Here is a 57,531-nt window from a genome sequence, read left to right as displayed (position 1 = left end):
ATCAGGCCCGCCTTGTCCGTGACCCCGGCGAGGTCCAGCGTGACCACGAGCCGTCCCGCGGGGTCCTCGTTCATGTCGCGCCCTTCTCCCTCTGCTGACCGGGCGGTCGCCCGTCGCCTGAATTGCCCGTCGCCTGAATCGCCCGTCGCCTGAATCGCCCGATCCGCCGTCAGACGCCGTCCGGGTCCGTCCGGTTGAGCGTCGACTTCGGCGCCGAGCCCACCGTCATCAGGTAGTCAGCGGCCGACGTGTCCGTCACCAGGCTGGTGACGAGACCGGAGCGCAGCACCGCGTCGATGGCCGCCGCCTTGCGCTGCCCGCCCGCGATCGCCACGACCTCGGGGATATGGCGGAGCTGGTCGGCCCTGACCGTGATGCACCGCTCCCCCAGGTCCCGGCCGACCCGGCGCCCCTCGGCGTCGAAGAGGTGCGCGGACATCTCGGCGGCGACACCGAGCGAGGCGTAGTGCGCGCGCTCCTCGTCGCTGAGCATGTCGTGCACCGTCGAGATGCCGGGCTCCCAGGAGCCGATGGAGACGCAGGCGACCGTGACCTTGTCGAAGTACTCGAAGGCCCGGGCGATCCCGGTCTGGTGACGCAGCGCCTGTGCGGTCGCCGCGTCCGGCAGCAGCATCGGCGCGTAGATGGGGTGGGCGTCGCCGCCCGACACCTGGGCGGCCCGGCGCACGGCCTCGACCGAGCCCCGCTCGGCGGTCCCGGCGTCGTACACGCCCGTCAGCTGCACCACCGTGCACGGCGGCAGCCGGTCGAGCGCCGCCGCCATGTGGATGGTGGACCTGCCCCAGGCCAGACCCAGCACGTCGCCCTCGTTGACCAGCTCGCCGAGCAGGTCTGCGGCCACCTCTCCCAGGTTCTCCGGGTCGGGCGTCTCCTCGGCGTCGGCCGGGGACTCCACCACGACTGCGTGCCTGAGCCCGTAGCGGACCCGCAGCGCGTCCGAGCGCTCCGCGTCCAGCTCGGCCGGCACCCGGATCTCGATTCGTACAAGGTCTCGCTCGAGAGCCGTCTCGAGGACCCTGGCCACCTTGAAGCGGCTGACGCCGAACTCCTCCGCGATCTGGATCTTGGACTTGCCCTCAAGGTAGAAGCGGCGGGCCATGGCCGCCGCCTGGACCAGCTCAGCGGGTCCCATCCGCATGGCTGAACGGCCCGCCGACATACCCGACACGGCGATCTCCTCACTGCTGTTCACACTCTGGATACGCCGTTCATCCTTGCAGATTCGGCGCACTTGATCAGCCCTGATGGGAGCCGTTCACGTTCTGTTCCTCAGTGGTCGCACGCCCAGGACGCCTTGGCGGTCGCCGCCTCGGCCTGCGTGCGCAATGCACGTACCGCCTCGGCCGGGTCGGACGCCCCGTACACGGCGGAACCCGCGACGAAGACGTCGGCGCCGGCGTCGGCGCACCGCTCGATCGTCGATGCCGACACCCCGCCGTCGACCTGGAGCCACAGCTCCAGACCGTGCTTCTTGATCAACTCACGGGTGCGCCGGATCTTCGGGAGCATGATGTCGAGGAACGCCTGCCCACCGAAGCCCGGTTCAACCGTCATGATCAGCAGCATGTCGAGTTCCGGGAGCAGATCCTCGTACGGCTCGATCGGCGTCGCGGGCTTCAGCGCCATCGAGGCGCGGGCGCCCTTGGCCCGGATCTCCCGCGCGAGGCGCACCGGGGCGGCGGCCGCCTCGACGTGGAAGGTGACGGAACCGGCGCCCGCCTCCACGTACTGGGGCGCCCAGCGGTCGGGGGCCTCGATCATCAGATGGCAGTCCAGCGGGGTGTCCGTCGCCCTGGCCAGGGACTCCACGACCGGCACGCCGAGCGTGAGGTTGGGGACGAAATGGTTGTCCATGACGTCGACGTGGAGCCAGTCGGCTCCCCCGACCGCCTCGGCCTCGTCCGCGAGGCGGGCGAAGTCGGCGGACAGGATGCTGGGGTTGATCTGCGCGGCCATGCCCCAAGACTGCCATGCCCTCCGGGGGCGGGGCGGGACGGGTCCCCAGGGGATGCGGTTGTGTCAGCAGTGCGGGTCGTTCGTGGTTGCTCGCGCGGTTCCCCGCGCCCGTTTGGGGCGCGTTACGCGGTGCGGCGGATCAGAGCGAGGTACATGGCGTCGGTGCCGTGCACGTGGGGCCACAGCTGTACGTCGGGGCCCTCGCCGAGGTCGGGGACGCCCGGAAGAAGGGGGCGGGCGTCGACGAGTTCACCGTCGGGGAACTGCTTGAGGACGTCCGCGACCACGGCCCGGGTCTCGGCGAGGTGGGGCGAGCACGTCGCGTAGCCGACGACGCCGCCGACCCGCACCGCTTCCAGGGCGCTGCGCAGCAGCCCGCGCTGGAGCGGGGCGAACCCGTCCAGGTCCTCGGGACGGCGCCGCCAGCGCGCCTCGGGGCGGCGGCGCAGAGCACCGAGCCCGGTGCACGGCACGTCGACCAGGACTCGGTCGAAGCTGCCTGGCCGCCACGCCGGGCGGGTTCCGTCGGCCGCGATCACCTGGTACGGCCCCGGGTTGCCGTCCAGTGCCTTGGCCACCAGACCGGCCCGGTGCGGCTGCTTCTCGGAGGCGAGCAGGAAGGCACCGCGCTCGGCGGCCAGGGCCCCGAGCAGCGCGGCCTTGCCGCCCGGCCCGGCGCATCCGTCCAGCCAGCGCCGGTCCGGCCCGTCCAGCGGCGCGTTGGCCAGCGCGAGCGCGACGAGCTGGCTGCCCTCGTCCTGCACACCGGCCCGGTTCTCCCGTACGGCGTCGACGGCCCCGGGCTCACCGCCCTCGCTCAGCCGCACCGCGTACGGCGACCAGCGTCCCGGTACGGCGGCCTCCTCGCCCAGCAGCTCGTCGGCCGTGGCCCGTCCGGGGCGGGCGACGAGGGTGACCTCGGGCCGCTCGTTGTCCGCGGCCAGCAGTTCCTCGACGCCGGACCGGCCGCCGCCGAGCGAGTCCCACAGCGCGGAGACGACCCAGCGCGGGTGCGAGTGCACGACGGCGAGGTGGTCCTCGGGGTCCTCGTCGTAGGGCGGGGCGACCCGCTCCAGCCAACCGTCGAGATCGTCCCGCGCGACCTTGCGCAGCACGGCGTTGACGAACTTGGCCCGCCCGTCGCCGAGCACGACCCGCGCCAGCTCCACGGTGGCGGACACGGCGGCGTGGCTCGGGATCCGCGTCCCGAGCAGCTGGTGGACACCGAGGCCGAGCACGTCCAGCACCGGCGGGTCGACCTCCCGCAGCGGCCGGTCGACGCAGTCGGCGATGATCGCGTCGTACGTCCCCTGGCGGCGCAGCGTCCCGTACACCAGCTCGGTGGCGAGGGCGGCGTCCCGGGCGTCGAAGTCGTCCCGCTCCCGCGCCTTGCGCAGCAGCGGCGGAAGCACGAGATTGGCGTACGCGTCCCGCTCGTCGACGGCCCTGAGCGCCTCGAAGGCGAGGATGCGGACGGGATCCTTCTGGGGCCTGCGGTACGGCTTGCCGGGCTTGCGGGGACGACGAGGCTGCTCGCTCACGAAAAAGGTGCTCCGGGTGTGGGATGAAGTGCGCTCACCAGCGTACGCCGGGCCGGTGAGCGGTGCTGCGGAGGCGCAGGTCAGCCGCCGAGCGACTCGCCCTCGGCGATCCGCACGCCGCGCGCCCAGTCCGCGGCCCGCATCGGCTTCTTGCCCTGGGCCTGCACCCACAGCAGCTCGACGGCGTGGGAGCCGGTGCCGACGTGCACGTTGTTCTTGCCGACGGCGAGCTGCCCCGGGGCGAGGTCCGTCCGGTCGGGCGCGGGGAGGGCCTGCACGAGCTTGAGCCGCTCGCCCCGGAACGTGGTCCAGGCGCCGGGGGCCGGGGTGCAGCCGCGCACCACCCGGTCGACGCGCAGCGCCGGGGCGGTCCAGTCGACCCGGGCGTCGTCGACGGTGATCTTCGGGGCGAGGGTGACGCCGTCGGCCGGCTGCGGTACGGCCTCCAGGCTGCCGTCCTCGATGCCGTCCATGGTGGCGGCGAGCAGCCCGGAGCCGGCGAAGGCGAGCCGGGTCAGCAGGTCGCCGCTGGTGTCGGTGGGGCGGATGGTCTCGGTGACCGTCCCGTAGACGGGGCCGGAGTCGAGGCCCTCCTCGATCAGGAAGGTCGACGCGCCCGTGATCTCGTCGCCCGCCATCAGCGCGTGCTGCACGGGAGCGGCTCCGCGCCAGGCGGGCAGCAGCGAGAAGTGCAGGTTGACCCAGCCGCGGGCGGGCACGTCGAGGGCCACCCGGGGCAGCAGCGCACCGTAGGCGACGACGGGGCAGCAGTCCGGCGCGATCTCGCGCAGCCGCTCCAGGAACTTGGGATCGCGCGGCTTCGCGGGCTTGAGCACCTCGACGCCGGCCTCCTCCGCACGCTCGGCCACGGGAGAGGCGACCAGCCGGCGCCCTCGCCCGGCCGGAGCGTCGGGCCGCGTGACGACGGCGGCCACCTCGTGGCGCCCGGAGGCGATCAGGGCGTCCAGAGCGGGAACGGCGACCTCGGGGGTACCGGCGAAGACGAGCTTCATGGGTGGGACGGGCCTCTCGGGCGGGGGCGGATGCGGGCGACGCACCAGTCTACGAGCCCGGAGACTACGAGCACCCGCCGACGGCGACGCACCCCATGGCAGACCCCACCATCTCGACCGACTGGAGACGGGTGGTGCACGAGTGGGAGAGAAGACCGCCGAAGGCCGAGGCGCACACCCGGCGGAAACAGGCGCGCGCATATGCCGCCACGCCCCCACCCCGTGACCACCGGAGCGCCCACGCGTTGGTCAAGAAAGAGTTGACCACCGGACCGCCCGCGCGGCCCGATTCCTTTCAACGCCGGTTCGAGAGGCTTGTTCATGGCCGACCACGCAACCCACGACGCCCAGGCTCGGGCCAGCCTGCACTTGCTGGTGCGGGACATCGAGCGGGTCCGCCGGCAGGTGGACGCACTGCGCACCCTCACCGCCCAGTTGGGCAACGTCTACCGTCCGCGCCGCTCCGGCCCCTCCACGGGCTTCGTCGTCTACGGGCGGGCCCCCGCCCCGACGGTCCGTCTCGCCCAGGAGCTGCGGGACAGCGTCGAGACCCTGGTCACGGCCGCCGTGGACTTCGACCGTTCGCTCGGCTTCTCGTGGGACGCGGTGGGCTCCGCACTCGGCGTCACCAAGCAGGCGGTGCACCGCCGCTACGGCTCCCGCCGCGCCGCGACCCAGTCGGCTCCCGCCGAGACCCCCGAGCACGTACCCGAACCGACGGGCACCCACCCGGTCAACGTGGGCCCCGGCCTCCCCACCGTGCCCACGGTCCCGGCCGCCCGGTCCATGCCGACCCAGCCGACGGCGGGCAGTCCGACCCTGCGCGACGACGTCCGGCCGACGGCCTTCCCCGGCCCGCGCAACGGCTGAGCCGCGACGGCCCACCAGCCCGCTGTCCGCCCGGTTCACGCGGGAGGACAGCGGGTTTGCCGTGTGTACGCCTCCCCGCACGCCCCTCACCCGATGTCGGGCGGATCGATCCGGACCCACACCGCCACGTCGCTCCCCCGCGCCATCCGCGCCGCCTGAGCGGCCTTCAGCGCACCGGCCAGCGCCGCCCCGCGCCCCGGCGGCACCCGGACCAGCGCCCGCACCCACTGCTCTCCGGGCGGTGGCCCACCCACCCGCCGCGGACGCCCCGCGGGCGTGACCGGCAGCGGCACCGGGCCCAGCACCTCGGCCTCGCGCGGCAGCTCGACCGCGCCGAGAAGGGCGGCAACCGCCTCCGCCGGTCCCGCCACGGCCGCCATCCGCGACACCGGCGGAAAGCCCAGCTCGGCCCGCTCGGCCAGTTCCCGCACCGCGTGGCCGACGGGATCCCAGCGCACCAGCGCCTGTACCGGCCGCAGGGTCGGCTCGGCGACCGCGACGACGGTGCCCCCGGCGCTCTGCGGGCGCACCAGCGCGGAGGCGGCCAGCCAGCGCCGCAGCGCGTCCTCGCCGGCCCGCAGGTCCGGTCGCCCGAGCATCGCCCAGCCATCGAGCAGCAGTGCCGCCGCGTAGCCGCCCTCGGCGACGGGTTCGGCCCCCGGAGTGCTCACGACCAGCGCGGGCGTCTCCGGCACGGTGTCCAGCACCTGCTCGCGGCCCGAGGTGCGCACCGGCACCGCCGGGAACGCCCGCCCCAGTTCCTCGGCGGTGCGGCGCGCACCCACGACCTGGGCGCGCAACCGGAACGCCCCGCACTCCGGGCAGTGCCACCCGCCCTCCTCGCGCCCGCACCAGCCGCACCGCAGCGCGGCCCCGGACGCCTGCCCCTCCAGCGGCCCCGAGCAGTGCCGGCAACGCGCGGGCGTCCGGCACGCGGCGCAGGCCATCCGCGGTACGTAGCCCCGTCGGGGCACCTGCACGAGCACCGGTCCGTGCCGCAGCCCGTCCCTGACGGCCTGCCAGGCGAGGGTCGGCAGCCGCGCGGCGCGGGCTGCCTCGTCCCGGGCGAGGTCCTGGTCCCCCACCGTCCGCACCAGCGGGGCGGCGGCCCGCACCTGCTCCCGCGCGGCGACCAGCGGCCGGGCCCAGCCGGTCTCCACGAGCTGCGCGGCCTCCACGGTGCAGTTCCACCCGCCCAGCAGGAAGGCGCACCTGTCCTGGGCGGCGCGCAGCAGCAGCACCTCGCGCGCGTGCGGCTGCGGGGCGTGCGGCTCGCTGTGGCTGTCGTCGCCGTCGTCCCAGAGGGCGACCAGCCCCAGGTCCCGCACCGGCGCGAACATGGCGGCGCGGGTCCCGACGACGGCCCGTACGGCCCCTCGGCGCACCGCGAGCCACTGCGCGTACCGCTTCTCGGGTCCGGCGTCGGCGGTGAGCACCGCGTGCCGTCCCTCGCCCAGCAGCGCGGTCAGCGCGGCGTCGGCGCGGGCGACGGCCCTCCCGTCGGGCAGCACGACGAGCGCGCCCCGGCCGGAGGCCAGCGTGGCCGCCACTGCCCGGGCCAGCTCCTCGCTCCACCGCGGACCGGGCAGCGCGTTCCACACCGCGCGCGGCGTACCCCCCGAGGCGAGGGCCGCCACGAACGCGGCCCCCTGCTCGTACCGCGTCCAGGACCCCGGCTCGGGCACCGGCGGCGGGGACAGCGGCTCGGGAGACGCCCGCTTCTCGGCGCGCGCGTTGCGCGGCGGTACGGCGAGCTGCAGCACGTCGGCGAGGCTGCCCGCGTACCGGTCGGCGACCGCCCGCACGAGCCCCAGCAACTCCTCGTCCAGCACCCGCTCCGGCGAGACGACCTGGGCGAGCGCGGCCAGCGGACCCGAGTAGTCGGACTCGGCGAGCCGCTCGACGAGGAAACCGTCGATGAGGCCCCCGCCCTCGCGCCGCCCGTCCCGCACCCGGTGCCGCCCGGCCCCGAACCGCACCCGCACCCGCACGCCGGGCTGGGCGTCGGCGTCGAGTTCCTCGGGCACGGCGTAGTCGAAGTACCTGTCGAGGTGGAGTACGCCCTTGTCGACGAGGACCCGGGCGACGGGCAGCTCCCCGGCGAGCGCGGCTCCACGCCAGGTCCGCGGCTTGGCCCGCGGCGCCTTCGCCTCGCGCACGCTCTCCCGGATGAGCGCGAGCTGCTCGGGCGGCGCGTCCTGAGCGCCACCGCCCGCCGGTTCGTTCTCGCTGCTCACGCCTGCATTCCTACCAAAGACCACTGACAAACGACGGTGCCCGGACGCGCACCGCCGCGCCACGTGGCCGCCCTGCCCGCGCGCGGACACGCCGAGGCCCGGCGTCCCCACCGGGGACACCGGGCCTCGCGACGTGCCGTCGGGCGGGACGCGTCGGGCGCCTTACAGCCCCGCTGCCTGCCGCAGCGCCTCCACGCGGTCCGTGCGCTCCCAGGTGAAGTCGGGGAGCTCGCGGCCGAAGTGACCGTACGCCGCGGTCTGGGCGTAGATCGGGCGGAGCAGGTCGAGGTCACGGATGATGGCGGCCGGACGAAGGTCGAAGACCTCGTCGATCGCCTTCTCGATCTTCTCGGTGTCGATCTTGGCGGTGCCGAACGTCTCCACGAAGAGCCCGACCGGCTCGGCCTTGCCGATGGCGTACGCGACCTGGACCTCGCAGCGGTCGGCGAGGCCCGCGGCGACGACGTTCTTGGCGACCCAGCGCATCGCGTACGCGGCGGAGCGGTCGACCTTGGACGGGTCCTTGCCGGAGAAGGCGCCGCCGCCGTGGCGGGCCATGCCGCCGTAGGTGTCGATGATGATCTTGCGGCCGGTCAGGCCGGCGTCGCCCATCGGGCCGCCGATCTCGAAGCGGCCGGTCGGGTTGACCAGGAGGCGGTAGTTCTCCGTGTCGAGCTTGATGCCGTCGTCCAGCAGCGCCTTGAGCTCGGGCTCTACGACGAATTCCTTGATGTCGGGGGCGAGCAGCGACTCCAGGTCGATGTCGCTCGCGTGCTGGGAGGAGACGACGACCGTGTCGAGCCGGACGGCCTTGTCGCCGTCGTACTCGATGGTGACCTGCGTCTTGCCGTCCGGGCGCAGGTAGGGGATCGTGCCGTTCTTGCGGACCTCGGACAGGCGCTTGGACAGGCGGTGCGCCAGGAAGACCGGGAGCGGCATCAGGGTCGGCGTCTCGTCGGACGCGTAGCCGAACATGAGGCCCTGGTCGCCGGCGCCCTGCCGGTCCAGCTCGTCCTCGTCGCCCTCGACCCTGTTCTCGTAAGCCGTGTCGACGCCCTGCGCGATGTCCGGGGACTGGGCACCGATCGACACCGAGACACCGCAGGAGGCGCCGTCGAAGCCCTTCTTCGAGGAGTCGTAACCGATCTCCAGGATCTTGCCGCGGACGAGGTTGGCGATGTCCGCGTAGGCCTTGGTGGTGACCTCGCCGGCCACGTGCACCAGACCGGTGGTGATCAGGGTTTCGACGGCGACCCGAGAGGTCGGGTCCTCACGCAGTAGCGCGTCGAGAATCGTGTCGCTGATCTGGTCAGCGATCTTGTCGGGGTGACCTTCGGTCACAGACTCCGAAGTGAACAGGCGACGGGACACAACGCTCCCTGGGGTTGCAGCGGCTGCTGGCTGATCATTGGTGGACGGCACGGGGAGCTGCACCCGGCGACGTCCGAGAACAGTTTATCGGTCGCACTCCACCACGGGCCCACCCGTCTCGCCTCTCGGAAGGGCTGTGACCTGCGGCACGGGCATTCTGCCTGGAACGACGCACCCTTGGCCAGGGCCGCCACGCTCGAATGCACCGGGTTCGCGAGCCGGGTGGCGTGAATGAGTCATTCAGCCGAGCCGTTCCGCCACGAGGTCCCACACCGTTTCGGCCAGGGCTTCCTTGGGGCCGTGCGCCACCGGGGTCTCGCTGCCGTCGGCACCGAGGATCACGGCCTCGTTCTCCTCGGATCCGAAGGTCTTGCGCTCCCCCACCTCGTTGACCACGAGGAGGTCGCAGCCCTTGCGCTTCAGCTTCGCCCGGCCGTTGGCGAGGACGTCGTCGGTCTCGGCCGCGAAGCCGACGACCACCTGTCCGGAGCGGGCCCGGTCCGTGGAGATCTCCGCGAGGATGTCCGGGTTGCGCACCAGGGTGATCGGCGCGGGCTCCTGGTCGTCCTTCTTCTTGATCTTCCCGGCGGCGTACGCCGCCGGCCGGAAGTCCGCGACCGCCGCGGCCATGACGACGGCGTCGGCGTCCGCCGCGGCGCGCAGCATCGCCTCGCGCAGTTCAACGGCCGTGCCCACCGGGACCACGGCCACGCCGGCCGGGTCCGGCAGCGACGGGTTGGCGGCGACCAGCGTGACGCGGGCGCCCCGGGCGGCGGCGGTGCGGGCGAGGGCGTAGCCCTGCTTGCCGGAGGAGCGGTTGCCGAGGAAGCGGACCGGGTCCAGGGGCTCCCGGGTGCCGCCGGCGCTGACGACGACGTGCCGTCCGGCGAGGTCCGGCTCGCGCACGCCGCGGGCGAGCACCCGGCGGCAGACCTCGAAGATCTCGCCGGGGTCGGGCAGCCGGCCCTTGCCGGTGTCGACGCCGGTGAGGCGGCCGACGGCCGGTTCGATCACGAGGGCGCCGCGCCGGCGGAGCGTCGCCACGTTCTCCTGGGTGGCCGGGTGCTCCCACATCTCGGTGTGCATGGCGGGGGCGAAGACGACCGGGCAGCGGGCGGTGAGCAGTGTGTTGGTGAGGAGGTCGTCGGCGAGGCCGTGGGCGGCCTTGGCCAGCATGTCGGCGGTGGCCGGGGCGACGACGACCAGGTCGGCGTGCTGGCCGATGCGCACGTGCGGGACCTGGTGGACGTCGTCCCACACCTCGGTCGACACGGGGTTGCCGGACAGCGCGGACCAGGTGGCGGCGCCGACGAAGTGCAGCGCGGAGGCGGTGGGGACGACCCGGACCTCGTGCCCCGACTCCGTGAACCTGCGCAGCAGCTCACAGGCCTTGTACGCGGCGATGCCGCCGCTGACCCCCAGAACGACCTTGGGCTTGTCCACCGTCTCTCCCCGTCTCCCCGGCTCGGATGTCGCGTACGACCCATCACACACCACAGGCCCGACAGTCGGACTGCCGGGCCTGTGGAAAAGTCAGCGTGAGGCTGAAAGTAATACCGCCGGTGTTACTGCGCCGGACCTTCGATGGCCTCGGAGGTCAGCAGCCCCGCGTTGATCTCGCGCAGGGCGATCGACAGCGGCTTCTCGTGGACGTGCGTGTCCACGAGGGGGCCGACGTACTCGAGGAGGCCCTCGCCGAGCTGCGAGTAGTACGCGTTGATCTGGCGGGCCCGCTTGGCCGCGTAGATCACGAGGCTGTACTTCGAGTCCGTGGCCTCGAGGAGCTCGTCGATCGGCGGGTTGATGATGCCCTCGGGCGCGGAGATGGAAGAGGACACGCTCTACCTTCCGATGGATGGGAAAGATTCAGTCGGGATGACCGCAGGGTGACCAGTGGCGATCACACGACGTTCGTCAAGGCTAGCAGCTCGCGCGCCACGTCCTCGACGGAGGTGTTGACCAGGGTCTGGTCGAACTCCGGCTCGGCCGCCAGCTCGACCTTGGCCGCGGCGAGGCGGCGCTCGATCACTTCCGGCGGCTCGGTGCCCCGGCCGGTGAGCCTGCGCACCAGCTCCTCCCAGGAGGGCGGGGCCAGGAACACCAGCTGGGCCTCGGGCATGGACTCGCGGACCTGCCGCGCGCCCTGGAGGTCGATCTCCAGGAGCACCGGCTCACCGGCCTCCAGGCGCTCCAGTACGGCCGCACGCGGTGTGCCGTACCGGTTGCCGGCGAACTCGGCCCACTCCAGCAGCTCACCGTTGGCGATCAGCTTGTCCATCTCCTCGTCGGTGACGAAGAAGTAGTGGACACCGTGCTGCTCGCCGGGGCGGGGCCTGCGGGTCGTCGCCGAGACCGACAGCCAGACCTCGGGGTGTTCTTTGCGCATATGGGCGACGACCGTGCTCTTGCCGACCCCCGAGGGGCCGGAGAGCACGGTCAGCCGCGGACGTGCGTCCGGGGGTACGGGGGACGTCCCCCGGGGTGTTGCAGCCATGCAGCGATTATTCCAGCAATCCCGGAGTGGTCCGGACTCAGCTGCCGGTGCTGCCGAACTCGCGCTCCAGGGAGGCGATCTGGTTGGAACCGAGCCCGCGCACGCGCCGGCTCTCGGAGATGCCCAGCCGCTCCATGATCTGCTTGGCGCGGACCTTGCCCACGCCCGGCAGGGACTCGAGGAGGGCGGAGACCTTCATCTTGCCGATGACGTCGTTCTCCTGGCCCTGCTTGATGACCTCGTGGAGGGAGGCGCCGGAGTGCTTGAGTCGATTCTTGACCTCGGCCCGCTCCCGGCGAGCCGCGGCGGCCTTTTCGAGCGCGGCTGCGCGCTGTTCAGGGGTAAGGGGCGGAAGAGCCACGCCTACGTCACCTCGGATGTCGAACTGTCGGATACGGACCGGTGAGGAACCTAGTCGCCCCACACCTGGGGAGCTACGAGCAACACGCTTGCCCGTTGACTCTTCCCGGAGACTAGCGTCCAAGTCCTCCAGAGTCAGCGAGAACAGCGGAAAAGTCCTGGTCAGCCTCCGCCAGGACGGACATTTCAGACATATTGCCTCGGATTTGAGGATGTATCCAGGTTCAGGCCGCCGCGACCGCGCTCCGGATCTCCTCCGCGAAGCGGTCCGCGGCCTTCCGCAGCGCGTCCACGTCGGGACCGTGACGAAGCACACCCCGGCTGACGTTCGGCACGACGTCGCGCACCGCCGCGCCGAACACCCGCGGCAGATCCGCCGGGGAGGCTCCCTGGGCGCCGATGCCGGGCGCGAGGAGCGGGCCGTTGATGCCCAGGTCGTACGACGACAGGTCGCCGAGGGTGGCGCCGACCACCGCGCCGAAGGACCCGAGGGGCTCTTCCCCGGCGTTCTCGGCGGCCAGGTGCGCCAGGACCGTCGCTCCGACGCTGCGCCCGTCGGCCCGGACCGCGTGCTGGACCTCGCCGCCCTCCGGGTTGGAGGTCAGCGCCAGCACGAACAGGCCCGCACCGCTCTCGCGCGCCATGTCGACGGCCGGCTTCAGGGACCCGTAGCCGAGGTACGGCGAGACGGTCAGCGCGTCCGAGAACAGCGGGGCGTCCTTGCGCAGGAACGACTCGGCGTACGCGGCCATGGTCGAGCCGATGTCGCCGCGCTTGGCGTCCATGACGACCAGGGCGCCGGCCGCCCGCGCCTCCTCGACCGACTTCTCCAGTACGGCGACGCCGCGCGAACCGAAGCGCTCGAAGAAGGCGCTCTGCGGCTTGAGCACGGCGACCCGGCCGGCCACCGCCTCCACGACGGTGCGGCTGAAGCGCTCCAGACCGGCCACGTCGTCGTTCAGACCCCACTCGGCGAGCAGGGAGGCGTGCGGGTCGATGCCGACGCACAGCGGCCCGCGCTCGTCCATCGCGCGGCGCAGCCGGGCGCCGAAGGGTTCGAGTACCGTCATGCGTTCTTCCTGACATCGGCGCCGACCGCGTCGGCGAGGGTGGCGTACGGGCTCTGCCGCAGGCGCGCGGCGAGTCCCTTGTGGATGGCTCGGCCCCAGAAGGGGCCCTCGTAGACGAACGCGCTGTAGCCCTGGACCAGCGTGGCCCCGGCCAGGATGCGCTGCCAGGCGTCCTCGGCGGTCTCGACGCCACCGACGCCCACCAGGACGACCCGGTCGCCCACGCGCGCGTAGAGGCGGCGCAGCACCTCCAGGGAGCGCTCCTTGAGCGGTGCGCCGGACAGGCCGCCGGTCTCCCGGACGAGCACCGGCGAGGACGTGAGGCCGAGTCCCTCGCGCGCGATGGTGGTGTTGGTGGCGATGATCCCGTCCAGGCCCAGCTCCACGGCCAGGTCGGCGACCGCGTCGACGTCCTCGTCGGCGAGGTCGGGGGCGATCTTGACCAGAAGCGGGACGCGCCGCGCGGTGACGGCGCGGTCGGCGGCCTCGCGGACGGCGGTCAGGAGGGGACGCAGGGCCTCCGTGGCCTGGAGGTTGCGCAGTCCGGGCGTGTTCGGGGAGGAGACGTTGACGACGAGGTAGTCGGCGTGCGGGGCGAGCCGCTCGGCGGACTTCACGTAGTCACCGACGGCCTCCTCCTCCGGAACGACCTTCGTCTTGCCGATGTTGACGCCGACGACGGTCCGCAGGACGGGCGTGCGGGAGGCCAGGCGGGCGGCGACGGCCAGGGAGCCGTCGTTGTTGAAGCCCATGCGGTTGATCAGCGCCCGGTCGCTCACCAGCCGGAACAGCCGCTTCTTGGGGTTGCCGGGCTGCGGCTCCCCCGTCACGGTGCCGATCTCGACGTGGTCGAAGCCGAGCATCGCCATGCCGTCGATGGCGACCGCGTTCTTGTCGAAGCCGGCGGCCAGACCGAAGGGGCCGTGCATGCGCAGGCCGAAGGCCTCGGTGCGCAGCTCCTTGAAGCGGGGCGCCAGCACGGCCGCGACGAAGGTGCGCAGGACGGGGACGCGGACGGCGAGGCGGATCCAGCGGAAGGCGAGGTGGTGCGCCCGCTCCGGGTCCATCCGCTTGAAGACGAGCGAGAAGAAGGTCTTGTACATGGTGTCCTCATGAGAAGGGGGACACCGTTTCCGGTGTCCCCCTCGGGGCTGCTAGTCGCGGGCCGCGGTCAGGAAGGCCGCGTGTTCCTGGAGTGAGCGCACTCCCACGTCGCCGTGGTTGAGGGCGTCGATGCCCTGGACCGCCGCGGCGAGCGCCTGGACCGTCGTCAGGCACGGCACGGAGCGGGCCACGGCCGCCGTGCGGATGTCGTAGCCGTCGAGGCGGCCGCCGGTGCCGTACGGGGTGTTGACGATGAGGTCGACCCCGCCGTCGTGGATGAGCTGGACGATGGTCTTCTCACCGTTCGGGCCGGTGCCCTCGGACTGCTTGCGCACGACCGTGGCGTTGATGCCGTTGCGCCTGAGCACCTCGGCGGTGCCGGAGGTGGCGAGCAGCTCGAAGCCGTGGGCGACCAGCTCGCGGGCCGGGAAGATCATCGAGCGCTTGTCGCGGTTGGCGACCGAGATGAACGCCCGTCCCTTGGTCGGCAGCGGCCCGTAAGCGCCCGCCTGCGACTTGGCGTACGCCGTGCCGAAGACGGAGTCGATGCCCATGACCTCGCCGGTGGAGCGCATCTCCGGGCCGAGGACCGTGTCGACGCCGCGGCCGTGGATGTCCCGGAAACGGGACCACGGCATCACGGCCTCCTTGACGGAGATCGGCGCGTCCAGCGGCAGCTCGCCGCCGTCGCCGGTGGCCGGGAGCAGGCCCTCGGCGCGCAGCTCGGCGATGGTGGCGCCGAGCGAGATGCGGGCGGCGGCCTTGGCCAGCGGCACCGCGGTCGCCTTCGAGGTGAAGGGGACGGTGCGCGAGGCGCGCGGGTTGGCCTCCAGGACGTAGAGGATGTCGCCCGCCAGCGCGAACTGGATGTTGATCAGGCCGCGCACGCCGACGCCCTTGGCGATGCCCTCGGTGGAGGCGCGCAGCCGCTTGATGTCGAAGCCGCCCAGCGTGATCGGGGGCAGGGCGCACGCCGAGTCGCCGGAGTGGATACCGGCCTCCTCGATGTGCTCCATGACGCCGCCGAGGTACAGCTCCTCGCCGTCGTACAGGGCGTCGACGTCGATCTCGATCGCGTCGTCCAGGAAGCGGTCGACCAGGACCGGGCGGGACGGGCTGATCTCGGTCGACTCGGCGATGTAGGCCTCCAGGCGGGTCTCGTCGTAGACGATCTCCATGCCGCGTCCGCCGAGGACGTAGGAGGGCCGCACCAGGACCGGGTAGCCGATCTCGTCGGCGATGGCCTTGGCGCCGGCGAAGGTGGTGGCGGTGCCGTGCTTGGGGGCGGGCAGGCCCGCCTCGGCGAGCACCTGACCGAAGGCGCCGCGGTCCTCGGCGGCGTGGATCGCCTCGGGCGGGGTGCCGACGACCGGCACGCCGTTGTCCTTGAGCGCCTGGGACAGGCCCAGCGGGGTCTGGCCGCCGAGCTGGACGATCACGCCCGCGATCGGGCCGGCCTGCTGCTCCGCGTGGACGATCTCCAGGACGTCCTCCAGGGTGAGCGGCTCGAAGTACAGCCGGTCGGAGGTGTCGTAGTCGGTGGAGACGGTCTCCGGGTTGCAGTTGACCATCACGGTCTCGTACCCGGCGTCGCTGAGCGCGAAGGAGGCGTGGACGCAGGAGTAGTCGAACTCGATGCCCTGGCCGATGCGGTTCGGGCCGGAGCCCAGGATGATGACGGCCGGCTTCTCGCGGCGCGCGACCTCGGTCTCCTCGTCGTAGGAGGAGTAGAAGTACGGCGTCTTCGCGGCGAACTCGGCGGCGCAGGTGTCGACCGTCTTGTAGACCGGGCGGATGCCGAGCGCGTGCCTCACCTCGCGGACGACGTCCTCGCGCAGGCCGCGGATCTCGCCGATCTGCTGGTCGGAGAAGCCGTGCCGCTTGGCCTCGGCGAGCAGCTCGACGGTCAGCTCGGGGGCCTCGGCCAGCTCGTCGGCGATCTCCTTGATGAGGAAGAGCTGGTCGACGAACCAGGGGTCGATCTTCGTGTACTCGAAGACCTCCTCGGGCGTGGCGCCCGCGCGGATGGCCTGCATGACGGCGTTGATCCGGCCGTCGGTGGGCCGGACGGCCTCGCGCAGCAGCTCGTCCCTGTCGCCGGGCTCGCCGACGAACGTGAACTGGCTGCCCTTCTTCTCCAGCGAGCGCAGCGCCTTCTGGAACGCCTCGGTGAAGTTGCGGCCGATGGCCATGGCCTCGCCGACCGACTTCATGGTGGTGGTCAGCGTGGAGTCCGCGCTCGGGAACTTCTCGAAGGCGAAGCGCGGAGCCTTGACGACCACGTAATCGAGGGTCGGCTCGAAGGAGGCCGGGGTCTCCTGGGTGATGTCGTTCGGGATCTCGTCCAGCGTGTAGCCGACGGCGAGCTTGGCCGCGATCTTGGCGATCGGGAAACCGGTCGCCTTGGAGGCCAGCGCGGACGAACGCGACACGCGCGGGTTCATCTCGATGACGATCACCCGGCCGTCGACCGGGTTCACCGCGAACTGGATGTTGCAGCCGCCGGTGTCGACGCCCACCTCGCGGATGATCGCGATGCCGACGTCGCGCAGCACCTGGTACTCGCGGTCGGTCAGCGTCATCGCGGGCGCCACGGTGATCGAGTCGCCGGTGTGGACGCCCATGGGGTCGAAGTTCTCGATGGAGCAGACGACCACGACGTTGTCGTTCTTGTCGCGCATCAGCTCCAGCTCGTACTCCTTCCAGCCGAGGATGGACTCCTCCAGGAGCACCTCGGTGGTCGGCGAGAGGGTGAGGCCCTGCCCGGCGATGCGGCGCAGCTCCTCCTCGTCGTGCGCGAAGCCGGAGCCGGCGCCGCCCATGGTGAAGGAGGGGCGGACGACGACCGGGTAGCCGCCGAGTTCATCGACGCCCTTGAGGACGTCGTCCATGGAGTGGCAGATGTAGGAGCGGGCCGACTCGCCGTGGCCGATCTTCTTGCGGACCTCCTCCACGACGTCCTTGAACAGGTCGCGGTCCTCGCCCTTGTTGATGGCCTCCACATTGGCGCCGATCAGCTCGACGCCGTACTTCTCCAGGACGCCGTTGCCGTGCAGCGAGATGGCGGTGTTCAGGGCCGTCTGGCCGCCCAGGGTGGGCAGGAGCGCGTCGGGCCGCTCCTTGGCGATGATCTTCTCGACGAACTCGGGGGTGATCGGCTCGACGTAGGTGGCGTCGGCGATCTCCGGGTCGGTCATGATCGTCGCCGGGTTGGAGTTCACCAGGACGACGCGCAGGCCCTCGGCCTTGAGCACACGGCACGCCTGGGTGCCGGAGTAGTCGAACTCGGCGGCCTGGCCGATGACGATCGGGCCGGAGCCGATGACCAGGACGGACTGGATATCGGTGCGCTTAGGCACGCTGGCCCTCCATGAGCTTCACGAAGCGGTCGAACAGGTAGGCGGCGTCGTGCGGGCCGGCCGCCGCTTCGGGGTGGTACTGGACGCTGAAGGCCGGCTTGTCGAGCAGCTGGAGGCCCTCCACCACGTTGTCGTTGAGGCAGACGTGGGAGACCTCGGCGCGGCCGTAGGGGGTGTCGGAGACCTTGTCGAGCGGGGCGTCGACGGCGAAGCCGTGGTTGTGCGCGGTGACCTCGACCTTGCCGGTCGTACGGTCCTGCACCGGCTGGTTGATGCCGCGGTGGCCGTACTTCAGCTTGAAGGTGCCGAAGCCGAGCGCGCGGCCCAGGATCTGGTTGCCGAAGCAGATGCCGAACAGCGGGGTGTCGCGCTCCAGGACGCCCCGCATCACGGAGACGGGGTGGTCGGCGGTGGCGGGGTCGCCGGGGCCGTTGGAGAAGAACACGCCGTCGGGGTTGACGGCGTAGATGTCCTCGACGGTGGTCGTGGCGGGCAGGACGTGCACCTCGATGCCGCGCTCGGCCATGCGGTGCGGGGTCATGCCCTTGATGCCGAGGTCGACGGCGGCGACGGTGAACTTCTTCTCGCCGATCGCCGGGACGACGTACGCCTCGGTGGTGGCGACCTCGGCGGAGAGGTCGGCGCCGGTCATCTCGGGGGCTTCCTGGACGCGGGCCAGCAGTGCGGCGTCGTCCTGGATCGCGTCACCGCTGAAGATGCCGACGCGCATGGCGCCGCGCTCGCGCAGGTGGCGGGTGAGGGCGCGGGTGTCGATGCCCGAGACGCCGACGACGCCCTGGGCGGCCAGTTCCTCGTCCAGCGTGCGCGTGGAGCGCCAGTTGGAGGGCACGCGCGCGGGGTCGCGCACGACGTAGCCGGAGACCCAGATCTTCTTGGACTCCATGTCCTCGTCGTTGACGCCGGTGTTGCCCACGTGCGGCGCGGTCATGACGACGACCTGGCGGTGGTACGACGGGTCGGTGAGGGTTTCCTGGTAGCCGGTCATGCCGGTGGAGAACACGGCTTCACCGAACGTGGCCCCCACGGCCCCGTAGGCACGGCCGCGGAAGATCCGGCCGTCCTCCAGGACGAGTACGGCGGGAGCCTTGCCGGCTCCCCTGGTGGAGGTCGTCATCGTGCGCCTTCCGTTTCCGTCTTGTCGATCATGTCGTTCAGGGTTTCGACCCACTCGTTGTGCTCGGCCGCGTGGTCCGAGCGGAAGCCCGAGTCGATCATCTTGTCGCCGTGTTCCCAGGTGACGACCAGCAGGCCGCCCTCGGTGAGCACCTTGCCGGCGATGCCCTTGTCGAGCCGGGCCTCGCGCAGTGCGGCGACGGGGACGAAGAAGTCGTTCGCGCCGGGGCGTACGACGTCCAGTCCCGCGTCCGTCAGTGTCAGCTCGACCCGGCTGCGGGTGCCCAGGCCGTGCGCCACGATGCGGTCCAGCCACTGTCCGGCGGTGGTGGAGCCGTGGTAGCGGCCGCTCATCGTCAGTTTCGCCGGAGCCGGCTCGTGCGGCGTTCCGGGCAGGGCCCGCTTGCCGCCTCCGTCGGCGGTGGTGGGCGACGGGCGGGCGGGCAGCTCCGGCAGGTCGCCCTGGAGGGTGCTGCGCCACTTCCAGCCCTCGCGCATCAGCCAGTAGACGAGCGCGACGAACAGGCCGAGGCCGACGACCCAGCCGACGCGGGCGGCCCAGTCGGTCACTTCCGCCGATTCCTTCTCGGCGGCCAGCAGGATTACAGGTGTCACGTGAGCTTCCCGTCGACGAGCGTGGCCTTGCCCCGCAGCCACGTGTGCGTCACACGGCCCGGCAGCTCGCGACCCTCGTACGGGGTGTTGCGGCTGCGCGAGGCGAAGCCCGCGGGGTCCACCTGGCCACGGTATGCCGTGTCGACGAGGGTGAGGTTGGCGGGCTCACCAGCCGAGACGGGACGGCCGTGCCCGGTGGCCTGTCCGATCTGCGCGGGCTTGAAGGACATGCGGTCGGCGACGCCGGCCCAGTCCAGCAGCCCCGTGTCCACCATGGTCTCCTGGACCACCGACAGCGCGGTCTCCAGGCCCACCATGCCCATGGCGGCGGCGGCCCACTCGCAGTCCTTGTCCTCGTGCGGGTGCGGGGCGTGGTCGGTGGCGACGATGTCGATCGTGCCGTCGGCGAGCGCCTCGCGCAGCGCCATGACGTCGCGCTCGGTGCGCAGCGGCGGGTTGACCTTGTAGACCGGGTTGTACGACCGGACCAGCTCGTCGGTGAGGAGCAGGTGGTGCGGGGTGACCTCGGCGGTGACGTCGATGCCGCGCGACTTGGCCCAGCGGACGATCTCGACGCTGCCGGCCGTCGACAGGTGGCAGATGTGGACGCGGGAGCCGACGTGCTCGGCGAGGAGCACGTCCCGGGCGATGACCGACTCCTCGGCGACCGCCGGCCAGCCGCCGAGGCCCAGCTCGGCGGAGACGACGCCCTCGTTCATCTGGGCGCCCTCGGTGAGCCGGGGCTCCTGGGCGTGCTGGGCGACGACGCCGCCGAAGGCCTTCACGTACTCCAGGGCACGGCGCATGATCACGGCGTCGTGGACGCACTTGCCGTCGTCGGAGAAGACGGTGACACCGGCCGCGGACTCGTGCATGGCGCCCAGCTCGGCGAGCTTGACGCCCTCCAGGCCGACGGTGACGGCGCCGATGGGCTGCACGTCGCAGTAGCCGGACTCCTTGCCGAGCCGCCAGACCTGCTCGACGACGCCCGCGGTGTCGGCGACCGGGAAGGTGTTGGCCATGGCGAAGACGTTGGTGTATCCACCGCTCGCCGCGGCGCGGGTGCCGGTGAGGACGGTCTCGGAGTCCTCGCGGCCGGGCTCGCGCAGGTGGGTGTGGAGGTCGACCAGGCCGGGCAGCAGCACCTTGCCGTCGGCCTCGACGGCCTCGGCGCCCTCGGCACTCAGCCCGACGCCCACCTCCGCGACGGTCCCGCCGTCGATCAGCACGTCCTGCGGCTCGCCGCCGAGCACCTTCGCACCGCGGATCAGGGTCTTGCTCATGCTCTTACTTCTCCTCGGTGGTGCGGGCGTGGGTGACGGCGGGCTCGTTGCCGCCGAGCAGCAGGTACAGGACGGCCATCCGGATGGAGACGCCGTTGGTGACCTGCTCGACGACGGTGCAGCGGTCGGAGTCGGCGACCTCGGCGGTGATCTCCATACCGCGGACCATCGGACCGGGGTGCATCACGATGGCGTGGTCGGGCATCCGCGCCATGCGGTCGCCGTCGAGGCCGTAGCGGCGGGAGTACTCGCGCTCGGTCGGGAAGAACGCGGCGTTCATACGCTCGCGCTGGACGCGCAGCAGCATCACCGCGTCGGACTTGCTCAGCGTCGAGTCGAGGTCGTAGGAGACCTCGCAGGGCCAGGTCTCGACGCCGACCGGCAGCAGGGTGGGCGGGGCGACGAGGGTGACCTCGGCGCCCAGGGTGTGCAGCAGGTCGACGTTGGAGCGGGCGACCCGGCTGTGCAGGATGTCGCCGACGAGCGTGATGCGGCGTCCGTCCAGGTCCTTCCCGAGGCCGGCGTCGCGGCCGACGAGGCGGCGGCGCATCGTGAAGGCGTCCAGCAAGGCCTGGGTGGGGTGCTGGTGGGTGCCGTCGCCGGCGTTGACGACGTGCGCGTCGATCCAGCCGGAGGTGGCCAGGCGGTACGGGGCGCCGGAGGCGCTGTGCCGGATGACGACGGCGTCGACGCCCATGGCCTCCAGCGTCTGGGCGGTGTCCTTGAGGGACTCGCCCTTGGAGACGCTGGAGCCCTTGGCGGTGAAGTTGATGACGTCCGCGGACAGGCGCTTCTCGGCGGCCTCGAAGGAGATCCGGGTCCGGGTGGAGTCCTCGAAGAAGAGATTGACGACGGTACGGCCGCGCAGGGTCGGCAGTTTCTTGATCGGCCGGTCGGCGACCCGGGCCATCTCCTCGGCGGTGTCGAGGATCAGGATGGCGTCGTCGCGGGTGAGGTCGGCGGCCGAGATGAGATGACGCTGCATCTGTGAGGCTCCGTAAGGCGGTTCATGCGGAAGAGCGGGACAGTTCGGGCGGCCGGGTACGCGTGCGGGCGCGCCGAGCGGGCGTACGGCACGGCTGAACGCGTACGCGAGGTGCTAAGGGTGGGCGCCCGGGGTGGCCGGCTTGGCACCGAGCAGCACGGTGTCGCGACCGTCCTCCTCGGCGAGCTGGACCTTGACCGTCTCCCGCAGCGACGTGGGGAGGTTCTTGCCGACGTAGTCGGCGCGGATGGGCAGTTCGCGGTGGCCGCGGTCGACGAGCACGGCGAGCTGCACCGCGCGCGGGCGGCCGATGTCGTTCAGCGCGTCGAGGGCGGCGCGGATGGTGCGGCCGGAGAAGAGCACGTCGTCGACGAGGACGACCAGGCGGCCGTCGATGCCGTCGCCGGGGATCTCGGTGCGGGCCAGCGCTCGCGGCGGGTGCATGCGCAGGTCGTCGCGGTACATGGTGATGTCGAGCGAGCCGACCGGAATCTTGCGCTCGGTGATCTGCTCGAGCTTGTCGGCGAGCCGCCGGGCGAGGAAGACGCCCCGGGTCGGAATGCCGAGGAGCACCACGTCGTCGGCGCCCTTGGCGCGTTCGACGATCTCGTGGGCGATGCGGGTGAGGACCCGTGCGATGTCGGGCCCTTCGAGAACGGGCCGGGCTTCTTGCTGCTTGTCCATAAGAAACGGACCTCCTTCTCCGCCTCACGGGACGGACCTTAAAGGACGTCGGATATGCGCCACCTACGGTATCAGGCTCACAGAGACGACCTGCGGACCCCCCTGACACTCCCCCGTCACCCCTTTGGCGCACGCGCGTCACCCGCTCGGCGTAACGGATCGCGGGTACCACGGAAGAGCCGGTGCGGACCATTCGGCTTGACGCAGGAGAGTAACGCTGCGTAACCTCACAGTGAGTTACCAGCCGCGCGGCTCGCACCACAGCAGGCCGCGTCGACACCTTGTCCGGGGAGCCATATGTCCAGCGAATACGCCAAACAGCTCGGGGCCAAGCTCCGGGCCATCCGCACCCAGCAGGGCCTTTCCCTCCATGGTGTCGAGGAGAAGTCCCAGGGCCGTTGGAAGGCCGTCGTGGTCGGTTCGTACGAGCGCGGCGACCGTGCCGTCACCGTGCAGCGCCTCGCCGAGCTGGCGGACTTCTACGGCGTTCCCGTACAGGAGCTGCTCCCGGGCACCACCCCGGGCGGTGCCGCCGAGCCGCCGCCGAAGCTGGTCCTGGACCTGGAGCGGCTGGCCACGGTGCCGGCCGAGAAGGCGGGCCCCCTCCAGCGGTACGCGGCCACGATCCAGTCGCAGCGCGGTGACTACAACGGCAAGGTGCTCTCGATCCGCCAGGACGACCTGCGCACACTCGCCGTCATCTACGACCAGTCGCCCTCGGTCCTCACCGAGCAGCTGATCAGCTGGGGCGTCCTGGACGCGGACGCGCGTCGCGCGGTGGCGTCCCACGAGGACCTCTGAGCCGCAGCCGCCTCAGCAGAAACGTGCCGCCGGGGTGGCCGGAACCAAGCGGTTCCGGCCACCCCGGCGGCTTCTTCTGTGCCTCGGGCGTCAGGCGGTACGGGCAACCACGCCGGAGGGCCCGCAGCAGGGCGCTGCGGGCCCTCCGGCGTGGTTGGGTCTCCCGGGCTCCTTTGGGCCCCTCTCAGCTCTCGTCGCGACGCAGCGAGGACTTGAGGTCCTTCAACCGGCCGAGCAGGCCGTTGACGAACGCGGGCGACTCGTCCGTGGAGAACTCCTTCGCCAGCTGCACCATCTCGTCCAGGACGACGGCGTCCGGGGTCGCGTCGACCCAGATCAGCTCGTACGCGCCCAGGCGCAGGATGTTGCGGTCGACGACCGGCATGCGGTCGAGCGTCCAGCCGACCGAGTACTGGGCGATGAGCTCGTCGATGCGCTTCGCGCGCTCGGCGTAGCCCTCGACCAGCTCCATCGTGTACTCGCTCACCGGCGGCTGCCGGGTGTCGGACCGGGCGTGCCGGACCCAGTCGGCGAGGACCGTCAGGACGTCGGCGCCGCGCTGATCGCCCTCGAAGAGGATCTGGAAGGCGCGCTTGCGGGCCGTGTTGCGGGCAGCCACGGTTAGCTGTTCACCCGGCCGAGGTAGTCGCTGGAGCGGGTGTCGACCTTGATCTTCTCACCGGTGGTGATGAAGAGCGGGACGTTGATCTGGTGACCGGTCTCCAGGATGGCGGGCTTGGTGCCGCCGGTGGAGCGGTCGCCCTGGACGCCCGGCTCGGTCTCCTGGATGGTGAGCTCGACGGCGGCGGGCAGCTCGACGAAGAGCACCTCGCCCTCGTGCTGCGCGACGGTGGCGGTGAAGCCCTCCACCAGGAAGTTGGCGGCGTCGCCGACGGCCTTGCGGTCGACGTGCAGCTGGTCGTAGGTCTCCATGTCCATGAAGACGAAGTAGTCGCCGTCCATGTACGAGAACTGCATGTCACGCTTGTCGACAGTGGCCGTCTCGACCTTGACGCCGGCGTTGAAGGTCTTGTCGACGACCTTGCCGGAAAGCACGTTCTTGAGCTTGGTGCGCACGAAGGCGGGGCCCTTGCCGGGCTTGACGTGCTGGAACTCGACGACGGACCAGAGCTGGCCGCCTTCGAGCTTGAGCACCATGCCGTTCTTGAGGTCGTTCGTGGAAGCCACGGTTGCGGAATCTCCTGGACTGGACTGACGTGGACGACCCCGGTGCAGGCCCGCGCACAGCGCGAAGGCTAGAGCGCGAGCAGCTCCTTGGTCGTGATGGTGAGTAGCTCGGGTCCGCCGTCCGCCTCGGGGCGCACGACGAGCGTGTCATCGATCCGGACCCCGCCCCGGCCCGGGAGGTGAACCCCCGGTTCGACGGTGACCGGCACACAAGCGTCCAGTTTACCCATGGCCGCGGGGGCCAACTGCGGGTCCTCGTCGATTTCGAGTCCGACACCGTGACCGGTGAGCGTCGGAAGGTTCTCCGCGTACCCCGCCGAGTCCAGTGCCTGGCGGGCGGCACGGTCCACGTCGCGGCAGGCGGCGCCGGGTGCCAGGGCCTCCCGGCCGGCTCGCTGGGCCGCGAAGACGAGGTCGTACAGCTCGATCTGCCAGTCGGCCGGCGAGGTGCCGATGACGAACGTACGGCCGATCTCGCAGCGGTAGCCGCGGTAGGTCGCGCCCAGGCAGACGGACAGGAAGTCGCCCTCCTCCACGCGCCGGTCGGTGGGCCGGTGGCCGCGGCGTCCCGAGTTCGGGCCGGTGCCGACGGAGGTGGGGAAGGCGGGCCCGTCGGCGCCGTGGTCGACCAGACGGCGCTCCAGTTCCAGGGCGAGGTGCCGTTCGGTGCGGCCGACCAGGATGGACTCCAGGAGTTCGCCGAGGGCCTGGTCGGCGATCTCGGCACCGATGCGCAGACAGGAGATCTCCTCCTCGTCCTTGACCACCCGGAGCTGCTCTACCGCCTGGCCGAGGTCGGTCAGGCGCAGCCGGGGCGCGACCGAGCGCATGGCGCGGTGCCGGACCACGGTGAGGTGGTGGTCCTCCGTGGCGAGGGACTCGGTGCCCTGGGCCGCGGCGAGGCCGGTGGCCGCGACGGCCGGGTCGCCACCGGGTCCGGACAGCGCGCGCACCGGCAGGGACTCGTCGGGCCGGCCCTGTGCCGACCGGTCGTCCGGCGGGCCGGAGCAGACCAGGAGATCCTCGGTCTGGCCCAGCAGCAGTACAGCACCGTGCGGGGCGGCGCCCGCGAGATAGCGCACGTTGGCGGGCCGGGAGACGAGCGCCGCCGCGCTGCCGCCCGCGTTGCAGCGTTCTCGTAGGCGCGTCCGGCGGGCCGCGTACACCTCTGACATGAGCCGAGCGTATGAGCTCCGCCGGGGGTGCGCCGCTTGGATGGGCCGAGTGGGCGGGCCCGGCGCACCCCCATGGGCTCAAGGGGTGCGCCCATGGGGGCGGGGCCTCGTGCTGTGTGGCGTCCGAACGCCCGGTGGGCCTGCTCGCGCCCCGCGGCGGAGCCGCACATCGATACGCCCCCGCGCCCCCGCGGACGCTTACCAGCTGGGTGGGCTGGCTATCGAGCGGGAGAGGACCTCGTCGAGGAGGTGGGCGGTTTCCGGGATGTCGAGTTGGGAGTTGTCGATGATCGGGAGGCCCGAGCCGTACCAGCCGGCCATCCGGCCGTGGATGCGGGCCACCTCCTCGTCGGTGAGGCGCCGGTTACCGCTGCGTTCGGCGTTGCGCTCCAGGACGATGTCCAGGCCCGGCAGGAGGACGACCGGCAGCAGGCCGGGACCGACGTGCCGCTTCCAGCCGCCGAGGCCGACGACCGGGCGGTCCGGGAAGACCGCGTCGTCGAGGATGCACGAGATGCCGTTGGCGAGGAAGTTGCGCGCGGAGAAGCCGCAGGTGCGGCGGGCGAGGCGGTACTGGGCCTCGGAGTGCTCGTTCCACCCGGTCTGGGGGTCGGCGAAGCCGGAGCGGACCCATTCGCGGACGTCGTCGAGGCTGATGTGCGCGGTGGGGACCCGGCGGTGGTCCGCCCAGTACTTGGCGACGCTGGTCTTGCCGGCGCCCGCGGGGCCGATGAGCAGTACCGCGAGGGTGGTCGTGGTGGGGTCGGGCGCGGCGGCCGTGGCAGGCGGCACGCTGGGCACGGCGACGGGGCCGCCGGGCGGCAGCGGTACGTGGCCGGTGCCTTCCGGGGACGGTGGGACGGGGGCAGGCTGGTGCGGACCCGGAACCGGACCCGGCCCCGGAGCCAGTTGCGGGCCGGGGACATGCTGCGGTCCCGGAGTCTGCTGCGGTCCCGGAGCCGGGACCTGATGGGGTGCCGCGGGGAGCGGGGCCTGCACGGGACAACCCGGTGCAGGCGGAGGAACGGGGGCGGAACCCTGGTGCGGGCCCGGGTGGTGTGCGGCCGGTGACCAGCCGACGGCCGGTCCGTGCCCCGGCTGATGGGGCGGCGGCAGCGGAGAACCCACTGCGTGCTGCATCCGGTGCCACTCCGTCTCGTACAGGCGATGGGCGCTGACAGCGGGACGGGGCCCGCTTGCTACCGAACGGTACCGCCCCCGGCCGTCGTTTGGTGAACGGCCGGGGGCGGTCCGAAGTGCCCGTCCCGCAAGGCGAATCGGACGGAAGGTACGCCGGGGTACTACTCGCCCACCTCGCCGTAGGCGGCGAGGAGGACGGCCGGGTCGGGGCCCTCCAGGACGGTGGGCTTGGCGAGGCCGTCCAGGACGATGAAACGCAGCAGGTCGCCGCGGGACTTCTTGTCGACCTTCATGTTCTCGACCAGCTTGGGCCACTGGTCGTGGCGGTAGTGCAGCGGGAGGCCGACCGATTCGAGGATGGTGCGGTGGCGGTCGGCGGTCGCGTCGTCCAAGCGGCCCGCGAGGCGGCCCAGTTCGGCGGCGAAGTGCATACCGACCGAGACCGCGGCGCCGTGACGCCACTTGTAGCGCTCGTTCTTCTCGATGGCGTGGCCGAGCGTGTGACCGTAGTTGAGGATCTCCCGCAGGCCCGCCTCCTTCAGGTCGGAGGAGACGACCTCCGCCTTGACCCTGATCGAACGCACGATCAGCTCGGAGGTGTGCGGTCCGGCCGGGGTGCGCGCGGCCCGGGGGTCGGACTCGATCAGGTCCAGGATCACCGGGTCGGCGATGAAGCCGGCCTTGATGACCTCGGCGAGCCCGGAGACGTAGTCGTTGACCGGGAGGGAGTCCAGCGCGGCCAGGTCGCACAGGACACCGGCCGGCGGGTGGAAGGAGCCGACGAGGTTCTTGCCCTCGGCGGTGTTGATGCCGGTCTTGCCGCCGACGGCCGCGTCCACCATGGCCAGCACGGTGGTGGGGACGGCGATCCAGCGCACGCCGCGCAACCAGGTCGCTGCCACGAAACCGGCCAGGTCGGTGCTGGCCCCGCCGCCGACACCGACGATCACGTCGGTGCGGGTGAAGCCGGACTGGCCGAGCGCCTTCCAGCAGTAGGCGGCGACCTCGGCGGTCTTCGCCTCCTCGGCGTTGGGCACCTGGATGGCGATCGCCTCGTAGCCCTGCCCGGCGAGGTCGGCGCGCAGCGCGTCGCCGGTCTCGGCGAGGGCCTCGGGGTGGATCACCGCGACCTTCTTGGCCTTCGGGCCGATCAGACCACCGAGCTCGCCCAGGAGCTGACGGCCCACCAGGACCTCGTAGGGGTCGGATCCCGCGGTGCCGCCGACCTGGATCCGGGTGACTGCCTCGCTCATGCTTCTTTCAACTCCAGTGCGTCGAGGGCGCCTCGGGTGACTTCTTCCGGCGTGCGCCCGTCGGTGGCCACGACGACCGTGGCGACCTCCTCGTACAGGTGGCGGCGGGCTTCCATCAGCTCACGCCACTGTCTGCGCGGATTGACCGCAAGCAGCGGCCGCGCGGCGTTCAGGCCGGTGCGCCTGACGGCCTCCTCGACGTCCATCGAGAGGTAGACGACGCGCTGCGCGACAAGCAGGCGGCGCGTGTCCGCGTCCAGGATCGCGCCGCCGCCGAGGGCGAGGACGCCGTCGTGCTCGGCGAGCGCCCGGTGCACGGTCCGTTTCTCCAGGGCCCGGAAGGCCGCCTCGCCCTCGTCGACGAAGATGTCGGCGACGGTGCGCCCCTGCCCGGTGACGATGTCCTCGTCCGTGTCCCGGTAGCCGACGCCGAGCCGCTCGGCGAGGAGCTGTCCGACGGTGGACTTGCCGACGCCCATCGGGCCGACGAGGACGATCAGCGGGGCCGCGGTCACCGGATGGCCAGGTTGTCGAGGTACGAGGTGACGTTGCGGCGGGTCTCGGTGACGCTGTCGCCGCCGAACTTCTCCGCCACCGCGTCCGCCAGCACCAGGGCGACCATCGCCTCGGCGACGATGCCGGCGGCGGGTACCGCGCACACGTCGGAGCGCTGGTGGTGGGCCTGCGCGGCCTCGCCGGTGGCGACGTCCACCGTCTGCAGAGCCCGCGGCACGGTCGCGATCGGCTTCATGGCCGCCTTCACGCGCAGCAGCTCGCCGGTGGTGAGACCTCCCTCGGTGCCGCCGGAGCGGCCGGACGCCCGCTTGATGCCGTCGGGGCCGGTGAGGATCTCGTCGTGCGCCCGGGAGCCGGGCACCCGGGCCAGTCCGAAGCCGTCGCCGACCTCGACGCCCTTGATGGCCTGGATGCCCATGAGGGCGGCGGCCAGCCGGGCGTCCAGCCGGCGGTCCCAGTGCACGTGCGAGCCGAGTCCGACCGGGACGTCGTAGGCCAGCACCTCGACCACGCCGCCGAGCGTGTCGCCGTCCTTGTGCGCCTGGTCGATCTCCGCGACCATCGCCTGCGAGGCGTCCGCGTCCAGGCAGCGCACCGGGTCGGCGTCCAGCTTCTCCACGTCCGCCGGCGTCGGGTACACGCCGTAGGGAGCCTTGGCGGCGGCCAGTTCGACGACGTGGCTGACGACCTCGATGCCGGCCGTCTCCCTCAGGTACGAGCGCGCCACCGCGCCCAGTGCCACCCGGGCGGCGGTCTCCCGCGCGGAGGCGCGCTCCAGGATCGGCCGGGCCTCGTCGAAGCCGTACTTCTGCATGCCCGCGAGGTCGGCATGGCCGGGACGGGGGCGGGTCAGCGGGGCGTTGCGCGCCAGACCGGCCAGCACCTCGGGATCCACCGGGTCGGCCGACATGACCTGCTCCCACTTGGGCCACTCGGTGTTGCCGACCATGACCGCGACCGGGGAACCGAGGGTGAGCCCGTGCCGGACGCCACCGAGGAAGGTGACCTCGTCCCGCTCGAACTTCATCCGCGCACCGCGACCGTAGCCGAGCCGCCGCCTCGCCAGGTGGTCCGCGACCATGTCCGTGGTGATCGGCACGCCGGCGGGCAGACCCTCCAGCGTCGCGACGAGTGCGGGACCGTGGGACTCCCCCGCGGTCAGCCAGCGCAACCTGCTCAACGGTGCTCCTCAGTGCTCGCGCCCCGGTTATGCCCTGCGTACGCGTCTTCTCCGCGTACGGCTACGGCGTGTCCGGGTGCGCGGGCCCCGGTCCGCCACCTCCGATCCTCCCACGTCCGGTCGCCCGGCCCGGCCGCCGGTCCATCTGGCGGACGGGCGCGCGGACGCCGGGCGAGGGCGCGGGCACGCCTGCGGGCCGGAGGGACGCTACCGGGCCGCGAGGGCGCGCTCTCCCGCGCGGCGCATGGCGGCGAGCGGGGCCGGGGCGCGGCCCGTCATCTGCTCCACCTGGAGCACCGCCTGGTGGAGCAGCAGGTCGAGCCCGCTGACCACGGCCCCGCCGTACGCCGACCAGCGGGCGGCGAGTGCGGTCGGCCAGGGGTCGTAGAGCACGTCGAAGAGGGTCACGGGCATCTCGGGGACGGCGGCGGCGAGGGCGTCGGTGGCGCCGGCCGGGGTGGTGGCCACCACCAGCGGGGCACGCAGCGCCTCCTCGGCGTCCGCCCAGTCGGCGATGCGCACGGTGACGTCCAGCCGTTCGGCCCAGCCCCGCATCTCGGCGGCGCGCGCCTGACTGCGGACGTAGACGGCGACCTCGCCGGTGCAGATCCGGGCCAGCGCGGCCAGCGCGGAGGAGGCGGTGGCGCCGGCGCCGAGGACCGCCGCGGTCTCGACCTTCACGATGCCGTGTTCGCGCAGGGCGGCGACGATGCCGGGGATGTCGGTGTTGTCGCCGGTCCTGCGGCCGTCCTCGGTGAGGACCACGGTGTTCACCGCGTCCACGGAGGCCGCAGTCCCGCTGATCTCGTCGAGCAGCGGGATGACCGCCCGCTTGAGCGGCATGGTCAGCGACAGGCCCGCCCATTCGGGGCCCAGCTGCTCGAAGAAGCGCGGCAGCGCCTCCTCGTCGACGTCGAAACGGTCGTACGTCCAGTTCTCCAGACCCAGCTCCGCATAGGCGGCGTGGTGCAGCACCGGGGAGAGGGAGTGCGCGACCGGAGAGCCGAGGACGGCGGCCCGGCGACGGTCAGCTGCCGGAGCTGGCATTGTACTTTTCCTTCAGTTTCAGGAACTCGTCGTGCGTCTTGGCGAACTCGGTCTTGCTCACGCCGTCGGTGGCCACGAAGTACATCCAGCCGTCCTTCGTGGGTGCGAGCGCCGCCTGCAGCGCCTCCGCGCCGGGGTTGCCGATGGGTCCGGGCGGCAGGCCCTTGTTGGTGTAGGTGTTGTACGGGTCCGGGTTGCTGTTGATCTCGGACTCGCTGATGCGGATCTTGCTCTGGCCCTTCAGGTAGTTGAAGGACGAGTCGAACTGAAGTTCCTGGTTGGTCTCCGTGTTGGTGGGCTTGAGCCGGTTGTAGACGACCTCGGACATCCTGCGGAAGTCGTCGTGCGTCTTGCCCTCGGCCTGCACCAGGCTCGCCACGGTGAGCAGCTGCCAGGGACCTTCGAGGCCGAGGCCCTCCGCCTTCTCCTCGAGTCCGATTTCCTCGTACTGCTCGGTGGCCCGCGCCACCATCTGCTTCAGCACGTCCTCGGGCTTCTGCCCCTTGGCCGCCGAGTAGCTGGACGGGTAGAGGAATCCTTCCAGCGGATCCTTCACGTTCTTGTGGTTCGTCGCCCAGTCGGGCAGGCCGAGGCTCTTCCACTCGGTCTTGGCGACTCCGGCCGTGGTTCCCTCGTCCACCCCGAGCTGCTTGTCGATCATCTTGTAGACGTCGACGTTGCGCTTGCCCTCGGCGATGATCAGGTTGCTGCGGCTCTTGGGGTTGAGCAGGAGTTCGACCGCGCTCTCGGCCGACATCTCCTTCTCCAGCGTGTACGCGCCGTCCTGGATGCTCTTGCCGCGGGGATTGCTCTGCTGGGCGGTGATGAAGGCGTCGACGCTCTTCACCACGCCCTTCCGCTTCAGCTCCTGGCCGATGGTCGAGCCGCCCGCGCCCTTGGGGATGGAGACGGTCACCTGCTCGCCGTTGCCGTCGCCCGCGTAGTCCGGGGCCGCGCCGAAACGATCCTGGTAGAACTGGTAGCCGAAATATGCGACTCCCGCCACGCCGCCGCCCAGTACCAGGCAGACCACGAGGCACGCGACCCCGCTGCGGCCCTTCTTGGGCTTGCCGCCGCGACCGCCCCTGCCCCTGCGGTCACCGCGCCCACGGCCGCCGAAGTCGTCGCCTTCTGCGTCCGCGTCCCCGCCCGTGAAGAAGGCGTGCTCGCCCTCGTCGGGACCGGGGTCCCAGTCGGTGTGCTGGGGATCGGGCTCGGTGCGCCGGCGGGCGGGCGGTTCCGGCGGCGGGTACGCCTCCGGGGTGCCGTAGAAGTCGGGCTGCTCCGGGCCGTAGGCGGCGGACTGCTGGCCGTAGGGATCCGACGGGTCGGCGGGGTACTGCGCGTGGGGACGCGCGCCGGCACCCCAGCCGCCGTTGTCGTAGCCGTGCTGGGGCTGCCCCTGGGAGGCGTACTGCCGGTCGTACTGCTGCTGGTCGTACCGCGGCTGACCGTACTGGTCGTACTGCGGCTCGGGGGGCTGCTGCTGACCGTACTGGTCGTACTGCGGCTGCTGACCGTATGCGGACTGGCCGCCGTCGCCCCAGTCGCCGTACTGCTGCTGCGACTGCTGCTGCTCCGGATACTGCTGTGGCTGGCCGCCGTAGGGGGACTGCTGACCCGTATGGGCCTGCTGTCCGCCCCATCCGCCGTCCCCGTACAACGGGTCCTCCGGATGCCACGGTTCGGAGCCTGGGCCCCGGCCATACTCAGTCATCGATCCCCTAGAGCCGCGAGGCGACGGGGCACGCGCGGCCTGTCATGGAGGGCCCGCTTCCGTTCCGCCTCTTGCTGTGCGGTGGCTGTTCGAATGCCTCCGCATCGCGCGGAACGTTACCGTATCGCGATCAGATGACCACTTCGACGCCCTCGCCGGGTGCTCTGCCTGACACCCGTTCGGATTCCAGCGCCTGCTGAAGGATGATCACAGCGGCGGCCTGGTCGATGACGGACCGGCCCTTCCTGGACTTCACTCCGGAGGCGCGCAGTCCCTGACTGGCGGTCACCGTGGTCATCCGCTCGTCGACGAGCCTGACCGGGACCGGCGCGATGCCACGGGCCAGCTCCTGCGCGAAGCGCCTGACCTTGGCCGCGGCCGGCCCCTCGCCCCCCTTGAGGGAACGAGGGAGACCGACGACGACCTCGATCGGTTCGTACTCCTCGACCAGTTGCCGCAGGCGGCGGTGGGCCGCGGGGACGTCGCGTCCGGGGACGGTCTCCACCGGCGTGGCGAGGATTCCGTCGGGGTCGCACGAGGCGACCCCGATACGGGCGTCCCCGACGTCGACGGCCAGGCGGCGACCGCGGCGCATGACCGGGCCGTCCGCCGGGGCGTCAGCCGGCTCGTCCACCCGGCCGCCGCTCGGGCCGTTCGCCGGGCCGCTCACTTGGCGCTGTCCGCCACGAGACGCTCGACGGCGTCGACGGCGTCACCGATGGCGGCGGGGTTCTGGCCGCCGCCCTGGGCGACGTCCGGCTTGCCGCCACCGCCGCCGCCGAGGGTCTTGGCGGCGGTGCGCACCAGGTCACCGGCCTTGAGACCGCGCTCGCGGGCGGCCTCGTTGGTGGCGATGACCGTCAGGGGCTTGCCGTTGACGGTCGTGAACAGGGCCACGACCGCGGCCCGGCCGCCCTGGATGCGGCCGCGCACGTCGAGGACCAGCTTGCGCAGGTCGTCGGCGGTGGTGCCGTCCGGGACCTGACCGGTCACCAGGGCGACACCGCGCACGTCCTTGGCGGAGTCGGCGAGCGAGCCGGCGGCCTGGAGGACCTTCTCGGCGCGGAACTTCTCGATCTCCTTCTCGGCGTCCTTCAGCTTGCCGAGCATCGCGGAGACCTTCTCCGGGAGCTCCTCCGGGCGGCCCTTGATCAGCTCCTGGAGCTGGGCGACGACCGTGTGCTCACGGGCGAGGAAGTTGTAGGCGTCCACGCCGACCAGAGCCTCGATCCGGCGCACGCCGGAGCCGATGGAGGACTCGCCGAGCAGCTTGACCAGGCCGAGCTGGGCGGTGTTGTGCACGTGGGTGCCGCCGCACAGCTCCTTGGAGAAGTCGCCGATGGTCACGACGCGCACGCGCTCGCCGTACTTCTCGCCGAACTCGGCGATGGCGCCCTGCTTCTTGGCCTCGTCGATGCCCATGACGTCGGCGCGCACGTCGAGGTCGCGGGCGAGCACCTCGTTGATCTTCTGCTCGACGTCGGTCATCACGGCCGTCGGGACGGCGGCGGGCGAGCCGAAGTCGAAGCGGAAGCGGCCGGGCTGGTTCTCGGAACCGGCCTGGGCGGCCGTCGGGCCGAGGGCGTCGCGCAGCGCCTGGTGGGTGAGGTGGGTGGCCGAGTGGGCGCGGGCGATGGCCTTGCGGCGGCGGTCGTCGATGGAGGCCTGGGCCTTGGCACCGACGGTGACCTCGCCGACCTGGACGACGCCCTTGTGGACGTACACGCCCGGGACCGGCTTCTGGCAGTCGCGGATCTCGATGACGGCACCGGTGTCGACCTTGATCCGGCCGGTGTCACCGATCTGGCCGCCGCCCTCGGCGTAGAAGGGGGTGCGGTCGAGGACGATCTCGACCTCGTCGCCCTCGGTGGCGGCCGGGGAGGAGGCGCCGTCGACGAGGATGCCGACGATTCGGGACTCGCTCTCGGTGTCGCTGTAGCCGACGAAGTCGGTGGCGCCGGCCTTGTCGGCGATCTCGCGGTAGGCGCCGGTGCCGGCGTGGCCGGTCTTCTTGGCCTGGGCGTCGGCCTTGGCGCGCTCCCGCTGCTCCTTCATGAGGCGGCGGAATCCGTCCTCGTCCACGGAGAGCCCCTGCTCGGCAGCCATCTCCAGGGTGAGGTCGATCGGGAAGCCCCAGGTGTCGTGGAGCAGGAACGCCTTGTCGCCGGCGAGGACGGTGCCACCGGTGGCCTTGGTGTCGCTGACGGCGGTGTCGAGGATGTTGGTGCCGGCCTTCAGCGTCTTGAGGAAGGCGTTCTCCTCGGCGAGGGCGACCTTCTCGATCCGCTCGCGGTCGGTGATCAGCTCGGGGTACTGCTGCCCCATCATCCCGATGACGACGTCGATCAGGTCCTTGACGACCGGACCGGTGGCGCCGAGCAGGCGCATGTTGCGGATGGCGCGGCGCATGATGCGGCGCAGGACGTAGCCGCGGCCCTCGTTGCCGGGGGTGACGCCGTCGCCGATGAGCATCACGGAGGTGCGCATGTGGTCGGTGACCACGCGCAGGGAGACGTCCGAGGCGTGGGCGTCGCCGTAGGCAACGCCGGTCAGCTCGGTGGCCTTCTTGATGACGGCCATGGAGGTGTCGATCTCGTACATGTTCTGCACGCCCTGCAGAATCATGGCGAGCCGCTCCAGGCCGAGGCCCGTGTCGATGTTCTGGCTCGGCAGGTCCCCGAGGATCTCGAAGTCCTCCTTGCCGATGCCCTCGCCCCGCTCGTACTGCATGAAGACGAGGTTCCAGATCTCCACGTACCGCTCGTCGTTGACGGCGGGGCCGCCCTCGGCGCCGAACTCGGGGCCGCGGTCGTAGTTGATCTCGGAACAGGGGCCGCAGGGGCCGGGGACGCCCATGGACCAGTAGTTGTCCTTCTTGCCGAGGCGCTGGATGCGCTCGGAGGGGACGCCGACGACGTCGTGCCAGATGCGTTCGGCCTCGTCGTCGTCCTTGTAGACGGTGATCCACAGGCGCTCGGGGTCGAGGCCGTAGCCGCCCTTGTCCTGGGCGCTGGTGAGCAGCTCCCAGGCGTACTTGATGGCGCCTTCCTTGAAGTAGTCGCCGAAGGAGAAGTTGCCGCACATCTGGAAGAAGGTGCCGTGGCGGGTGGTCTTGCCGACCTCTTCGATGTCCGGCGTGCGCACGCACTTCTGCACGCTGGTGGCGCGGTCGAAGGGCGGCTTGACCTCACCCAGGAAGTAGGGCTTGAAGGGCACCATGCCGGCCGGGACCAGCAGCAGAGTCGGGTCGTCCGCGATGAGCGACGCCGAAGGGACGACGGTGTGACCGCGCTCCTCGAAGAAGCTCAACCAGCGGCGACGAATCTCGGCCGACTCCATCAGTGGTCCTCATTCCGGTTGTACGAGTACGTCGCCCTGACGTCGACGACGGACTTCGGGTTGTTGCGGTTCTCGATGGCGTTGTAGCGCCGGGGTTCGGGGAGTTCGCGGTCGACGGGGGCGTTCAGCCCGAGCGCGTCGTCCAGTTCGGCCTCCCGCTGGGCCATGTTCTCGCGGACGTCGAGCGCGAAGCCCACCGCGCGGTCCTTGAACCGGGTGCCCGCGTCGAGCGCCTTGTTCGCCGCGGTCGCGGCGAGGCTTTCGGGGGTCAGCTGCTTGAGCTTCCGGTTGACCTTGGTGGTGGCCCACACGCCGGCGGCGACGCCGGTGCCGAACCAGAACGTACGGCGGAACATCGCTGGATCAGTCCTTCTTCCGCTTCGTCCGCCGCGCCGCCGGGATCGTACGGCCGACGATCACGGTGCGCCGCGGCTCCTTGGCCGGGCCCGCGGGCACGTCCTCCTTGCGACCGCCGAGTGCCCGGCGCACGCCGTACCCGAACGCGGCGACCTTGACCAGGGGGCCGCCGAACGTGGAGGCCACGGTAGTGGACAGCGCGGAGGCGTTCGACGTGACCTCCTGGACGTCGGAGGCGATCGCGTCGACCCGGTCGATCTGGGTCTGCGCGGAGCGCACCGCCGACGAGGCGTCGGACAGCAGCGGGACGGCCTGGTCGGTCACGTCCGCCACGAGCTTGGTGGTCGCCCTGAGCGTCTGGGCCAGCCTCGCCAGTGCGACGGCGAGGAAGGAGACCAGGATCGCCCAGAAGACGGCCACCAGGATCCCGGCCACCTCGCCACCGGACACTGTGTGCACCCGCTCCCTGAAAGACGTGCCTGAACATCGGGAAAGTCGTTCACCGAGCCTATCGCGCCGGGCGCGGGGCTCCGTACCGGATCGTCGTCCGGCGCGCGGTGCGGGGGGATGGAATCACGACAAGCGGCTGTACGGAGCGAATTCGGTTCAGTACGCTCCGTGTTTCATGCGAGACCTTCGACGCGACGGAATCCCGCACGGCAACCTACCGCTGGAACTCGACGCCTTCGTGGGGAGAGCGGCGGAACTCGCGGAGCTGGCCGGGGCGCTGGGCTCCGGGCGGCTGGTGACAGTGACCGGGACCGGTGGGGTCGGGAAGTCGCGGCTGGCGGCGCGGGCGGCCGCGCGGTGCGCGCCCCGGGACGGCGTGTGGCGGGTGGAACTGGCGCCGGTGCGCGACGAGGAGTTCGTCGACTACGCGGTCGTGGAGGCGCTGGGCCTGACGGACCACACGGCGCGGCTGCCGCGCGAGGCGCTGCTCGCGCACCTCGCCGGGCGGGAGTTGCTCCTGGTCCTCGACGGGGTCGAGCACCTGGTGGACGCCTGTGCCGCGCTGACGACCGACCTGCTGGGCCGCGCTCCGGGGCTGCGGGTCCTGGCGGTGGGGCGCAGACCGCTGGGCGTGGCCGGGGAACGGCAGGTTCCGCTGGCGCCGTTGAGTCCGCAGGAGGCGGTGGAACTGCTGACGGTCCGGGCGGGGCAGCGGAATCTGGCGTACGGGTGCGACGCCGACCTCGAGGACGACCACGGGGACGTGCGCGAACTGTGCCGGCGCCTGGACGGTATCCCGCTGGCGATCGAACTGGCGGCGGGGCGGCTGGACGCGCTGTCGCCGGGACAGGTGCTGCAACGGCTGGACGACCGTTTCCGCCTGCTGACCGGCGGGGACCCCACCTCGCTGCCCCGGCACCGCACGCTGCGCACGGCGATCGGCTGGAGCCATGAGCTGTGCACGCCGGCGGAGCGGCTGCTGTGGGCGCGGCTGTCGGTGTTCGCGGGACCGTTCGACCTGGAGGCCGCCGAGTACGTGTGCAGCGGCGAGGGGCTGCCCGCCGACGACGTGCTCGACGTGCTCTCCGCGCTGCTCGCGCAGTCCGTGCTGACCCGCGAGGAGGCCCCGGCCGGGGTGCGCTACCGGATGCTCGACACGGTGCGGGCGTACGGCGCCGACTGGCTGGAGGCGACGGGTGACGCGACGCGGCTGCGGCGGCGGCACCGGGACTGGTACATGGGCCTGGCGACCTGGTGCGAGCTGGAGTGGTTCTCGCCGCGCCAGCGTGAGGTCGCCGCGCGGGTGAACGCGGAAGTGCCGAATCTGCGCAGCGCCCTGGAGTACTGCCTGACCGAGCCGGACGAGGCTCATCTGGGCCAGTATCTGGCGGGCGCGCTGTGGTTCCACTGGGTCGGCTGCGGACGGCTGTCGGAGGGGCGGCGCTGGCTGGAGCAGGCGGTGCGGCTGGACGTGGAGGGGACGGCGGGCGAGCAGTCCCGGCTGAAGGCGTTGTGGGTGCTCGGCTACGTGGCGATCCTGCAGGGCGACACGGTGCCCGCGCTGGCGGCGCTCCAGGAGTGCCGGGAGGAGGCCGAGCGGTCGGCGAATCCCACGGCGGTGGCCTACGCGGAGCACCGCACCGGGTGTCTGGCCCTGGTCACGGATGACATGCCGCGTGCGGAGTCGCTGCTGCGCTCCGCGCTGCGGCGGTACCGGGAGATCGGCGAACTCAACAGCAACGTCCTGATGGGCCAGGTGGAGCTGGCGATGACGCGGGCGTTCCAGGGCGATCTGCCGGAAGCGGTGCGATTGTGCGAGGACGTGCGCCAGGTGTGCGAGGACCACGGCGAGCGCTGGGCCCGGGGGTACGCCCTGTACGTGCTGGCCTACGCGGCGTGGAGCGACGGGGAACCGGGACGTGCCCGCGCGCTGCTGGCCGACTGCCTGGCCGGTGCGCACCGGTTCCGGGACCAGCTCGGCTCGGTGCTGGCGGTGGAACTGCTGGCCCTGGTCACCGTGGCGGACGGGAACGCGGCGGAGGCGGCGGTGCTGCAGGGCGCGGCGGGGCGGATGTGGCCGTCGGTGGGCCTGCCGTTGTTCGGCTCGGCGCACTACAACGCGCCGCACGAGCTGTGCGAGGCGGCGGCGCGGGAGCAGCTGGGCGACGAGCGGTACGAGGAGTGCGTGCGGCACGGGTCGCGGCTCGGCCGCCGGGAGGCGGTGGCGCGGGCGCTGCGGCGGCCCGGGGCGCCGGCCTCGCTGCCGGCGCCGCGCGGGAGCGGGCGGCGTGCCACGGCGGGCGCGCGGACTGCGAAGCCCGCCGCCTCGCCCACCCGGAAGGGCGGGGAGACGGCGGGCTGAGGTACCGCTGGTGCTACTGCGGCCTGCTCGTTCAGCGTTTCCGCTGGATCAGCGGGCGTAGTACTCGACGACGAGCTGCTCGTCGCAGATCACCGGGATCTCCTTGCGGTTCGGCTCACGGTCCAGGCGGAACGCCAGAGCCTTGAGGTTCACCTGGAGGTAGCGCGGGGTCTCACCGTCGGGGGCGAAGCCACCCTCGCGGGCGATCGTGAAGAGCGTCTTCTCCTTGGAGCGCTCGCGCACCTGCACGACGTCGTCCGGGCGGACGCGGAAGGACGGCTTGTCGACCTTCTGGCCGTTGACCTGGATGTGGCCGTGCACGACCATCTGGCGGGCCTGGTAGATCGTGCGGGCGATGCCCGAACGCAGGACCAGCGCGTCGAGGCGGCGCTCCAGCTCGATGACCAGGGCCTCGCCGGTCTTCATGTTGGTCTTGGAGGCACGCTCGTAGGCGCGGACGAGCTGACGCTCGCTGAGGTCGTACTGCGCGCGCAGACGCTGCTTCTCGAGCAGACGGACCTTGTAGTCCGAGTTCTGCTTGCGGCCGCGGCCGTGCTCGCCCGGCGGGTAGGGGCGGGCCTCGAAGTACTTGACGGCCTTCGGGGTCAGCGCGATACCGAGGGCACGCGACTTCTTGACCTTGGGACGGGGCTGGTTCGCCACTGTCTGTGTCTCTTTCCTGGATTCCGGCTTGTCAGGGTTGAGGGAGGTCGCAATCCGCAGCCGGGGAAACCCGCCTGGTCCGCGTGGGACCTGCCGGGCAGCCGCTCCCCTGGTCTGGGCACATACGTGCAGCACGCGAGTGGCCCACCGACCGCTTCCGGAACTCCGGGTGGTGGTGGGCTGCCCGCGACACCTATCGACGGTGCGCGACGCTCCTGGAACCCGCTGAGGGTTCCGGCCGGGTGTTCCGTTCTGACTGCACGGGACTCGGCACTCCGGGCGATTCTACAGGCTGCTCAGGACCGCTTGCGACCGAGGTGCCCGCGGGTCCACTCCACCGCGTCCGCGTACCGGGCCTCGGCGCCGTGCCGGGTCGGGGTGTAGTACGTGCGGTCCTTCAGCTCGTCCGGGGCGTACTGCTGGGCGGCGATGCCCTCCGGCAGGTCGTGCGGGTACACGTACCCCTGCCCGTGTCCGAGCTTTCCCGCGCCCTTGTAGTGGCTGTCGCGCAGGTGCGAGGGGACCGGTCCGGCATGTCCCTTGCGTACGTCGTCCAGGGCGGCGCCGATGGCGGTGGTCGCGGCGTTGGACTTGGGGGCGAGGGCCAGGGCGATGGTGGCGTGGCTGAGGGTGAGGCCGGCCTCGGGGAAGCCGATCATGGCGACGGCCTGGGCGGCGGCGACGGCGATCGGCAGCGCGTTCGGATCGGCCAGGCCGATGTCCTCGCTGGCGGAGATCATCAGACGCCGCGCGATGAAGCGGGGGTCCTCGCCCGCCTCGATCATCCGGGCCAGGTAGTGCAGGGCGGCGTCCACGTCGGAGCCGCGGATGGACTTGATCAGGGCACTGGCGACGTCGTAGTGCTGGTCGCCGTCGCGGTCGTACTTCACCGCGGCCCGGTCGACCGTCTCCTCCAGCGTGGTCAGGCCGATCTCCGTCTCGCCCTTGTCCAGCGCGGCCCCGGCGGCGGCCTCCAGCGCGGTCAGCGCACGGCGGGCGTCACCGCCGGCGATGCGCAGCAGGTGCTCCTCGGTGTCCTCGGGGAGGCCGACGGCCTCCTTCAGGCCGCGCTCGTCGGTCAGGGCCCGGCGGACCAGGTCCCGGACGTCGTCGTCGGTGAGGGGTTCCAGGGTGAGGAGGAGGGAGCGGGAGAGCAGGGGGGAGATCACCGAGAAGTACGGGTTCTCGGTGGTGGCGGCGATCAGGGTGACCCAGCGGTTCTCGACGGCCGGGAGCAGGGAGTCCTGCTGGGCCTTGCTGAAGCGGTGGATCTCGTCGAGGAAGAGGACGGTCTCCTTGCCGTATCCCCCGACCGCGCGGCGAGCGCCGTCGATGACCGCGCGGACCTCCTTGACGCCCGCGGTGATCGCCGACAACTCCACGAAGCGCTTGTTGGTGGCCTTGGAGACGACGTACGCCAGGGTGGTCTTGCCGGTCCCCGGCGGGCCCCAGAGGATGACCGAGGAGGGCCCCGCGGGGCCGGAGCCGCCCTCGCCGACCAGCCGGCGCAGGGGGGATCCGGGCTTGAGCAGGTGCTGCTGGCCGACGACCTCGTCGAGGGTGCGCGGGCGCATCCGCACGGCGAGGGGGCTGCCGGTCGGGTCCTTCTCCTGGCGTTCTTCTGCTGCGGCGGTGAACAGGTCGGGCTCCACGTTCTGAACCCTAAATGACGGCGCTGACAACGCGGCGGGCGCGGTGCGCGGAGGGCGACCGCCGGCCCGTCAGCTGGTCCAGAAGTCCCACCAGCGGGTCAGGACCATCATGCCGATGATGCCGGTGTGCAGTACCGGCAGGACCCAGGTGAACTCGCCGAAGAAGGCCTTGAGCCAGTTCGGCGCGGGCAGGAAGCCCTTGCGGACGTTGAAGGACGTCACGTACCAGAACATCACGATCGTCGCGACCCAGGCCAGGCAGCACCACAGGCACAGCGCGTTGATCCGGTACAGCGACTGGAACTGCAGCCAGGTGCAGAACCCGACGCCGAAGAGCGTGCCCGCGTTGAAGGTGAGCCAGTACCAGCGCGGGAAACGCGCTCGCGCCAGCAGGCTCATGCCGACACAGACGACGATGCCGTAGGTGACCAGGCCGAGCATCGGATTGGGGAAGCCGAAGACGGCCGCCTGGTCGCTCTCCATGACGCTGCCGCAGGAGACGACGGGGTTGAGGCTGCACCCGGGGGTGAACGTCTCACCGGCGACCTTGGCCTCGAGCAGCTTGAACTTGTCGAGCGTGATGACCCAGGCGGCGAGCACTCCGGCCGCGCCCGTGATCACCAGCAGCAGGGCGAGGGCACGGCTGCCGCCCTCGGCGCGCGGTGCTCCGGCGGTGGGTTCCGGCGCGGGCTCTGCCACGGTGGAGACGTCCTTCACTGTCGTCTTGCTCATCACGCCGATTCCGTCACTTGAGTCGGACCTGCTTCGGGCAGGGCCATTGTGCCGCACGGACCTGTATGGCCACGGTTCGATGAACATAAGAACGCACCGGTGATCGCCCTGGAGTGGCGTATTCCGGCCGATGTCCGTTCCCCGGGGGCACACGCGAGCGAACGCGCGCGCCCCTGGGGACGGCGGGACGTACAGAGCTGCTAGCCGAGCCTCGACTCCAGCTCGGCGACGATCTCGTTCACGCCGATCGCCGCCTGCTCGCCGGACTCCATGTCCTTGAGCTGGACGACGCCTTCGGCCAGGTCGCGCTCGCCCAGCACCAGGGCGTAGCGCGCACCCGAGCGGTTGGCCGCCTTCATCGCGGCCTTCAGGCCCTTGCCGCCGTAGGAGAAGTCGGCGGCGACGCCGTTCTTGCGCAGCTCGGTGACCTTGGCGAAGAGGATCCGGCGGGCCTCCTCGCCGAGCGGTACCGCGAAGACGGAGGTGACCGACGGGACGTCCAGTCCGATGCCCTCCGCCTCCAGGGCGAGGACGGTGCGGTCGACGCCGAGGGCCCAGCCCACGGACGGCAGGGACGGGCCGCCGATCATCTCGGAGAGTCCGTCGTAGCGGCCGCCGCCGCCCACCGCGGACTGGGAACCCAGCCCGTCGTGGACGAACTCGAAGGTCGTGCGGGTGTAGTAGTCGAGCCCACGCACCAGCTTCGGGTCGTCCTCGAACACCACGCCGGCCGCGGTGATCAGCTCGCGCACCTCCTCGTGGTACGCCTTGCAGGCGTCGCACAGGTAGTCGCGCAGCAGCGGGGCGTCGGTCAGCTGCTTCTGCACGTCCGGGCGCTTGTCGTCCAGGACGCGCAGCGGGTTGATGTCCGCGCGGCGCAGCGTCTCCTCGTCCAGGTCCAGGCCGCGCAGGAAGTCCTGGAGCGCGGCGCGGTAGACCGGGCGGCACTCCTGGTCGCCGAGGGAGTTGAGCAGGATGCGGAACTTCTGCAGGCCCAGCGAGCGGTACGACTGGTCGGCGAGGATGATCAGTTCGGCGTCCAGCGCCGGGTCCTCGGCGCCGATCGCCTCGGCGCCGACCTGCGAGAAGTGGCGGTAACGGCCCTTCTGCGGGCGCTCGTAGCGGTACTGCGAGCCCGAGTACCAGACCTTCACCGGCAGGTTGCCCGCCTTGTGCAGGTTGGCCTCCAGGACCGCGCGCAGCACGGGGGCCGTCGTCTCCGGGCGCAGGGCGAGCCGGTCGCCGCCCCTGGTCTCGAAGACGTACATCTCCTTGGTCACGATGTCGGTGGACTCGCCGACACCGCGCGCGAAGAGCTCGACGTTCTCGAAACCGGGCGTCTCGATGTAGCCGTAGCCGGAGTTGCGCAGCGGGGCGGCGATCGCCTCGCGGACCGCCAGGTACTTGGCGGAGTCCGGCGGCAGCAGGTCGTACGTGCCCCTGGGGGCCTTGAAGGTGCTCACGGGAGGTCTCTCGTCACATTCCTCGTCGGGGAGCCCGGGGAGCTCCCTGGCCCGCCGCCACCTGCCGCAGATACGGGTTGGTGGCGCGCTCCTGGCCGATGGTCGTCTGGGGGCCGTGTCCGGACAGCACCACGGTCGAGTCGTCGAGCGGCAGGCACACGCGTGCCAGCGATTCGAGCATGTCGTCCATGGAGCCACCGGGGAAGTCGGTGCGTCCGATGGAGCCGGCGAACAGCAGGTCGCCCGAGAACATGACCGGCGGGATGTCCGCCGCCTCGGGCAGGCCGAAGGTCACCGACCCCTTGGTATGGCCCGGCGCGTGCGCGACGGTCAGCTCCAGGCCGGCCAGCTCCAGCTTCGCGCCGTCGGTCAGCTCCCTGACGTCGTCCGGCTCCCCGACGGTCAGCTCGCCCATGAGCGGCATGCCGATGGTGCGGCCGATCCCCTTCTCGGGATCGCTCATCATGAAGCGGTCGTCGGGGTGGATCCAGGCCGGCACGTCGTGCGCGCCGCAGACCGGGACGACCGAGGCCACATGGTCGATGTGGCCGTGGGTGAGGACGACGGCGACAGGCTTGAGCCGATGCTTCCTGATCGCTTCCCCGACTCCCGGGGCCGCCTGATGGCCAGGGTCGATGATCACGCACTCCTCACCGGCGGCGGGGGCGACGAGATAGCAGTTCGTCCCCCAGGCCCCGGCGGGGAACCCGGCAATGAGCACGATCGTCCTTCGTTTGTGTCGGTACGGGTGGGCTTGCGAACGGACCGCGCCCATGGTCAGAGCCTACCGGCGGTGCCGATTCCTCAGCGAACCCATATACGGTACGGGGCTACACGCCCACGGTCGGCTCATCGCACCCACGCGTACCGGTCGGCACACGAAGACGCATGAGGAGAGAACCCGGTGGTCACCCAGGAGCAGCGGCGGCGTCAGCTCGCCCGGGAGAAGTTCTTGCGGCAGCAGCAGCGCCGCACCTCGGCGCGACGCAAGGCGCGCATGCGCAACGCCGCGATCGCGTCGGTGCTCGGCGTGATTCTGATCGGCAGCGTCGCGCTGTACACGACCGGGGTGGTCCTGGACGACGGCGACAGCAAGACGAACGCGAACGCGGAGGCCACCCCGAGCCCCTCGGCGAGCAGCAAGGCGTCGGACCCGTGCGAGAAGCCGGCCGAGGGCAAGGTCAAGACGCAGACCTGGAAGAAGGAACCTGCGATGACCATCGACAAGTCCGCGAAGTACACGATGAAACTGGCGACGACCTGCGGCGACATAGACATCGCGCTGAAGACGTCGGCGGCGCCGCACACCGTCAACTCGTTCAACTTCCTGGCCGGCAAGGGCTTCTTCGACCACACGCCGTGCCACCGGCTGACCACCAACGGGATCTACGTGCTCCAGTGCGGCGACCCGACGGGGCAGGGCAACGGCGGTCCGGGCTACAACATCCCGGACGAGAACCTGAAGGACAAGAGCCTGAAGGAGAACACCTACCCGGCGGGCACGGTGGCGATGGCCAACACCAGTCAGCCGAACACCGGCGGCAGCCAGTTCTTCCTCGTGTACCAGAACAGCCCGCTGCCCCCCAGTTACACGCCGTTCGGCACCATCTCGGACGAGGGAATGACGGTGTTGAAGAAGATCGCCGCCGCGGGCGAGAGCACCGGCGCGGGCGACGGAGCACCCAACGCGACGGTCGTGATCGACAAGGCCACGGTCACGAAATCCTGACCCTCATCAGCGAAGTTCGGTCGCGCGGGATGCGGACAGGCCCCCCGCCGGTCGCCTATGTTGGCCGTGACGAAACTGTGGACGATGCCCGGGGGTAGCGAAGCCCTCCGCAGGCATCATGTGGAGGAGGCGCTGTGAGCAGCGACCCGTGGGGCCGCGTCGATGAGACGGGGACCGTGTACGTGCGTACGGCCGACGGCGAGCAGGTCGTCGGTTCCTGGCAGGCGGGCTCCCCCGAGGAGGCGCTGGCCTACTTCGAACGCAAGTACGAAGGCCTGGTTGTCGAGATCGGCCTCCTCGAGAAGCGAGTGAAGACCACCGACCTGTCGGCGAAGGACGCCCAGACCGCCGTCGACCACCTGCGGGAACAGGTCGACGCGCACCACGCGGTGGGCGACCTGGACGCACTGCGGGCCCGGCTGGACAAGCTCGTCGCACTGGTGGAAAAGCGCCGCGCGGAGCGCAAGGCGCAGCGGGCGAAGCAGTCCGACGAGGCGCGCGGCGCCAAGGAGGCGCTGGTCGCCGAGGCCGAGGAGCTGGCGCAGTCCGACCAGTGGCGGGCGGCCGGTGAGCGGCTGCGGTCCCTGGTGGACACCTGGAAGGGCCTGCCGCGCCTGGACCGCAAGTCCGACGACGAGCTGTGGCACCGCTTCTCGCACGCGCGCTCGGCGTTCTCCAAGCGCCGCAAGCAGCACTTCGCGCAGCTGGACGCGCAGCGCGAGGAGGCGCGGCGGACCAAGGAACGGCTGGTCGGCGAGGCCGAGGCGCTGTCGAGCTCGACGGACTGGGGGCCGACGGCCGCGCGCTACCGCGACCTGATGTCCGAGTGGAAGGCAGCGGGTCGCGCTCAGCGCGAGCACGAGGACGACCTGTGGAACCGCTTCCGCGGCGCCCAGGACGTGTTCTTCGCCGCCCGCAGCTCGGTCTTCGCCGAGCGGGACGCCGAGCAGACGGAGAACCTCAAGCTCAAGGAGGAGCTGGCCGGGGAGGCCGAGAAGCTCCTGCCGGTCACCGACCTGAAGGCGGCCCGGGCCGCGTTCCGCGCGGTGAACGAGCGTTGGGAGGCCATCGGCCATGTGCCGCGCGACGCCCGTCCGAAGGTCGAGGGACGGATGCACGCGGTCGAGCGGGCGCTCCAGGAGGCCGAGGAGACCGAGTGGCGCCGGACCAACCCGGAGGCACGCGCGCGTGCCGAGGGTCTGACCGGTCAGCTCCAGGCTGCCGTGGACAAGCTGCGCTCGCAGATCGAGCAGGCCCGCGCCCAGGGCAACAACGCGAAGGCCGACAAGCTGGAGCGTGAGCTGGAGGGCCGGCAGGCGCTGCTGGACCAGGCCCTGAAGGGTCTGCACGAGTTCGGCGGCTGACACCGCGCGTACACGCAGAGGGGCTCCCGCACACGCCGTACGGGAGCCCCTCTGCCTGTGTGACGGCCGCTACGACGGCCTGCGCGCCGACGTCACCCGGTACACGTCGTAGACGCCCTCGACGCCCCGTACGGCCTTCAGGACGTGCCCGAGGTGCTTCGGGTCGCCCATCTCGAAGGTGAAGCGCGAGGTGGCGACGCGGTCGCGGGAGGTCTGGACGGCCGCGGAGAGGATGTTGACGTGCTGGTCGGACAGCACGCGTGTGACGTCCGACAGCAGCCGGGAGCGGTCCAGGGCCTCGACCTGGATGGCGACCAGGAAGACGGAGGACTGGCTGGGGGCCCACTCGACCTCGAGGATGCGCTCGGGCTCGCGGGACAGCGAGTCCACGTTCACGCAGTCGCTGCGGTGAACCGATACGCCGCTGCCGCGGGTGACGAAGCCGATGATCGGGTCGCCGGGAACGGGCGTGCAGCAGCGAGCCAGTTTGATCCACACGTCGTCGACGCCCTTGACGACGACGCCCGGATCGGCATTGGTCCGGCGTTTGCGGCCGCGACCGTGGGCCGGCGGGACCGACTCGTCGATCTCCTCGGTGGCGGCCTCCTCGCCGCCGAGCGCCTGCACCAGTTTCTGCACGATGTTCTGCGCGGAGACATGGCCCTCGCCGATCGCCGCGTACAGCGCGGAGATGTCCGAGTAGCGCATCTCGTGGGCGAGCGTGACCAGGGAGTCGCCGGTCAGGATGCGCTGGATCGGCAGGTTCTGCTTGCGCATGGCGCGGACGATGGAGTCCTTGCCCTGCTCGATCGCCTCGTCGCGGCGCTCCTTGGAGAACCAGGCGCGGATCTTGTTGCGGGCGCGCGGCGACTTCACGAAGCCGAGCCAGTCGCGGGAGGGCCCCGCGCCGGCCGCCTTGGAGGTGAAGACCTCCACCAGGTCGCCGTTGTCCAGGGTGGACTCCAGCGGGACGAGGCGGCCGTTGACCCGTGCGCCTATGGTGCGGTGGCCGACCTCGGTGTGCACCGCGTACGCGAAGTCCACGGGGGTGGCGCTCGCGGGCAGCGCTATGACGTCGCCCTTGGGGGTGAAGACGAAGACCTCGTTGCGGGAGAGGTCGAAGCGCAGGGACTCCAGGAACTCGCCGGGGTCCTCGGTCTCCTTCTGCCAGTCGAGGAGCTGGCGCAGCCACGCCATGTCGTTGAGGTGGTCGTCCTTGCCCTTGCCGGACGACTTCGGCGCGTCGGTGCGGACCTTGGAGGCGCCGGCGACGGCCTCCTGCTTGTACTTCCAGTGCGCGGCGATGCCGTACTCGGCGCGGCGGTGCATGTCGAAGGTGCGGATCTGCAGCTCGACCGGCTTGCCGTTGGGCCCGATGACCGTCGTGTGCAGCGACTGGTACATGTTGAACTTGGGCATCGCGATGTAGTCCTTGAACCGGCCGGGGACCGGGTTCCATCGCGCGTGCACGGTGCCGAGCGCCGCGTAGCAGTCGCGGACGGTGTCCACGAGGACGCGGATGCCCACCAGGTCGTAGATCTCCGCGAAGTCACGGCCGCGGACGATCATCTTCTGGTAGACGCTGTAGTAGTGCTTGGGGCGGCCGGTGACGGTCGCCTTGATGCGGGCCGCCCGCAGGTCCTGCTGGACCTCGTCGGTGACGATGGCGAGGTACTCGTCGCGCTTGGGGGCGCGCTCGGCGACCAGGCGGACGATCTCGTCGTACATCTTGGGGTAGAGGATCGCGAAGGCGAGGTCCTCCAGCTCCCACTTGATGGTGTTCATGCCCAGCCGGTGGGCGAGCGGCGCGTAGATCTCCAGGGTCTCGCGCGCCTTCTTCTCCTGCTTCTCGCGCTTGAGATAGCGCATGGTGCGCATGTTGTGCAGGCGGTCGGCGAGCTTGATGACCAGGACGCGCGGGTCCTTCGCCATGGCGACGACCATCTTGCGCACGGTCTCGGCCTGCGCGGCCTCGCCGAACTTCACCTTGTCGAGCTTGGTGACGCCGTCGACGAGGAGGGTGACCACGTCGCCGAAGTCGCGGCGCAGGTCCTCGAGGCCGTACTCGGTGTCCTCGACGGTGTCGTGCAGGAGACCGGCCATCAGCGTGGCCGGATCCATGCCCAGCTCGGCGAGGATGGTGGTGACGGCGAGCGGATGCGTGATGTACGGGTCGCCGCTCTTGCGCTTCTGGCCGCGGTGCCAGCGTTCGGCGACCTGGTAGGCGCGCTCGATCTGGCGCAGGGTCGCCGTCTCGATCTTGGGGTCGTTGCTGCGCACTATCCGCAGCAGCGGCTCCAGGACCGGGTTGTACGGGTTGGCGCGCTGCACGCCGAGGCGGGCGAGGCGGGCGCGGACGCGGTTGGAGGAGCCGGAGCGGGCGGGCTGCCCGGAGGGCGCGCGGACCACGGGCGCGTTCCGTTCGCGCTCGGGCGGGATCGGCTTGGGACGCGGCTGCTGATCGGCCGGCTTGTCGACGGGCGCGGCCGGGGCGTGCTGGATCGGCCCGCGGGTGTCGTTCTTCGCCTGTGGCGAACTGGGCGCGGGTTTCGCCGCGGGCGCCGAGGCGGGCTCGGGCTTGGCGGCGGTCAGTGGCTGGGCCTCATCTGGCAAGAGGACTCCTCGTGCGCGATCCGGGTCCCCCGGTCAGGCTCCGGAAACCCCATGGTAGCGATCCTGCGCTCCGGGATCGCATTCCGGCCACTGTGAGGGCCGTCAACCCGAGAAACGCGTGAGGCGGGCGCCGGATTCCTCCGGGCCCGCCTCCGCTGTGCGACGAGGGTTGTCAGACCGTGAGCAGCGCCCGCAGCGGCGCCCCGGCGAGGGCCGGCTCCAGGCGGGCCCGGCCGCCGAGGAAGCCCAGCTCCATCAGGACGGCGAGACCCGCGACCCGCGCGCCAGCCCGGCGGATGAGCTCCAGCGAGGCCTCGGCGGTGCCGCCGGTGGCGAGGACGTCGTCGACGACCAGCACCCGGTCACCGGCGGCCAGGTCCTCGGCGTGCACCTCGATCTCCGCCGAGCCGTACTCCAGCTCGTACGCCTGGCTGAGGGTGGCTCCGGGGAGCTTGCCCGCCTTGCGTACGGGGATGAAGCCGAGGCCGGCCCTCAGCGCCACCGGGGCGCCGAGGATGAAGCCGCGGGCCTCCAGGCCGACGACCTTGGTGGCACCGGTGTGCTCGGCGACCTCCGCGAGCGCGTCGGTCAGTGCGGTGAACGCGGCCGGGTCGGCCAGGAGCGGGGTGATGTCCTTGAACACCACGCCCGGCTCCGGGTAGTCCGCCACATCCCGGATACGGCTGAGCAGCAGCTCCGTGACGTCGGTCGTCCCGGTCATCGGCGCTTCCCCGAGGGTCGGCCACGGCCCCTGTTACGGGACGCCGGCTGGTTGCGGGGGCCGACGACCGCGGGCGCCGCGTCCTCGGGCTCGTCGGCGGCGTCGTCATCGTCGGCGTAGCGCTCCTCGTCGACGGCGTTCTCCGCGGGCTCGCCCTTGGCCGCGGCCTGGGCGCGCTTGGCGAGGACGCGCTTCTTGAGCGCCTTCATCTGCGGCTCGGCCTCCTTGAGGTCGGCGACGAGCGGCGTGGCGATGAAGATCGACGAGTACGCGCCCGCGGCGAGGCCGACGAACAGCGACAGCGAGATGTCGTTGAGCATGCCGGCGCCGAGGACACCGCCGCCGATGAACAGCAGACCCCCCACCGGCAGCAGCGCGACCACCGTGGTGTTGATGGAGCGGACCAGGGTGCTGTTGATCGAACGGTTGGCGATCTCGCCGTAGGTCCAGCGGGTCTGTTTGGTGATGTCTCTCGTCTGCTCCTTGAGACTGTCGAAGACCACGACCGTGTCGTAGAGCGAGTAACCGAGGATCGTGAGCAGACCGATCACCGTGCCCGGTGTGACCTCGAACCCGACGAGGGCGTAGATACCCACCGTGATGGTGATGTCGTGGATCAGCGCGACGAACGCGGCGAGCGCCATGCGCCACTCGAACGCGATCGCCAGGTAGATCACCACCAGGACCATGAAGATCCCCAGGCCCTGCCAGGCCTTGTTGGCGATCTGATCACCCCAGCTGGGCCCGACCAGGTCGGCGTTGATCCTCTCCGCCGGGACGTCCAGGTCCTTGGCCAGCTCTCCCTTGATCTGGTCCGACTTCGCGGTGTCGGTGCCCGCGATCTGGATGCGGAGGCTGCCGTCGCCGAGCTTCTGGACGATCGCGTCGTGGCCGGAGGCCTCTTCCGCGTAGGTCTCGGCCTGGGAGACCGAGGCGCTCATGTTCTTCGGGGTGGTGAAGACCGCGCCGCCCTGGAACTCGATGCCCATGTGCAGGCCGCGCACCGCCAGGCCGACGATGGCCGTGATGGTGATGAGGATGGAGATGCCGTACCAGAGCTTGCGGTTCTTGACGAAGTCGTAACCGATCTCACCGTGGTGCAGCCGGGCGCCGAGGTTGCCGAGCTTTCCCATCTCACGCCTCCTTCGGGTCGACGTGGCCGGCGGGACGGGCGGGGCGGCGGGTGCGGCGCAGCGGCGGCTTGGCACCCAGGCTCTTCGGGTCGAGGCCGGACCACTTGTGACCGCTCGCGAAGAACCTGCGCCGGGCCATCAGCGTCAGCAGCGGCTTGGTGAAGAGGAACACCACCACCACGTCGAGCAGCGTGGTCAGGCCCAGGGTGAACGCGAAGCCCTGCACCTTGCCGACGGTGACGACGAAGAGCACCGCCGCGGCGAGGAACGACACGAAGTCGGAGACCAGGATGGTGCGCCGGGCACGCGGCCAGGCCCGCTCGACGGCGGGTCGCAGCGAGCGTCCTTCCCGGATCTCGTCACGGACGCGTTCGAAGTACACGATGAACGAGTCCGCCGTGATGCCGATGGCGACGATGGCACCGCACACGGCCGGCAGGTTCAGCGCGAAGCCGATGGTCGGGCCGAGCAGCGACATGATCACGTACGTGAGACCCGCGGAGACCAGCAGCGAGGCGACGGCGATGAACGACAGGCCGCGGTAGTAGACCAGCAGGTAGAGGATGACCAGGGCGAGGCCGATCGCGCCGGCGATCAGACCCGCCTCGAGCTGGTCACCGCCGAGCGCGGCGGTGACGGTGGTGACGCTGTCCTCCTTGAACGTCAGCGGCAGAGCACCGTAGGACAGCATGTTGGCGAGGCCCTGGGCCTCCTCCTGGTCGAAGCTGCCGGAGATCTCCGCGCTGCCCCCGGTGAGCGCCTGGCTGACGTACGGGTCGGAGACGACCTCGTTGTCCAGGACGATGGCGAACTGGTTCTGCGGGGACTGGTTCTGCGCCAGCTTGCCGGTGATGTCCGCGAACTTCTTGGCGCCGCCGTCCGTGAACTTCATCGTCACGGTCCAGCCGGCGGCGGTCTGCGTGTTGAAGACGGCCTCGGAACTGTCGACGTCCGTACCGTCGACCGCGGCGGGGCCCAGGACGTACTTCTGCCACTGGCCTTGCGCGTTCTGGCCGCAGGCCACCATCGAGTCGCCCTGCTTGGCGCCGTCGCCCGCCTTGGCCCGGGCCGCCGCGTCGGTGCAGTCCAGTGCGGCGTACTCGGCCTGGAGCTTGGCGTTCGCGTCGTCTCCGGGGGCGCTGGCGCTCGGGGACGGGGAGGCGCCGTCGGAGGCCCCGCCGGACGGGCTGGGGTCGGCCTTCAGGGCGTCGCTGGCCGCGCGGCCCTGGGGGCTGGAGTCCGCCGAGGGGGAGCCGGAGGGCGCGTCGCTCGCCTTGTCCCCGTCGGTGGCCTCGTCCTGGTCGGCCGCGCCGTCCGTGGCCTTGTCGGTCGCCTCGCCGGTCGCCTTGTCCGAGGCGTTGCCGGTGGCGCTCGGCGAGGGGGTGCCGGTCGCGTTCGCGCCGGAGAGCTCGGTGGCGAGGACCGGACGGAAGTAGAGCTTGGCGGTGGTGCCGACCTGCTGCCGCGCTTCCTCGGAGTTGGTGCCCTTGGGGATGTTGACGATGATGTTCCGGTCGCCCTGGGTCTGCACCTCGGCCTCGGAGACACCCAGACCATTGACGCGGCGCTCCATGATCTCGACCGCGGTGTCCATGTTGGTCTTGTTGATCGCGGACTCCTGGCCCGCCTCCGGAACAGCGCGGAGCGTGATGCTGGTGCCGCCGGCCAGGTCGATGCCGAGACGCGGAGTCGTGTGTCCGGCGGCGAACATGCCCCCGGTGAGCGCCACGATGGCGATCAGAATCAGGGCCAGCGAGCGCCCGGGCCTACTCTGAGCGCTCGCATTCTTTCCCTTTTTAGGTGCTACCACCTTTGCGTACTCCCTCTCGGGCCGCTTCGCGCCGGGTAGGCGTCACCGGCGGCCATCACATGGTGTCCGGATCCGTGCGAGCCGCGCGACACACGGGGCACGCGGGTACGACCCGCGCACCCCGGGACACGGCTACTTCGCCTCGGAACCGCCGTCGGTCTTCTTCGGCTGCTCGTCGGTCTTCGCCTCGGCGGGCGCGGCGTCGACGGTCGGCTCGGCCGGCTCGTCGTCCGCGTCCTTCTTGCCGAGGTCGACGGGCTTGTCGTCGGAGGCGGCGGCAGCGTCGTCGGCGGAGGCGTCGGTCTCGGTGAGGGAGGAGGCGTCGTCCGGCACGACGTCGGCGTCGGACTTCAGGTCGTGCTCGATGCCGTGGACGATGCGGTTGTACTCGTCGTCGGTGAGGACGGCACCGATGGAGTTCTTGGCGAAGAGCAGCTCGACACCCGGGCCGGCGTCGAGGAGGACCGTGTCCTCGTTGACCTCCTTGACCGTGCCGTACATGCCCCCGATGGTGCGGACTCCGGAACCGGGCTGCATCTGGTTCCGCATGTCGGCGGCCTGCTGCTGCTTCTTCTTCGCCGACCGGGTCATCAGGAACATGGCCCCGATGAGCACGATGAACGGGAGGAGGGTCACGAGACTCACGGGTCGGTACTTCCTTCACACGACCGCGATGGTGAGCGGCCTGATGGTTGGGGGTGTGTGCGCCGCCGACAAGGGCGGCATCGGCGGAGTCTAAGCGAGTCCGCGCGCATGGAACAACGCTCAGCATGGCACCGGGGTTCCTGCTCCGGCGAATGTCCTCTTCGTGACGGTGTCGTCACGCCCCGAACAAGTCCCGTTGTCCGTTTCCCGAACTCTGCGAACGCGGCGGGGTGAGGCCGAGGTGCGCCCAAGCGGCCGGGGTCGCCACGCGTCCGCGCGGGGTGCGGGCGAGCAGCCCCTCCCTCACGAGGAAGGGTTCGGCGACCTCTTCCACCGTCTCACGCTCCTCCCCCACGGCGACGGCGAGCGTCGACAGGCCGACGGGACCGCCGCCGAACAGCTTGAGCAGGGCCTCCAGCACACCCCGGTCCAGCCGGTCCAGGCCCCGGGCGTCGACCTCGTAGACCGCGAGGGCGGCCGCGGCGATCTCCTGGGTGATCAGGCCGTCGGCCTTGACCTGGGCGTAGTCGCGGACCCGGCGCAGCAGGCGGTTGGCGATGCGGGGGGTGCCGCGGGAGCGGCCGGCGATCTCGACGGCGCCGGCGGTGTCGATCTCGACGTCGAGCAGGCCCGCAGAGCGGTGGATGACGCGTTCCAGTTCGGCCGGTCCGTAGAACTCCATGTGCGCGGTGAAGCCGAAGCGGTCGCGCAGCGGGGGCGGCAGCAGCCCCGCGCGCGTGGTGGCACCGACCAGGGTGAAGGGCGGCAGCTCCAGGGGGATGGCGGTGGCGCCCGGGCCCTTGCCGACGATGACGTCGACGCGGAAGTCCTCCATCGCCATGTAGAGCATCTCCTCGGCGGGCCTCGACATGCGGTGGATCTCGTCGAGGAAGAGGACTTCGCCCTCCTGGAGGGAGGAGAGGATCGCCGCGAGGTCGCCGGCGTGCTGGATGGCGGGGCCGGAGGTGATGCGGATGGGGGCTTCCATCTCGGCCGCGATGATCATCGAGAGGGTGGTCTTGCCGAGGCCGGGGGCGCCGGAGAGCAGCACGTGGTCGGCGGTCGCCCCGCGCGCGCGTGCGGCGCGCAGCACGAGGTCGAGCTGCTCGCGGACCTTCTCCTGGCCGATGAACTCGCCCAGGTCCTTGGGGCGCAGGGCGGCCTCCACGGCCTGGTCCTCGCCGTCGGCGGACGCACCCACCAGCCGTTCGCCCGCGGCGTCCGTGTCGGTCGTGTCGTCCCAGTTCATGTGGTGTGCCTCGGCTCTCGGGTACGGGCTATCGGGCGCGGTTCAGGGTCTGCAGGGCCGCCTTCAGCAGCTGCCCCACCTGGGGCGTTCCCCCGGCGGCTTCGGCCTGGGGCGCCACCGCGGAGACGGCCTCGTCGGCCTCGCGGGTCGCGTACCCGAGGCCGATGAGGGCCGCGTGCAGCTGGTCGCGCCAGCCGGTGCTGACCGGTGCGCCGACGGCGGGGGCCCCGATGGGCTCGCCGAGCCGGTCCTTCAGTTCCAGGAGCAGCTTCTGCGCGCCCTTCCTGCCGATACCGGGGACGGCGGTGAGCGCCTTCTCGTCGCCCGTGGAGACGGCTCTGCGCAGGGCGTCGGGACTGTGCACGGCGAGCATCGCCTGGGCCAGCCGGGGGCCGACGCCGCTGGCCGTCTGGAGCAGCACGAAGACCTGGCGCTCGTCGTCGTCGGCGAAGCCGTACAGGGTGAGCGAGTCCTCGCGGACGACGAGCGAGGTGGCGAGCTTGGCGGGCTTGCCGATGCGGAGGGTGGAGAGCGTGTTCGGCGTGCACTGGACGGCCATGCCGACGCCGCCGACCTCGACCACCGCGGCGTCGGGGGCGAGGGCGGCGACTGTGCCGCTGACGAAGGCGATCATGTCGTACGGCCTTTCGGTGCGGTCGGGGCTTTCGGGGTTCTCGGGGTTCTCGGGGTTCTCGGGGCTTTCGAGGCGTGCAGGGCCACGGCCTGCTGGAGCCGGTTCTGTGCGGGGGCGCGCCAGATGTGGCAGATGGCGAGCGCGAGGGCGTCGGCGGCGTCGGCGGGCTTGGGCGGTTCGGCGAGCCGCAGCAGCCGGGTGACCATGGCACCGACCTGCGCCTTGTCGGCGCGTCCGCTGCCGGTGACGGCGGCCTTGACCTCGCTGGGGGTGTGCAGGGCGACGGGGATGCCGCGACGGGAGGCGCACAGGATGGCGACGGCGCTGGCCTGGGCGGTGCCCATGACCGTGCGGACGTTGTGCTGGCTGAAGACGCGCTCCACGGCGACGTACTGAGGCCGGTGCTCGTCCAGCCACTGCTCGATGCCCTGCTCGACGGCGACCAGGCGGTGGCCGAGTTCCGCGTTCGCGGCTGTACGGACCACTCCGACGCCGAGCATGGTGAGCGGCCGCCCCGCGACGCCCTCCACGACACCGATGCCGCAGCGGGTCAGCCCCGGGTCCACCCCCAGTACGCGCAACGCACGGCTCCCCTCACATCGATCGCCTGTTTGTGCAGGCTATCGGGTGCCACCGACAACGGCGGCGGGCCGGGGACGTGTCCCCGGCCCGCCGGAATCGTCGTGCGCGCGGCGCCGCTACGCGTCGACCTTCTCCATGACCTCGTCGCTCACGTCGAAGTTGGCGAAGACGTTCTGCACGTCGTCGCTGTCCTCCAGGGCGTCGATCAGCCTGAAGATCTTCCGGGCGCCCTCCTCGTCCAGCTCGACCTGCATGGTCGGAACGAAGTTGGCGTCGGCGGACTCGTAGTCGATGCCCGCGTCCTGGAGGGCGGTGCGGACCGCGACCAGGTCGGTGGCCTCGCTGAGTACCTCGAAGGTCTCGCCGAGGTCGTTGACCTCCTCGGCGCCCGCGTCCAGGACGGCGGCCAGGACGTCGTCCTCGCCCAGCTCGCCCTTGGGGACGATCACGACGCCCTTGCGGTTGAACAGGTACGACACCGAGCCCGGGTCGGCCATGGAGCCGCCGTTGCGGGTCATGGCGACGCGGACGTCGGAGGCGGCGCGGTTGCGGTTGTCGGTGAGGCACTCGATGAGTACCGCGACACCGTTCGGGCCGTAACCCTCGTACATGATCGTCTCGTAGTCGGCGCCGCCGGCCTCGAGGCCACCGCCGCGCTTGACCGCGGAGTCGATGTTCTTGTTCGGGACCGACTGCTTCTTCGCCTTCTGGATGGCGTCGTAGAGCGTCGGGTTGCCCTCGATGTCGACGCCCCCCATGCGGGCCGCGACCTCGATGTTCTTGATCAGCTTCGCGAAGAGCTTGCCGCGCTTGGCATCGATGACGGCCTTCTTGTGCTTCGTCGTGGCCCATTTAGAGTGGCCGGACATCTGCCTGTCTCCTTCGCGTAACCCGTCTTTGAACGAACGAACGCAGGAATCCTACAAGGACTCCGCCGCCCGGTTCGCGCGCACCATGTCGGCGAAGAGGCGGTGCACGCGGTGGTCGCCGGTCAGCTCCGGGTGGAACGACGTGGCCAGAGCGTTGCCCTGGCGGACCGCGACGATGTGGCCCTCGTGCTCGGCGAGCACCTCGGCCGTGGCGCCCACGGACTCCACCCAGGGGGCGCGGATGAAGACGCCCTCCACAGGATCGCCCTCGACGCCCTTGATGTCGACGGCCGCCTCGAAGGACTCGTTCTGCCGTCCGAAGGCGTTGCGCCGCACGATCATGTCGATGCCGCCGACCGTCTCCTGTCCGGAGCGCGGGTCGAGGATCTTGTCGGCCAGCAGGATCATGCCGGCGCAGGTGCCGTAGACGGGCAGGCCGTCCCGCACACGCGCGCGGAGGGGCTCCATCACTCCGAAGAGGACGGCCAGTTTGGAGATGGTGGTGGACTCGCCGCCGGGCAGGACCAGGCCGTCGACCTCGGCGAGTTCTTCGGGGCGCCTGACCGGCCTGGCCACGGCGTCGGCCGTGGCCAGGGCGACGAGGTGCTCCCGTACGTCGCCCTGGAGGGCCAGGACGCCGATGACGGGGGTGTCGCTCATGGATCCGGTGTCCTCGTCCTACCAGCCGCGGTTCGCGTAGCGCTCGGTCTCGGGGAGGGTGTCGCAGTTGATGCCGACCATGGCCTCGCCGAGGTTGCGGGACGCCTCCGCGATGATCTTCGGGTCGTCGTAGAAGGTGGTCGCCTTCACGATGGCGGCGGCGCGCTTGGCCGGGTCGCCGGACTTGAAGATGCCGGAGCCGACGAAGACGCCCTCGGCGCCGAGCTGGCGCATGAGCGCGGCGTCGGCCGGGGTGGCGACACCGCCGGCGGAGAAGAGGACCACGGGGAGCTTGCCCAGCTCGGCGACCTCCCGGACCAGCTCGTACGGGGCGCGCAGCTCCTTGGCGGCGGCGTACAGCTCGTTGTTGTCGTAGCCGCGCAGGCGGGC

The 57,531-nt window shown here is 71.3% G+C and carries 53 protein-coding genes (2 of these 53 cut by a window edge); 5 read left to right on the top strand and 48 right to left on the bottom strand.

All coding sequences use genetic code 11. The annotated features are described in order from the left end of the window. The 5 genes from ACIQ1J_RS19375 to fmt form a co-directional block, all read right to left on the bottom strand. Window positions 1-74, bottom strand: partial view of a barstar family protein gene (locus ACIQ1J_RS19375; RefSeq protein WP_210961437.1) — the start only. 280 nt of this gene lie to the left of the window's left edge; 74 of the gene's 354 nt are visible here — the first part of the coding sequence; its start codon is at window positions 72-74; its stop codon lies beyond the left edge, outside the window. A gap of 95 nt (window positions 75-169) precedes the next feature. Next, entirely contained in the window at window positions 170-1,213 is a 1,044-nt protein-coding gene (locus ACIQ1J_RS19370; protein WP_403558086.1) for a sugar-binding transcriptional regulator, read from the bottom strand. Between the two features lie 77 nt (window positions 1,214-1,290). Further along, window positions 1,291-1,977, bottom strand: coding sequence for a ribulose-phosphate 3-epimerase (rpe, locus tag ACIQ1J_RS19365; protein ID WP_121745887.1), 687 nt, complete (start codon window positions 1,975-1,977; stop codon window positions 1,291-1,293). Window positions 1,978-2,099: 122 nt separating this feature from the next. Next, a complete protein-coding gene (locus ACIQ1J_RS19360; protein ID WP_403558084.1) occupies window positions 2,100-3,518 on the bottom strand; it encodes an RsmB/NOP family class I SAM-dependent RNA methyltransferase in 1,419 nt (472 codons plus the stop codon). Window positions 3,519-3,598: 80 nt separating this feature from the next. Further along, window positions 3,599-4,531, bottom strand: coding sequence for a methionyl-tRNA formyltransferase (gene fmt, locus ACIQ1J_RS19355; protein ID WP_403558082.1), 933 nt, complete (start codon window positions 4,529-4,531; stop codon window positions 3,599-3,601). A gap of 321 nt (window positions 4,532-4,852) precedes the next feature. Between fmt and ACIQ1J_RS19350 the strand changes: the two genes are divergently transcribed. After that, a complete protein-coding gene (locus ACIQ1J_RS19350; protein WP_210961441.1) occupies window positions 4,853-5,401 on the top strand; it encodes a hypothetical protein in 549 nt (182 codons plus the stop codon). An 86-nt stretch (window positions 5,402-5,487) separates the two neighbouring features. On the opposite strand, the gene ACIQ1J_RS19345 is transcribed toward ACIQ1J_RS19350, so the two are convergent. The 14 genes from ACIQ1J_RS19345 to pyrR form a co-directional block, all read right to left on the bottom strand. Further along, on the bottom strand, window positions 5,488-7,638 hold the full coding sequence (locus tag ACIQ1J_RS19345) for a primosomal protein N' (RefSeq protein WP_403558079.1): 2,151 nt from the start codon (window positions 7,636-7,638) through the stop codon (window positions 5,488-5,490). A gap of 162 nt (window positions 7,639-7,800) precedes the next feature. Then, window positions 7,801-9,009: a methionine adenosyltransferase gene (metK, locus tag ACIQ1J_RS19340; RefSeq protein ID WP_403558077.1), complete on the bottom strand. Its 1,209-nt coding sequence runs from the start codon at window positions 9,007-9,009 to the stop codon at window positions 7,801-7,803. Between the two features lie 240 nt (window positions 9,010-9,249). Then, window positions 9,250-10,452, bottom strand: coding sequence for a bifunctional phosphopantothenoylcysteine decarboxylase/phosphopantothenate--cysteine ligase CoaBC (coaBC, locus tag ACIQ1J_RS19335; RefSeq protein ID WP_403558075.1), 1,203 nt, complete (start codon window positions 10,450-10,452; stop codon window positions 9,250-9,252). 122 nt (window positions 10,453-10,574) lie between these two features. Continuing rightward, a complete protein-coding gene (gene rpoZ / locus ACIQ1J_RS19330; RefSeq protein ID WP_003977348.1) occupies window positions 10,575-10,847 on the bottom strand; it encodes a DNA-directed RNA polymerase subunit omega in 273 nt (90 codons plus the stop codon). A gap of 62 nt (window positions 10,848-10,909) precedes the next feature. Further along, complete coding sequence (gene gmk / locus ACIQ1J_RS19325) at window positions 10,910-11,503, bottom strand: guanylate kinase (protein WP_210961445.1); 594 nt, start codon at window positions 11,501-11,503, stop codon at window positions 10,910-10,912. A gap of 37 nt (window positions 11,504-11,540) precedes the next feature. Continuing rightward, entirely contained in the window at window positions 11,541-11,864 is a 324-nt protein-coding gene (locus ACIQ1J_RS19320; protein WP_003977346.1) for an integration host factor, read from the bottom strand. Window positions 11,865-12,087: 223 nt separating this feature from the next. Next, window positions 12,088-12,933: an orotidine-5'-phosphate decarboxylase gene (pyrF, locus tag ACIQ1J_RS19315; protein WP_210961446.1), complete on the bottom strand. Its 846-nt coding sequence runs from the start codon at window positions 12,931-12,933 to the stop codon at window positions 12,088-12,090. Further along, entirely contained in the window at window positions 12,930-14,036 is a 1,107-nt protein-coding gene (locus ACIQ1J_RS19310) for a quinone-dependent dihydroorotate dehydrogenase (protein WP_403558072.1), read from the bottom strand. The genes pyrF and ACIQ1J_RS19310 overlap by 4 nt, the downstream gene beginning before the upstream one ends. 51 nt (window positions 14,037-14,087) lie before the next feature. Beyond that, on the bottom strand, window positions 14,088-17,396 hold the full coding sequence (gene carB / locus ACIQ1J_RS19305) for a carbamoyl-phosphate synthase large subunit (protein ID WP_403558070.1): 3,309 nt from the start codon (window positions 17,394-17,396) through the stop codon (window positions 14,088-14,090). Then, window positions 17,389-18,531: a glutamine-hydrolyzing carbamoyl-phosphate synthase small subunit gene (carA, locus tag ACIQ1J_RS19300; protein ID WP_210961449.1), complete on the bottom strand. Its 1,143-nt coding sequence runs from the start codon at window positions 18,529-18,531 to the stop codon at window positions 17,389-17,391. Before carA ends, carB begins: the two co-directional genes overlap by 8 nt. Then, complete coding sequence (locus tag ACIQ1J_RS19295) at window positions 18,528-19,145, bottom strand: hypothetical protein (RefSeq protein WP_403558067.1); 618 nt, start codon at window positions 19,143-19,145, stop codon at window positions 18,528-18,530. The genes carA and ACIQ1J_RS19295 overlap by 4 nt, the downstream gene beginning before the upstream one ends. Beyond that, complete coding sequence (locus ACIQ1J_RS19290; RefSeq protein ID WP_403558065.1) at window positions 19,142-20,428, bottom strand: dihydroorotase; 1,287 nt, start codon at window positions 20,426-20,428, stop codon at window positions 19,142-19,144. The genes ACIQ1J_RS19295 and ACIQ1J_RS19290 overlap by 4 nt, the downstream gene beginning before the upstream one ends. 4 nt (window positions 20,429-20,432) lie before the next feature. After that, entirely contained in the window at window positions 20,433-21,413 is a 981-nt protein-coding gene (locus ACIQ1J_RS19285; protein WP_403558063.1) for an aspartate carbamoyltransferase catalytic subunit, read from the bottom strand. A 114-nt stretch (window positions 21,414-21,527) separates the two neighbouring features. After that, entirely contained in the window at window positions 21,528-22,097 is a 570-nt protein-coding gene (gene pyrR, locus ACIQ1J_RS19280) for a bifunctional pyr operon transcriptional regulator/uracil phosphoribosyltransferase PyrR (RefSeq protein ID WP_210961453.1), read from the bottom strand. A 297-nt stretch (window positions 22,098-22,394) separates the two neighbouring features. On the opposite strand from pyrR, the gene bldD reads away from it, so the two are divergent. Next, the gene (bldD, locus tag ACIQ1J_RS19275) at window positions 22,395-22,898 is read left to right on the top strand and encodes a transcriptional regulator BldD (protein ID WP_055415924.1); all 504 of its coding nucleotides are present in this window, start codon (window positions 22,395-22,397) and stop codon (window positions 22,896-22,898) included. Between the two features lie 184 nt (window positions 22,899-23,082). Here bldD and nusB read toward each other — a convergent pair whose 3' ends face one another. From nusB to ACIQ1J_RS19210, 13 genes are all read right to left on the bottom strand, one after another. Beyond that, the gene (nusB, locus tag ACIQ1J_RS19270) at window positions 23,083-23,517 is read right to left on the bottom strand and encodes a transcription antitermination factor NusB (protein ID WP_210961454.1); all 435 of its coding nucleotides are present in this window, start codon (window positions 23,515-23,517) and stop codon (window positions 23,083-23,085) included. Between the two features lie 2 nt (window positions 23,518-23,519). Continuing rightward, window positions 23,520-24,086: an elongation factor P gene (efp, locus tag ACIQ1J_RS19265; protein WP_055415926.1), complete on the bottom strand. Its 567-nt coding sequence runs from the start codon at window positions 24,084-24,086 to the stop codon at window positions 23,520-23,522. Window positions 24,087-24,154: 68 nt separating this feature from the next. Then, window positions 24,155-25,261 carry an aminopeptidase P family protein gene (locus ACIQ1J_RS19260; RefSeq protein ID WP_403558059.1) on the bottom strand — a complete coding sequence of 369 codons (1,107 nt, stop codon included), beginning with the start codon at window positions 25,259-25,261 and terminating at the stop codon, window positions 24,155-24,157. A 198-nt stretch (window positions 25,262-25,459) separates the two neighbouring features. After that, a complete protein-coding gene (locus tag ACIQ1J_RS19255; RefSeq protein ID WP_403558057.1) occupies window positions 25,460-26,401 on the bottom strand; it encodes a Pro-rich N-terminal domain-containing protein in 942 nt (313 codons plus the stop codon). 161 nt (window positions 26,402-26,562) lie between these two features. Then, complete coding sequence (aroB, locus tag ACIQ1J_RS19250) at window positions 26,563-27,654, bottom strand: 3-dehydroquinate synthase (protein WP_210961457.1); 1,092 nt, start codon at window positions 27,652-27,654, stop codon at window positions 26,563-26,565. Then, on the bottom strand, window positions 27,651-28,133 hold the full coding sequence (locus ACIQ1J_RS19245; RefSeq protein WP_403558241.1) for a shikimate kinase: 483 nt from the start codon (window positions 28,131-28,133) through the stop codon (window positions 27,651-27,653). The genes aroB and ACIQ1J_RS19245 overlap by 4 nt, the downstream gene beginning before the upstream one ends. Before the next feature lie 32 nt (window positions 28,134-28,165). Continuing rightward, window positions 28,166-29,350, bottom strand: coding sequence for a chorismate synthase (gene aroC, locus ACIQ1J_RS19240; protein WP_403558054.1), 1,185 nt, complete (start codon window positions 29,348-29,350; stop codon window positions 28,166-28,168). A 207-nt stretch (window positions 29,351-29,557) separates the two neighbouring features. Further along, a complete protein-coding gene (locus tag ACIQ1J_RS19235; protein WP_403558052.1) occupies window positions 29,558-30,397 on the bottom strand; it encodes a shikimate dehydrogenase in 840 nt (279 codons plus the stop codon). Then, entirely contained in the window at window positions 30,378-32,114 is a 1,737-nt protein-coding gene (gene mltG / locus ACIQ1J_RS19230; protein WP_403558050.1) for an endolytic transglycosylase MltG, read from the bottom strand. The genes ACIQ1J_RS19235 and mltG overlap by 20 nt, the downstream gene beginning before the upstream one ends. A 130-nt stretch (window positions 32,115-32,244) precedes the next feature. Beyond that, entirely contained in the window at window positions 32,245-32,709 is a 465-nt protein-coding gene (gene ruvX / locus ACIQ1J_RS19225) for a Holliday junction resolvase RuvX (protein ID WP_210961540.1), read from the bottom strand. Window positions 32,710-32,780: 71 nt separating this feature from the next. Continuing rightward, window positions 32,781-35,453 (bottom strand): alanine--tRNA ligase, encoded by a 2,673-nt coding sequence (alaS, locus tag ACIQ1J_RS19220; RefSeq protein WP_403558048.1) that lies wholly within the window; start codon window positions 35,451-35,453, stop codon window positions 32,781-32,783. Further along, a complete protein-coding gene (locus ACIQ1J_RS19215) occupies window positions 35,453-35,809 on the bottom strand; it encodes a hypothetical protein (RefSeq protein ID WP_403558046.1) in 357 nt (118 codons plus the stop codon). The genes alaS and ACIQ1J_RS19215 overlap by 1 nt, the downstream gene beginning before the upstream one ends. Before the next feature lie 7 nt (window positions 35,810-35,816). After that, on the bottom strand, window positions 35,817-36,269 hold the full coding sequence (locus tag ACIQ1J_RS19210; RefSeq protein WP_121745912.1) for a DUF948 domain-containing protein: 453 nt from the start codon (window positions 36,267-36,269) through the stop codon (window positions 35,817-35,819). Window positions 36,270-36,435: 166 nt separating this feature from the next. Here ACIQ1J_RS19210 and ACIQ1J_RS19205 point away from each other — a divergent pair, with 166 nt between their 5' ends. Further along, a complete protein-coding gene (locus tag ACIQ1J_RS19205) occupies window positions 36,436-38,622 on the top strand; it encodes an ATP-binding protein (protein WP_403558044.1) in 2,187 nt (728 codons plus the stop codon). A 48-nt stretch (window positions 38,623-38,670) separates the two neighbouring features. On the opposite strand, the gene rpsD is transcribed toward ACIQ1J_RS19205, so the two are convergent. The 5 genes from rpsD to ACIQ1J_RS19180 all read right to left on the bottom strand — a co-directional run bounded on the left by rpsD (window position 38,671) and on the right by ACIQ1J_RS19180 (window position 43,853). Then, window positions 38,671-39,285, bottom strand: a complete 615-nt coding sequence (rpsD, locus tag ACIQ1J_RS19200) for a 30S ribosomal protein S4 (RefSeq protein WP_003977321.1) — start codon at window positions 39,283-39,285, stop codon at window positions 38,671-38,673. Between the two features lie 296 nt (window positions 39,286-39,581). Continuing rightward, window positions 39,582-40,937, bottom strand: a complete 1,356-nt coding sequence (locus tag ACIQ1J_RS19195; protein ID WP_337306272.1) for a replication-associated recombination protein A — start codon at window positions 40,935-40,937, stop codon at window positions 39,582-39,584. A 69-nt stretch (window positions 40,938-41,006) separates the two neighbouring features. Next, complete coding sequence (locus ACIQ1J_RS19190) at window positions 41,007-41,669, bottom strand: vitamin K epoxide reductase family protein (protein WP_210961466.1); 663 nt, start codon at window positions 41,667-41,669, stop codon at window positions 41,007-41,009. 200 nt (window positions 41,670-41,869) lie between these two features. Continuing rightward, window positions 41,870-43,132 carry a histidine--tRNA ligase gene (hisS, locus tag ACIQ1J_RS19185; protein WP_403558041.1) on the bottom strand — a complete coding sequence of 421 codons (1,263 nt, stop codon included), beginning with the start codon at window positions 43,130-43,132 and terminating at the stop codon, window positions 41,870-41,872. A 13-nt stretch (window positions 43,133-43,145) separates the two neighbouring features. After that, window positions 43,146-43,853: an MBL fold metallo-hydrolase gene (locus ACIQ1J_RS19180; RefSeq protein ID WP_210961468.1), complete on the bottom strand. Its 708-nt coding sequence runs from the start codon at window positions 43,851-43,853 to the stop codon at window positions 43,146-43,148. Window positions 43,854-44,036: 183 nt separating this feature from the next. Between ACIQ1J_RS19180 and ACIQ1J_RS19175 the strand changes: the two genes are divergently transcribed. After that, the gene (locus ACIQ1J_RS19175; RefSeq protein ID WP_403558038.1) at window positions 44,037-44,861 is read left to right on the top strand and encodes a peptidylprolyl isomerase; all 825 of its coding nucleotides are present in this window, start codon (window positions 44,037-44,039) and stop codon (window positions 44,859-44,861) included. Window positions 44,862-44,995: 134 nt separating this feature from the next. Further along, entirely contained in the window at window positions 44,996-46,225 is a 1,230-nt protein-coding gene (locus ACIQ1J_RS19170) for a DUF349 domain-containing protein (RefSeq protein ID WP_403558036.1), read from the top strand. 69 nt (window positions 46,226-46,294) lie between these two features. On the opposite strand, the gene relA is transcribed toward ACIQ1J_RS19170, so the two are convergent. From relA to pdxS, 11 genes are all read right to left on the bottom strand, one after another. Then, complete coding sequence (relA, locus tag ACIQ1J_RS19165) at window positions 46,295-48,838, bottom strand: GTP pyrophosphokinase (protein ID WP_403558034.1); 2,544 nt, start codon at window positions 48,836-48,838, stop codon at window positions 46,295-46,297. 172 nt (window positions 48,839-49,010) lie between these two features. Next, window positions 49,011-49,559: an adenine phosphoribosyltransferase gene (locus tag ACIQ1J_RS19160; protein WP_210961472.1), complete on the bottom strand. Its 549-nt coding sequence runs from the start codon at window positions 49,557-49,559 to the stop codon at window positions 49,011-49,013. After that, window positions 49,556-50,692, bottom strand: a complete 1,137-nt coding sequence (secF, locus tag ACIQ1J_RS19155) for a protein translocase subunit SecF (RefSeq protein ID WP_403558032.1) — start codon at window positions 50,690-50,692, stop codon at window positions 49,556-49,558. Before secF ends, ACIQ1J_RS19160 begins: the two co-directional genes overlap by 4 nt. A 1-nt stretch (window position 50,693) precedes the next feature. Then, a complete protein-coding gene (gene secD, locus ACIQ1J_RS19150) occupies window positions 50,694-52,502 on the bottom strand; it encodes a protein translocase subunit SecD (RefSeq protein ID WP_403558030.1) in 1,809 nt (602 codons plus the stop codon). Window positions 52,503-52,634: 132 nt separating this feature from the next. After that, window positions 52,635-53,147: a preprotein translocase subunit YajC gene (yajC, locus tag ACIQ1J_RS19145; protein ID WP_403558028.1), complete on the bottom strand. Its 513-nt coding sequence runs from the start codon at window positions 53,145-53,147 to the stop codon at window positions 52,635-52,637. A 175-nt stretch (window positions 53,148-53,322) separates the two neighbouring features. Continuing rightward, complete coding sequence (ruvB, locus tag ACIQ1J_RS19140) at window positions 53,323-54,396, bottom strand: Holliday junction branch migration DNA helicase RuvB (RefSeq protein ID WP_403558026.1); 1,074 nt, start codon at window positions 54,394-54,396, stop codon at window positions 53,323-53,325. Between the two features lie 28 nt (window positions 54,397-54,424). After that, complete coding sequence (ruvA, locus tag ACIQ1J_RS19135) at window positions 54,425-55,030, bottom strand: Holliday junction branch migration protein RuvA (RefSeq protein ID WP_403558024.1); 606 nt, start codon at window positions 55,028-55,030, stop codon at window positions 54,425-54,427. Then, complete coding sequence (gene ruvC / locus ACIQ1J_RS19130; RefSeq protein ID WP_403558022.1) at window positions 55,027-55,611, bottom strand: crossover junction endodeoxyribonuclease RuvC; 585 nt, start codon at window positions 55,609-55,611, stop codon at window positions 55,027-55,029. The genes ruvA and ruvC overlap by 4 nt, the downstream gene beginning before the upstream one ends. Before the next feature lie 117 nt (window positions 55,612-55,728). Continuing rightward, window positions 55,729-56,481, bottom strand: a complete 753-nt coding sequence (locus ACIQ1J_RS19125; RefSeq protein WP_121745926.1) for a YebC/PmpR family DNA-binding transcriptional regulator — start codon at window positions 56,479-56,481, stop codon at window positions 55,729-55,731. A gap of 51 nt (window positions 56,482-56,532) precedes the next feature. Then, window positions 56,533-57,141: a pyridoxal 5'-phosphate synthase glutaminase subunit PdxT gene (gene pdxT / locus ACIQ1J_RS19120; RefSeq protein ID WP_210961479.1), complete on the bottom strand. Its 609-nt coding sequence runs from the start codon at window positions 57,139-57,141 to the stop codon at window positions 56,533-56,535. Between the two features lie 18 nt (window positions 57,142-57,159). Continuing rightward, window positions 57,160-57,531 carry the final stretch of a pyridoxal 5'-phosphate synthase lyase subunit PdxS gene (gene pdxS / locus ACIQ1J_RS19115; protein WP_121745928.1) on the bottom strand. Its footprint extends 540 nt past the window's final position, so 372 of the gene's 912 nt are visible here — the last part of the coding sequence; its start codon lies off the right edge, out of view; the stop codon is at window positions 57,160-57,162.

It is taken from the genome of Streptomyces sp. NPDC097107, assembly GCF_044762405.1.
Classification (GTDB): Bacteria; Actinomycetota; Actinomycetes; order Streptomycetales; family Streptomycetaceae; genus Streptomyces; species Streptomyces thinghirensis.
This window is presented reverse-complemented; position numbering and strand designations above follow the sequence as displayed.

Bases quoted from the DNA above. Each gene is read 5' to 3' on its own strand.
- rpe (WP_121745887.1), bottom strand. From the start codon at position 1,977: ATGGCCGCGCAGATCAACCCCAGCATCCTGTCCGCCGACTTCGCCCGC.
- fmt (WP_403558082.1), bottom strand. From the start codon at position 4,531: ATGAAGCTCGTCTTCGCCGGTACCCCCGAGGTCGCCGTTCCCGCTCTG.
- ACIQ1J_RS19350 (WP_210961441.1), top strand. From the start codon at position 4,853: ATGGCCGACCACGCAACCCACGACGCCCAGGCTCGGGCCAGCCTGCAC.
- gmk (WP_210961445.1), bottom strand. From the start codon at position 11,503: ATGGCTGCAACACCCCGGGGGACGTCCCCCGTACCCCCGGACGCACGT.
- pyrF (WP_210961446.1), bottom strand. From the start codon at position 12,933: ATGACGGTACTCGAACCCTTCGGCGCCCGGCTGCGCCGCGCGATGGAC.
- ACIQ1J_RS19310 (WP_403558072.1), bottom strand. From the start codon at position 14,036: ATGTACAAGACCTTCTTCTCGCTCGTCTTCAAGCGGATGGACCCGGAG.
- carA (WP_210961449.1), bottom strand. From the start codon at position 18,531: ATGACGACCTCCACCAGGGGAGCCGGCAAGGCTCCCGCCGTACTCGTC.
- ACIQ1J_RS19290 (WP_403558065.1), bottom strand. From the start codon at position 20,428: ATGAGCAAGACCCTGATCCGCGGTGCGAAGGTGCTCGGCGGCGAGCCG.
- ACIQ1J_RS19285 (WP_403558063.1), bottom strand. From the start codon at position 21,413: ATGCAGCGTCATCTCATCTCGGCCGCCGACCTCACCCGCGACGACGCC.
- pyrR (WP_210961453.1), bottom strand. From the start codon at position 22,097: ATGGACAAGCAGCAAGAAGCCCGGCCCGTTCTCGAAGGGCCCGACATC.
- bldD (WP_055415924.1), top strand. From the start codon at position 22,395: ATGTCCAGCGAATACGCCAAACAGCTCGGGGCCAAGCTCCGGGCCATC.
- ACIQ1J_RS19260 (WP_403558059.1), bottom strand. From the start codon at position 25,261: ATGTCAGAGGTGTACGCGGCCCGCCGGACGCGCCTACGAGAACGCTGC.
- ACIQ1J_RS19255 (WP_403558057.1), bottom strand. From the start codon at position 26,401: ATGCAGCACGCAGTGGGTTCTCCGCTGCCGCCGCCCCATCAGCCGGGG.
- aroB (WP_210961457.1), bottom strand. From the start codon at position 27,654: ATGAGCGAGGCAGTCACCCGGATCCAGGTCGGCGGCACCGCGGGATCC.
- ACIQ1J_RS19245 (WP_403558241.1), bottom strand. From the start codon at position 28,133: ATGGGCGTCGGCAAGTCCACCGTCGGACAGCTCCTCGCCGAGCGGCTC.
- ACIQ1J_RS19235 (WP_403558052.1), bottom strand. From the start codon at position 30,397: ATGCCAGCTCCGGCAGCTGACCGTCGCCGGGCCGCCGTCCTCGGCTCT.
- mltG (WP_403558050.1), bottom strand. From the start codon at position 32,114: ATGACTGAGTATGGCCGGGGCCCAGGCTCCGAACCGTGGCATCCGGAG.
- ruvX (WP_210961540.1), bottom strand. From the start codon at position 32,709: ATGCGCCGCGGTCGCCGCCTGGCCGTCGACGTCGGGGACGCCCGTATC.
- alaS (WP_403558048.1), bottom strand. From the start codon at position 35,453: ATGGAGTCGGCCGAGATTCGTCGCCGCTGGTTGAGCTTCTTCGAGGAG.
- ACIQ1J_RS19215 (WP_403558046.1), bottom strand. From the start codon at position 35,809: ATGTTCCGCCGTACGTTCTGGTTCGGCACCGGCGTCGCCGCCGGCGTG.
- ACIQ1J_RS19205 (WP_403558044.1), top strand. From the start codon at position 36,436: ATGCGAGACCTTCGACGCGACGGAATCCCGCACGGCAACCTACCGCTG.
- ACIQ1J_RS19190 (WP_210961466.1), bottom strand. From the start codon at position 41,669: ATGAGCAAGACGACAGTGAAGGACGTCTCCACCGTGGCAGAGCCCGCG.
- ACIQ1J_RS19160 (WP_210961472.1), bottom strand. From the start codon at position 49,559: ATGACCGGGACGACCGACGTCACGGAGCTGCTGCTCAGCCGTATCCGG.
- secF (WP_403558032.1), bottom strand. From the start codon at position 50,692: ATGGGAAAGCTCGGCAACCTCGGCGCCCGGCTGCACCACGGTGAGATC.
- ruvB (WP_403558026.1), bottom strand. From the start codon at position 54,396: ATGAACTGGGACGACACGACCGACACGGACGCCGCGGGCGAACGGCTG.
- ruvA (WP_403558024.1), bottom strand. From the start codon at position 55,030: ATGATCGCCTTCGTCAGCGGCACAGTCGCCGCCCTCGCCCCCGACGCC.
- ACIQ1J_RS19125 (WP_121745926.1), bottom strand. From the start codon at position 56,481: ATGTCCGGCCACTCTAAATGGGCCACGACGAAGCACAAGAAGGCCGTC.
- pdxT (WP_210961479.1), bottom strand. From the start codon at position 57,141: ATGAGCGACACCCCCGTCATCGGCGTCCTGGCCCTCCAGGGCGACGTA.